We start from the raw sequence: 57,671 nt of genomic DNA on the forward strand, positions 1-57,671 counted from the left end.
GTACTGCAGGGGGGACCCTGTGGGAGAGTAGGACACCGCCGAACAATTTTTAGGGAAACCCCCGCATCGAAAGATGCGGGGGTTTTCTGCGTTCTGGATGCTTTTATCAGCGGCACACCTGTCCAGACCGTGTACCCGGCCCGGAAAGCAGCGGCACACGGTGGTTCAGAGCCGGCCCGCTGCTTTGAGGGACAGATACGCGTCCGCCAGTGCCGACGCCAGATTGTCCGGGGTCGCGTCCACCACCGTCACACCGTGACGACGAAGTCGTTCCGCCGTGCGCCGGCGTTCGCTCTGCGCCTGGGCCGCCGCCGCGGCCTCGTACACCGCCTCCACCGTGCCGCGCGCCTTCGCCATGCCTTCGATGTGCGGGTCCGCCACCGAGGCCACCAGGACGGTGTGGCGCTGTGTGAGCCGTGGCAGCACGGGCAGCAGACCCTCCTCCACCGGTGCCGCATCGAGCGTGGTGAGCAGCACGACGAGGGAGCGCCGGGAGGCGACCCGCAAGGCCGCGGCGGTGAGACCGCGGGCATCCGTCTCGACGAGCTCCGGTTCCAGCGTGGCCATCGCGCCGACCACGGAAGGGAGCACGTCGCCAGCCGAGCGGCCCTGGACCAGAGCCCGCACCCGGCGGTCGTAGGCGAGCAGGTCCACGCGGTCGCCGGCACGGGACGCGAGCGCCGCGAGGAGCAGGGCCGCGTCCATGGCGGCGTCCAGGCGTGGGGCGTCGCCCACGCGCCCGGCCGAGGTGCGGCCGGTGTCGAGGACCAGCAGGATGCGGCGGTCGCGCTCGGGACGCCAGGTGCGGACGGCGACCGCGGACTGGCGGGCGGTCGCCCGCCAGTCGATCGAGCGGGTGTCGTCGCCGGCCACGTACTCGCGCAGGCTGTCGAACTCGGTTCCCTCGCCGCGGGTGAGCACGCTGGTGCGGCCGTCGAGCTCCCGCAGCCGGGCGAGCTTCGACGGCAGATGCCTGCGGCTGGTGAACGGTGGCAGCACGCGCACCGTCCAGGGCACCCGGTGGGAGCCCTGGCGGGAGAAGAGGCCGAGGGGGCCGTACGAGCGGATCGTCACGCGGTCGGCCCGGCGGTCACCCCGCCGGGTGGGACGCAGCCGGGTCGTCACGCGCCGGCGTTCGCCCGGGGGGACGTTCAGGCGGTGACGGGAGGCCTCGACCTCCGTGCCCGACTCCCAGCTGCTGGGCGGCCAGGCGTCCCGCACCCGGGCCCGCAGGGGGCGGCGGGAGGGGTTGCCGACCGTGAGTGTGACGTCGGCGCTCCCGCCGAGACGGACGGAGGTGTCACCGGAGCGGGCCAGGACCAGCCGTCGGACGGGAGCGGCGAGCGCGTAGTCGCAGGCGCAGGCCAGGGCCAGTGGGCCGTTGACCGCGAGGATGCCCGTCCAGCCGGGTTCCAGGATGCCGACGGGGATCGAGCCGAGGGCCGCGAGGAGGGCGGCGCGTCCGGTGAGAGCCATCAGCGGGGGACCGGGACGTGGGCGAGGATGGAGTTGATGACGGCGTCGGCCGTCACGCCCTCCATCTCGGCCTCGGGGCGCAGCTGCACGCGATGGCGCAGAGTGGGCAGGGCGAGGGCCTTCACGTCGTCGGGGATGACGTAGTCGCGGCCCGTCAGCCAGGCCCAGGCACGGGACGTGGCCAGCAGGGCGGTGGCGCCGCGCGGCGAGACGCCCAGGGCGAGCGAGGGCGACTCGCGGGTTGCCCGGCAGACGTCCACGACGTAGGCGGTGATCTCGGCGGAGACCGTCGTCCTGGCTACCGCGGCACGGGCGGCCGCCAGTTCGGCGGGGCCGGCGACGGGGCGTACGCCGGCGGCGTGCAGATCGCGTGGGTCGAAGCCCGAGGCGTGCCGGGTGAGGACGTCGATCTCGTCCTGCCGCGAGGGCAGAGGCATCGTCAGTTTGAGCAGGAAGCGGTCCAGTTGGGCCTCGGGCAGGGGGTAGGTGCCCTCGTACTCGACGGGGTTCTGGGTCGCGGCGACCAGGAACGGCTCGGGCAGCGGACGCGGGGTGCCGTCGACCGTGACCTGACGTTCCTCCATGGCCTCCAGGAGGGACGACTGGGTCTTGGGCGGCGTGCGGTTGATCTCGTCCGCGAGCAGGAGGTTGGTGAAGACCGGGCCGGGCTGGAAGGAGAACTCGGCGGTGCGGGTGTCGTAGACGAGGGAGCCGGTGACGTCGCTGGGCATCAGGTCGGGGGTGAACTGGACGCGCTTGGTGTCGAGTTCGAGGGCGGAGGCGAGGGTCCGCACGAGCAGCGTCTTGGCGACGCCGGGTACCCCTTCGAGCAGGACGTGCCCGCGGCAGAGGAGGGCGACGACGAGGCCGGTCACGGCGGGGTCCTGGCCGACCACGGCTTTCGCGATCTCGGCGCGCAGGGCCTCGAGGGAGGCGCGGGCGGTGTCCGCCTCCCCGGTCTGCCCGGCGTTGTCAGTGGTCGGGTCCATCATGAACGGCGTACCTCTCTTTCGAGGGCGTCGAGTTGGTCGGTCAGTGCGATGAGGGCCTTGTCGTCGCCGGGTGGCGGCCCGAAGAGGAGAGCGTGCAGGGTCTGTCCCTCGCCGGCCAGGTGCGTGGACAGTGCGGGGAGCAGGGACTCGGGCGCGTGCGCCTGGGAGACGGGGACGCCGAGGAGGGGGGCGAGGCGGGTGCGGGTGGTGGAGCGAAGAGCGGCGGCCGCGCGGTCCCGGGCGTTGGCCTTGCGGTAGAGGCGGGCGCGGCCTTCGGCGGTCTCGGAGGCGCGGATCGCGACCGGGAGCCGTTCGGGCACGAGAGGGCCGAAGCGGCGCGCCCGCCAGAAGGCGGCGAGGACCGCCGCGAGGAACAGCTGCAGGGTGCCCCACAGCCATCCCGGCGGGAGCAGGTCGAGAAAGCTCTCGCGTTCGTCGTCGATGGCGGAGGAGTCGGCCAACGAGGGGAGGTACCAGACCAGATGGGGGCGGGAGCCGAGGAGCTGGAGGGCGAGCGAGGCGTCGCCCTGCTCGTCGAGACGGTCGTTGTAGAGGATGTCGGGCGCGCCGAGTACGACGGTGTCGCCGCCCCCGGTCGCGGCGGGGACGCGCAGCAGGGTGGCCAGGCGGTGGCTCGGGTAGCAGGAGTCGGCGTCGAGGCGGGTCGTGGTGTAGCGGATGCCGCCGGTGTCGGCGCTGCCCGCGCGCCGGGCCTCGGGCAGGGTGCAGTCGGGGGCGAGCGTGGTGCGGAGGCTGCTCGCGGGGTCCGCGGTGACACCGGGGGCGAGCCGCTCGACGGAGGAGCCGCCGGCCGCGACCAGGACGGTGCGGCCGCCGGACGCGGCGGTCGCCTCGCGCAGTCGGCTCTGCTGCCGGCCGGTCAGCAGATCGGGGACGGCGACCAGGACGGTGGTGTCGCGGCCGGCGGCGGCGCGTGCGGCGTCGAGCGTGGTGACCACGCGCGTGGACACGCCGCGGTCGGCGAGGAGCCGGACGACGGCGCGGCTGCCGTGCGGGTCGACGGAGCGCGGGTCGAGGGCGCCGTGCTGGGCCGTGGAGCGCACGGCGGCCATGACGACCGCCGCGGCCAGGACCAGCACGACGGCCAGGGCGAGGCCCCGGTTGCGGGTCCACACCTGGCGCGCGGTGGGCGTGGTGGAGGTGGTCGGCAGGGTGGCCTCGGTGGTCACTCGGCGTTCCTCCGGGTGCGGCTGCTACTGCTACTGCTGCTACTGCTGTGGCTGGTGCCGGCGGCGCTGTCGGCGAGGCTGGGCCGGGCGCGTTCCACGTCGCGGTCGAGTTCGGCGAGGCGCTGGTACGTCTGCTCATCCGCCCTGCGCCCGCCGTACGTGACGTCGTCGAACTCCCGGGCGGCGGCGCGCAGCCGGTCCGTGTGCGCGGGAAGGGCGCGGCCGGCCTCGGCCGCGGCTTCGTCGGCGGTGCGGCCGGCGCGCACGTCGAGCAGGGCCCGTTCCTCCAGCGAGCGGACGATGGCCCGCATGCGTTCCCGGACGGCCTGGTTCCAGTGGCCCTGCGCCGCGTGTGCCTCACCGGCCGCACGGTGTTCGGCGGCGCTGCGCGGGCGGTCGTCGAACAGAACGCCGGCGGAGACGGGTTGCCGGCGCGGGACGCCCAGGCGCCACCACAGGGCGGCCACCACGGCGACCACGCACAGGATCACCACGACCAGGCCCACCGCACCGCCGGGCGTCGCCGAGGCGGCCGTGCCGAAGAGTCTGCCGAGCCAGTCCCAGAAGGCGTTCAGAGCACGCTGGAGCAGGCCGGGGTCGTTCTCGTGGTACATCCGCTTGGACAGCTCGCGCCGGGCGGCCTCCCGCGCGGGATCACGCGGGACGGTCACCGGCGGCTCGTCGCCCGAGCCGCCGGCCGCCAGGGCGACCCGGTCCGCAGCCCGCAGCAGTCCGCGTACGACGCCGGTGCCGGTACCGGACACGGCCGCCGGCAGAACTCCCCCCGCCGGGCTCACCGCATCAGCTCCCCGGGACCGGGCCGGCGGCGCCCGTGCCGGAGGCCTGGACACCGGACGCGCGGGTCAGTTCGAGGTCGAGGGCCTCGCGGCGGATCCGCTGGTCGATGTAGAGGAGGACCGTGACACCCGCGCTGATCGGGAGGGTGATCGTGGTGCCGATCAGCGAGCCGATGCCGCGGACGATCAGGAACGTCCAGCTGAGGTGCCCGCTGCCGGCGCCGAACAGGTTGCTCATGTCGTCGCCGCTCGCGACGGCCCCGACGAGGGCGAACGGGATGGCGACGAGCGACGCGACGATGTTGGTGATCAGCCCGGTGAGCAGCGCGATGCCGAAGACGCGCCACCAGGAGCCGCGCACCAGCTTCGCGGAGCGGCTCATGGACTTCACGATGCCCTGCCGTTCGAGCATCAGGGCGGGCGTGGCCAGGTAGAAGCGGATCATCAGCCAGCCCGCGACGACGATGGCCGCGAGGACGCCGAGGACGAGCAGTGCCGCCGCCGCACCGTCGCTGCCGCCTCCGACGAGGACGAGGATGCCGGGGAGCGCCCCGGCGAGGACCGTGCCGAAGAAGATCAGGCCGAGCAGCAGGAGCAGGCCGAACAGCCGGGGGATCTGCGGACGGGCTTCGCGCCAGGCCTGACCGGCGTCGACCGGCCTGCCGAGGACGGCACGGCTGGTGATGGTCGTCAGCAGGGCGGTGGCGATGATCACGGCGACCGTGGAGATCACGGTGATGAGACCGGTGCCGATCAGGCTGTCCCGCAGGGCTCGCAGGATGTCGTCGGGGCTGGCGTTCGGGTCGTCCAGCGCCGTCTGACCGATGTCGTTCATGACGAGGCCCTGCACGAGGACCAGCGTCGTCTCGACGAGCAGTGCGACCGCCAGCGAGACGCCGAGCACCGTGCGCCAGTGGGTGCGCATGGTGGAGACGGCGCCGTCCAGGATCTCGCCGACGCCGAGCGGACGCAGGGGGATGACACCGGGCTTGGCCGCCGGCGGGGGGCCGCCCCAGCCGCCGCCCCAGGAGGGGTAAGGGCCGGGGGCGCCGTGACCGGGGGCGCCGTAGCCGCCGCCGGGGGGAGGGCCGCCGTAGCCGCCGGGGGCCGGGGCGCCCGGCGGGGGGCCGCCCCAGCCCGGGCCGGGTGGCGGGGGCGGGGGAGCCTGTTGCGGGGCGGGGGCGCCGGTCGGCGCGGACCACTGTCCGGCCGGCGGCTGCTCCTTGGACCACTTCACGCCCGGGGACTGCGGGTCGGTGCCCGGCTCCGGTGCCGGCTCGGCTGGGCCGGGGCGCTCGGCGGGCTCGGTGGTGCTCGTGCCGGGGCGGTCGGCGGGCTCGGTGCCGGGACGGCCGGCGGCGTCGGCGGGCTCTGCGGGACCGGACGCGCCGGGCTCCCGCCCCTCGGGCGGCGGGGCGGATCCGGGCGAGGCCCAGCCCGGAGTGTCTGTCATCGAAGCTCCTTCTCGATGCCCGTCCGCGGTCGCGGCGGCAGGTTGGCAGCCATCGTGCCATGGGGCGGTCGTCCGCGGATCGGCCGCGGTAGGGCCTGGACACCTTCAATTGTCCGCCTGTTCCGGGGCAGACTGACCGCATGGCTGATCAGCAGGCGCGAACCGGCGGGGACAAGCGTCCGAGCGAGATACCGGTGATCCGATGGGAGGAACCACCCGAAGGTCCCGTACTGGTCCTTCTCGATCAGACGAGGCTCCCGGCCGAGGAGGCCGAGCTGGTCTGCACCGACGCGGCGGCGCTGGTGGAGGCGATCCGCGCGCTCGCCGTACGCGGGGCGCCGCTGCTCGGGATCGCGGGGGCGTACGGCGTCGCGCTCGCCGCCGCGCGGGGCTTCGACGTGGCCGAGGCGGCGCGGGCGCTGGAGGAGGCCCGGCCCACCGCGGTGAACCTGTCCGTCGGCGTGCGCCGGGCCCAGGCCGCGCACCAGGCGGAGCTGGCCAGGACCGGCGACGCCACGGCGGCGGCGACCGCGGCGCTGGCCGCGGCGCGGGCGCTGCACCGGGAGGACGCCGAGGCCAGCACGCGGATGGCCGCGCACGGTCTGGCGCTGCTGGACGAACTGCTTCCCGGCGGAGGGCACCGCGTGCTCACCCACTGCAACAGCGGCTCGCTGGTGTCGGGCGGTGACGGCACCGCGTTCGCGGTGGCCCTCGCGGCACATCGGCGAGGGCGGCTGCGGCGGCTCTGGGTGGACGAGACGCGTCCGTTGCTGCAGGGCGCCCGGCTGACGGCGTACGAGGCGGCCCGCACCGGCATGGCGTACACCCTGCTCACCGACAACGCGGCGGGGTCGCTGTTCGCGGCGGGCGAGGTGGACGCGGTACTCGTCGGGGCGGACCGGATCGCGGCCGACGGCTCGGTGGCGAACAAGGTGGGGAGCTACCCGCTCGCCGTGCTCGCGCGCTACCACCACGTGCCGTTCATCGTGGTGGCGCCGCTGACGACGGTCGATCCGGACACTCCCGACGGGGCGTCCATCGAGGTCGAGCAGCGCCCCGGCTACGAGGTGACCGAGCTGGCGGCGCCCCAGGGGCCGGTGGCGGGCGCGGGCGGCGGCATCGTGGTGGCTCCCCTGGGGACGCAGGCGTACAACCCGGCGTTCGACGTGACGCCGCCCGAGCTGGTGACGGCCATCGTCACCGAGGAGGGAGCCGTCTCACCCGTGACGGCCGAGGCTCTCGCGGAGCTGGGCGCCAGGTCCCGCCGGGCGGTGATCGGCTGACGGGCCGGGGGTCGCGCACGCTCGCCGGACGGTGATCGGCTGACGGGTCGGGGGTCGCGCACGCTCGCCGGACGGTGATCGGCTGACGGCCCCGCGTCGTGGTCGGCGCGCCACGAGGCACCGCGGGCGCCCGCGGTGCCCCGTGCACCCGGCACGGATCCGCGCAAGCGTGCGCGGCGACGAGGGAAGGGGCCGTGGCGGCCGAGGCCGGTGGCCAGGGCGGACCTACCGGCGGGTTCGACGGCCCCCGGGATACCGCCCGGGGGCCGTCGGGGAGGCCCGGTGCCTCGGGCCCGTACCCTCGGGGCAGACAGTGACGGCTCCGTACGACTATCGTCACGGGCCAGTGAGGTGCCTCACCTGGGCCTCTGTCGTCGTTACGAGAATGGGATGATGTCGTTTATGAAGGGACGAGTCCTTGTCGTCGACGACGACACCGCACTGGCCGAGATGCTCGGCATCGTGCTGCGTGGTGAAGGTTTTGAGCCGTCTTTCGTAGCCGACGGCGACAAGGCGCTGGCCGCTTTCCGTGAGAGCAAGCCCGACCTGGTACTGCTCGACCTGATGCTGCCCGGCCGGGACGGCATCGAGGTGTGCAGGCTGATCCGGGCGGAGTCCGGTGTGCCGATCGTGATGCTCACGGCCAAGAGCGACACCGTCGACGTGGTTGTGGGCCTGGAGTCGGGTGCTGACGACTACATCGTCAAGCCGTTCAAGCCCAAGGAGCTGGTCGCGCGGATCCGCGCGCGGCTGCGGCGGTCCGAGGAGCCGGCGCCGGAGCAGCTGACCATCGGCGACCTGGTGATCGATGTGGCCGGGCACTCGGTGAAGCGGGACGGGCAGTCGATCGCGCTGACCCCGCTGGAGTTCGACCTGCTGGTGGCGCTCGCCCGCAAGCCGTGGCAGGTGTTCACCCGTGAGGTGCTGCTCGAGCAGGTGTGGGGCTATCGGCACGCGGCCGACACACGGCTCGTCAACGTGCATGTGCAGCGGCTGCGGTCCAAGGTCGAGAAGGACCCGGAGCGGCCGGAGATCGTGGTGACCGTCCGCGGTGTCGGTTACAAGGCCGGACCGAGCTGACATGTCCGGGGACAGTGCCGCTTCGGCTCCCGGCGGATCCGCTGCCGGTCCGGGACGGCCTGTCGGCCGGGCGGCGGCCGGTGCGCGTCTCAGGCGCCTCTTCGAGGGCGGGCTGCTGCGGGGCGGGGTCCAGGGCAGCCCCGTGGTGCGGTTGTTCCTGCGCTGGGTGCGCCGGCCGCTGCTGCCGATGATGCGGCTGTGGCGGCGCAACATCCAGCTCAGGGTCGTCGCCACGACCCTGCTGATGTCGCTGGGCGTCGTCCTGCTGCTCGGCTTCGTGGTGATCGGGCAGGTGCGCAACGGCCTGCTGGACGCCAAGGTGAAGGCCTCGCAGAGCCAGGCCACGGGCGGGTTCGCGGTGGCCAGGCAGAAGGCCGACGAGGCGGCCGGCGGGACCGGGACGGGTACGGGCGCCGGAACCGGCAGCGCCGACGGCACCACGACCGCTGACGGAAGGCAGTCGCAGAACGTCATCCAGTGGATGAGCGACCTCGTGGAGTCGCTGTCCAGCGGCGGCGCGGGCGCCTTCGACGTGGCCACGCTTCCCGTGGGCGACGACAGCGGCGGCGGCCGCAGCCCGCGCGGCTCCGGGAACGTCAACCCCACCTCCAGCGTCCCCGGTGACCTGCGCGAGCGGGTCAACAGCGGTACGACGGCCGCGCAGAGCTACACGCGGATCGTCTACTCCAACGACAAGGAATCGCAGCCGGCACTGGTCATCGGCAAGCAGGTCAACGACCCCAACGGGCGTCCCTACGAGCTGTACTACCTCTTCCCGCTCACGCAGGAGGAGAAGTCCCTGAGCCTGGTCAAGGGCACCCTGGCGACCGCCGGGCTGTTCGTCGTGGTCCTGCTCGGCGCCATCGCCTGGCTGGTGGTGCGCCAGGTCGTCACGCCGGTGCGGATGGCGGCCGGGATCGCGGAGCGGCTGTCCGCCGGACAGCTGCAGGAGCGGATGAAGGTCACCGGCGAGGACGACATCGCCCGCCTGGGCGAGGCCTTCAACAAGATGGCGCAGAACCTCCAGGTGAAGATCCAGCAGCTGGAGGACCTCTCGCGGATGCAGCGCCGGTTCGTCTCCGACGTCTCGCACGAGCTGCGCACCCCGCTGACGACCGTCCGGATGGCGGCCGACGTCATCCACGAGGCGCGCGAGGACTTCGACCCGATCACCGCGCGGTCGGCGGAACTCCTCGCCGACCAGCTGGACCGGTTCGAGTCGCTGCTCGCCGACCTGCTGGAGATCAGCCGCTTCGACGCGGGCGCGGCGGCCCTGGAGGCCGAGCCGATAGACCTCAGGGAGGTCGTCCGGCGCGTGGTCAGCGGCGCCGAGCCGCTCGCCGAACGCAAGGGCACGCACATACGCGTGCTCGGCGACCAGCAGCCCGTCGTCGCCGAGGCGGACGCGCGGCGCGTCGAGCGGGTGCTGCGCAACCTCGTCGTCAACGCCGTCGAGCACGGCGACGGCAAGGATGTCGTCGTCAGGCTCGCCGCCGCGGGCGGCGCGGTCGCCATCGCGGTGCGCGACTACGGCGTGGGACTCAAGCCGGGCGAGGCGACCCGGGTCTTCAGCCGCTTCTGGCGGGCGGACCCGGCACGTGCGCGTACCACCGGCGGCACGGGCCTCGGCCTGTCGATCGCCCTGGAGGACGCGCGGCTGCACGGCGGCTGGCTGCAGGCCTGGGGGGAGCCCGGCGGCGGCTCGCAGTTCCGGCTGACGCTGCCCAGGACCGCCGACGAGCCGCTGCGGGGCTCGCCGATACCGCTGGAGCCCAAGGACTCGCGCCGCAACCGCGGCCTCGACGACGCCGGACTGCCCCGCGGGGGCGAGGAGAAGCGGGCGACCGTGCCCGTGCAGCACGGCGGAGCCCAGTCGGCGGCGCTGCCGCCTCGCACCTCCGGCGCGCCCCGCCTGGCCGGCTCCGCCCCCGCCGCCGACCCGGCCGCCCTGCCCGGCAACGGCAACGGTGCCCGTGTGGTGCCCCGGCCCACCGGTGGTGCCCGGCGGCCGGACGACCGGTCCGCGCAGCGCCCGGCATCCGACACGGACGCGGCCGTACCGCACGACTCGACCGAGCCAGGGGAGGCATTTCGTGGGCGCTGACCGCAGGGGGAGCGGCCGGCGACGTCCGGGGCGCGCGGTGGCGTACACCGCCTTGGGGGTCGTTCTGCTGGCCGGGTGCGCCTCGATGCCCGACAGCGGCGACCTGCGGAACGTGGAGTCCACACCGCGGCAGGACACCGCGGTCCGGGTCTTCGCCGTGCCGCCCGCCGAGGGTGCCGGTCCCGGCGAGATCATGCAGGGCTTCCTGGAGGCACTGACCAGCGACGACCCGCAGTACGACACGGCCCGCAAGTACCTCACGTCCGACGCGGCCCGTGTCTGGCGGCCCGAGCGGTCGACCACGGTCCTCACGAACGGGCCGAGCATCGAGACCGACTGCCAGGCGGGCGGCCGGGAGGATGACGACGGCGTGACCTGCGTCCTGGCCGGCAGCCGGGTCGCGACGGTCGACGCGCAGCAGGCGTACCAGCCCGCCGACGGGTCGTACCGCAAGAAGCTGCACCTGGTGCGGAGTCCCAAGAGCGGGCAGTGGCGCATCGACGCGCTGCCCGACGGCGTCGTCATGGGCAAGTCGGACTTCCAGCGCAACTACACGTCCGTCGACAAGTACTACTTCGCCTCCAACACGGCGGTCGGGGCGAGTGCGCAGCCGGTGGCTGTCGCCGATCCGGTGTTCGTGCGCAGCAAGGTGGACCCGATGACCCAGATGGTCCGCTCGCTGCTGAACGGGCCCAGTACCTGGCTCGGCCTGGTGGTCCGCTCCAGCTTCCCCACCGGAACGGCCCTGCAGAAGGGCGCCTCGGGGCTGACGCCGGACGATCGGAACAGGCTGACGGTGCCACTGAACCTCAGGGCGTCCAGGGTCGCGGCGGGTAAGTGCGCCGAGATGGCGACCCAGGTGCTGTTCACCCTGCGGAACCTGACGCCGACGCTCGAGTCCGTCGAGTTGCGGGGGCTCGGTGGCGAGCGGCTGTGCGATCTGACCGAGGAGCGCGCCGAGTCCGCCGCCTGGCACGGCTCGGCCAAGCGCCCCGACTATCTGTACTTCCTCGACGGCAGGCACCGGGTGGTGCGGATGGCGACCGGAAGCACCGGTACGGGCGCCGGTGCGGCCCCGGTGCCCGGTCCGCTCGGCGACGGCGACAAGAAGCTGCAGTCGGTCGCGGTGTCGCGGGACGAGCACACCGCGGCCGGGGTCGGCGACGACGGCAGGTCCCTGTACGTGGCGTCGCTGGCGTCGGGCGGCTCGCTCGGGGAACCGGTGGCCACCAGCACCGGCGCGACCCCTGCCGACCGGCTGACGACACCGAGCTGGGACGCACGCGGCGATCTGTGGGTGGCCGACCGTGATCCGCACCGTCCGCGGCTGAAGGTCCTTGAGCAGGGCGTCGCGGAGCCGGAGGACGTCGCCGTCCCCGATCTGCCCGGACGCATCAAGGACGCGCGGGTGGCCGCGGACGGAGTGCGCATCGCCCTCGTGGTGGAGAAGGACGGCAAGCAGTCGCTGCTCATCGGCCGGATCCAGCGCGACGACGGGACCGGGCAGGGCATCTCGGTGGACGGACTGCGGCCCGCCGCACCCGGCTTGGAGCAGGTCAGCGCCATCTCCTGGGCCGGGGGCAGCAGGCTGCTCGTCGTCGGCCGGGAGCAGGGCGGCGTGCAGCAGATGCGGTACGTCGAGGTCGACGGCTCCACGCTGGACGGACCGGCTCCCGGGGCGCTGCCGGGGGCGAAGGCGATCGCCGCGTCCGAGGACGAGCGGGTTCCGCTGGTGGCGTACTCGGACGACGGGATCGTCCGGCTGCCGGCCGGGACGCAGTGGCAGAAGGTCGACAAGGACGGGACGGCACCGGTCTACCCCGGCTGAACGGACGGCACGGCACGGGTCTGCCCCGGCTGAACGGACGGCACGGCACGGGTCTGCCCGGGCTGAACGGACGGTACGGCACGGGTCTGCCCCGGCCCGAGGAACGGGTCGGCGACGGCCCCCCGGTCCGAACACCGCGAGGGCGTCGGTCTGCCCCGGCCGAACGGACGGCACCGGGAAGGTTCGCGCCGGACGTGTCCGTCCCCCGTGCGGGTGACGCGACGCGCGGTGCCGCGGGTTGTCCACAGGGCGTTTTCCACAGGGGTGGCCGGGCGTCGCCCGCGCGGGCACAGTGGTTGTCATGCGGGGGTGGTGGCAGGACCTCACCGACCTGGTGCTGCCGGCCCAGTGCGCGGGCTGCGAGGCACCTCGTACGCTGCTCTGCCCGCGGTGCCGGGCCGCGCTGCACGGCACCGCGCCGCGGCGGGTGCGGCCGGTGCCGGAGCCGGCCGGGCTGCCGGTGGTGCATGCGGCGGCTCCGTACGCGGACGAGGTGCGGACACTGCTCCTCGCCCACAAGGAGCGGGGCGCACTGGCGCTGGCCGGAGCACTGGGCACGGCTCTGGCGGGCGCGGTGCGGGCGGGGCTGCACCGGCGCGAGGGGGCGGCGGGAGCGCAGGTGCGGGGGCCCGTGCTGCTCGTGCCCGTGCCGTCAGCTCCGTGGGCCGTCAGGGCGCGAGGGCACGATCCGGTGCGGCGGACGGCGCTCGCGGCCGCCGGTGAGCTGCGGCGCACCGGGACACCGGCCCGGGTGGCGGCCGTGCTGCGGCAGCGGCGCGCCGTGGCGGACCAGGCGGGGCTCGACGCGCGGCGGCGCCTGGAGAACCTCGCGGGCGCGCTGGAGGTGACGCCGGGCGGTGGCCGGCTGCTCGGCGCGGGCCGGGTCGTGCTCGTCGACGATCTGATCACGACGGGCGCCAGTCTCGCGGAGGCGGCGCGCGCCGTGCGGGAGGGGTCCGGAGGGCTTGTCGAGCGGATGAACGAAGGGGGAACCGGGGTGAGCAAGGTCGTGTACGGGCCCGTATGTCGGGAAGGTAGGGAGGAACGAAGGAACGGAGCGCGGCACGAGAGGGGAAAGTGGGTGCATGGTGCATCGGATAAGACGGCGGAGAACTCCCCCGGGTCTGGCCTTCGGGCGGCCGTGATCGCCGCTCCTCGGGATTCTTTCGAAATAACCGGAACGTGACCTTGGACCTGCATCGATGCAGGTGGTGAGAGGGGAAATTCACCTGAACGGAGGTACGCCGCAGTAGAGGGTGACGACATCCGTCCGGGCGAGATATGTTCGGTTGTGAGGAAAGGCGCAGGCCACACCTCGCATATCCGAATGCCGTGTCGCGGGTTATCGCAATCACCCGCGCCGGTGGGTGGAGATCTCGCCCATGGGGAGGAGGTGGAAGTCACCGAGTCCGAGGTCCGGTGATCGCCGGGCCTGGTGCGAAAAGGGAGATGCTCCGCCGAGGCAGCGGAGCGATCCGGGAACGGAGTTCTGCGTGGACATCGTCGTCAAAGGCCGCAAGACCGAGGTGCCCGAGCGGTTCCGCAAGCACGTGGCCGAGAAGCTGAAGCTGGAGAAGATCCAGAAGCTCGATGGCAAGGTGATCAGCCTCGACGTCGAGGTGTCCAAGGAGCCCAACCCCCGACAGGCCGACCGCTGTGACCGAGTGGAGATCACACTCCGCTCCCGCGGTCCGGTGATCCGGGCGGAGGCAGCGGCCAGCGATCCGTACGTGGCGCTCGACCTCGCGGCGGAGAAGCTGGATGCCCGGCTGCGCAAGCAGCACGACAAGCGCTTCTCGCGTCGAGGAGCACGCCGGATCCCGGCGGCGGAGGTCGCCGACCACGTCCCGGACGCGGCGACACTGAACGGCAACGGCCTCCCCGTCCACGAGGAGGAGACGGACGGAGTGCCGACCAAGAAGATCGGCTCGCTGGAGGTCAAGGGCGAAGGCCCCCTCATCGTCCGCGAGAAGACCCACGTCGCCTCTCCGATGAGCCTCGACCAGGCCCTCTACGAGATGGAACTGGTCGGCCACGACTTCTACTTGTTCGTCGACTCCGAGACCAAGGAGCCGAGCGTCGTCTACCGGCGCCACGCCTACGACTACGGCGTGATCCACCTCAGTACGGACCCGATGGTCACCGAGGCACAGCCCCCCGCGGCGGGTGGCATGCTGGGCGGCTGACGCCCGGTCGAAGCTGAGCCGGTGCCCCTGGAGCGCGCGTGTGCGCCCCCAGGGGCACCGGTGTGCGACCACTTCGCGCCTCGCACGTCACCTCTGTGTCGTCCGGGCATGAAATCATGGCCGCACCGGCCCAACCGGTGGGCCGCTGCCTTGGGTTGGCGATGGCACGGGACCACAGGCCACAGCCTTCAGGGGGAGGAACGATGGCGGACACCTTCGGACCGATGCGGGACGGGGATGCCGGCGACGGTGTCACCGGCACGGGCCCGGATGCGGGCTCTGCACGCAAGGAGCCGATCAGGGTCCTGGTCGTGGACGACCATGCCCTCTTCCGGCGCGGCCTGGAGATCGTGCTCGCGGCCGAGGAGGACATCCAGGTCGTCGGCGAGGCCGGCGACGGCGCCGAGGCCGTCGACAAGGCAGCCGACCTGCTGCCCGACATTGTGCTGATGGACGTCCGCATGCCCAGGCGCGGTGGCATCGAGGCCTGCACCTCCATCAAGGAGGTCGCCCCCAGCGCGAAGATCATCATGCTGACCATCAGCGACGAGGAGGCCGACCTCTACGAGGCGATCAAGGCGGGTGCGACGGGATACCTCCTCAAGGAGATCTCCACGGACGAGGTGGCCACCGCCATTCGCGCGGTGGCCGACGGGCAGTCGCAGATCAGTCCCTCGATGGCGTCGAAACTCCTCACCGAGTTCAAGTCGATGATCCAGCGCACCGACGAGCGCCGGCTGGTGCCGGCGCCCCGGCTGACCGACCGGGAGCTGGAAGTCCTCAAGCTCGTCGCCACGGGGATGAACAACCGGGACATCGCCAAGCAGCTGTTCATCTCCGAGAACACCGTCAAGAACCACGTCCGCAACATCCTGGAGAAGCTGCAGCTGCACTCCCGGATGGAGGCCGTGGTCTACGCGATGCGGGAGAAGATCCTGGAGATCCGCTAGCGGATCCGGCGGCGCTAGCCGACGGCGCGGGCCAGCTCCCTCGCCAGGGGCTCGCGCAAGTGCGGTGCGTCCACGCGCTCCACGCGCACATCTGTGCAGCCGACCCAGGTCGCCGCCTCGATCAGGGCCTGCGCGACCGCCGGGACCGCCCTGGGCCCGTCCAGCGTGACCTGCTTGGCCACCAGGGTGCTCCCCTCGCGAGCCGGGTCGACCCGCCCGACCAGCCTGCCGCCGGCGAGCACCGGCATCGCGAAGTAGCCGTGGATCCGCTTCGGCTTGGGGACGTAGGCCTCCAGGCGGTGGGTGAAACCGAAGATCCGCTCCGTGCGCGCCCGTTCCCAGATCAGCGAGTCGAACGGCGACAGCAGCGTGGTGCGGTGGCGCCCGCGCGGCGGCGTCGCCAGGGCCTCCGGGGCCGCCCAGGCGGGCTTGCCCCAGCCCTCGACCTCGACCGGTACCAGACCCGAGTCGGCGATCACCGCGTCGACCTGCTCGCCCTTGAGGCGGTGGTAGTCGGCGATGTCCGCGCGCGTGCCGACGCCGAGGGACTCGCCGGCCAGCCGGACCAGACGGCGCAGGCACTCGGTGTCGTCCAGCTCGTCGTGCAGCAGCGCCTGCGGGACCGCGCGCTCGGCGAGGTCGTACAGCCGCTTCCAGCCGCGCCGCTCGACGCACACCACCTCGCCGTACATCAGCGCCCGCTCCACGGCGACCTTGGTGCCCGACCAGTCCCACCAGTCGCTCGTCCTCTTCGCGCCGCCCAGCTCCGTGGCGGTCAGCGGGCCCTCCGCGCGCAGCTGCTTGACGACCTGGTCGTAGGCGCCGGCGGGCAGTTCGTGGTTCCAGTGCGGCCGATTGCGGTAGGCGCGGCGGCGGAAGGCGAAGTGCGGCCACTCCTCGATGGGGAGGATGCAGGCGGCGTGCGACCAGTACTCGAAGGCGCGCGTTTCCGTCCAGTACGCCGACTCCACCGTCTTGCGCCCGACCGCGCCGAGGCGGGCGTACGGCACGAGCTCGTGGGACCGGGCGAGCACCGAGATCGTGTCGAGCTGGACCGCGCCGAGGTGGCGCAACACCCCCTGGACACCGGCCCGCCGGTCGGGGGCACCGAGGAATCCCTGGGCCCGCAGGGCGATCCGGCGGGCGTCGTCCGCGGTGAGAGTGGTGGCGGGGCGCGGAAGGGTCGTCATGCGTCGGACGATAGAGGGTGCCACTGACAGTGCCCGCTGGGCCGGGCTTTCGCCGTCCCCTCGCAGTCCCCGCCGGGCCGGGCTCTCGCCGCCCCTCGCAGTCCCCGCCGAGCCGGGCTTTCGCCGTCGCCCGGCACTCGGCGGTGGGCTAGGCCTTCGCCGTCTCCTGGCACTCCCCGCCGGGCTGGGCCTTCGCCGGTTCCCGGGAGCGTGCGGGCAGGTACGGGGCCGTGGACGGCAGGCCCAGGTCGGAGGGGAGCAGGGAGCCGACCCAGCAGTCGCGCCGCACCCCCTTGTTGTTGAGGCCGGAGCGCAGGGTGCCCTCGAGGGTGAAGCCCGCGCGTTCGGCCACCGCCCGGGAGGCGTGGTTGCCGACCTCGGCGCGCCATTCGATCCGGTCGACGCCGATCTCGGTGAAGATCCAGCGGCAGGCGGTGGTGGTGGCCTCGGTGACGTAGCCGTGCCCGCGATGCTCCTTCGCCGCCCAGAAACCGATCTCGGCCGTGCCCAGCGAGTGCATGGTGAGGCCGAGCATGCCGGCCAGCCCGCCGCCGTCCGGGAAGACGCCGGTCGGAAAGACGCCGAAGGTGAACATCGAGCCCTGCGACCAGCCGTCGGGCACCAGCTGTTCCGTGAAGCTCCGGGCGTGCTCCGGCAGATACGGCGAGGGGACCGTGGTCCACCGCTGGATGTCGGGGTCCTGGGCGGCCTCGTACACCGCGCCGGTGTCGGCCGGCCCGACGGTGCGCAGTTCCAGACGGCCGGTGGTCAGCGTGACGGGTTCCATCGGCCGATTCTGCTTGGATGCACCGGTGCGGACCACCGCTTTTCGCGATGAGTGATCACTTGATCACGTTCAGTGCAATTCCTCGGCCGATGCGGCACTATCCGCGTTCCCCGTCCGTTGTTCTGGTTGAAGCAGCCGTCGGGCCGCCAGGCCTCCCGACGCGGCCGGGTCCTCGCATACGATGGCGGTTGCTCAGTACGTCAGAAGGAAAACCGACCGTCCCAGGCCCGACCGGCAAGGAGACCAGCCCCCGTGTCCGTCCTCTCGAAGATCATGCGTGCAGGCGAAGGCAAGATCCTGCGCAAGCTGCACCGCATCGCGGACCAGGTCAACTCCATCGAAGAGGACTTCGTCGACCTCTCCGACGCCGAGCTGCGCGCCCTCACCGAGGAGTACAAGCAGCGGTACGCCGATGGCGAGACCCTGGACGACCTGCTCCCCGAGGCGTTCGCCACCGTGCGCGAGGCCGCCAAGCGCGTCCTCGGCCAGCGGCACTACGACGTGCAGATGATGGGCGGCGCCGCCCTCCACCTCGGATACGTGGCCGAGATGAAGACCGGTGAGGGCAAGACGCTCGTCGGCACGCTGCCCGCGTATCTGAACGCCCTGTCCGGAGACGGCGTCCACCTCATCACGGTCAACGACTACCTGGCCGAGCGCGACTCCGAGATGATGGGCCGCGTCCACAAGTTCCTGGGCCTGAGCGTCGGCTGCATCCTCGCCAACATGACCCCGGCGCAGCGCCGCGAGCAGTACCAGTGCGACATCACGTACGGCACGAACAACGAGTTCGGCTTCGACTACCTGCGCGACAACATGGCGTGGTCGCAGGACGAGCTGGTGCAGCGCGGCCACAACTTCGCCATCGTCGACGAGGTCGACTCCATCCTGGTCGACGAGGCCCGGACGCCGCTGATCATCTCCGGCCCGGCCGACCAGGCCACCAAGTGGTACGGCGACTTCGCCAAGCTGGTCGTCCGCCTGAAGCGCGGCGAGGCCGGCAACCCGCTGAAGGGCCTCGAGGAGACCGGCGACTACGACGTCGACGAGAAGAAGCGCACGGTCGCCATCCACGAGTCCGGCGTCAGCAAGGTCGAGGACTGGCTGGGCATCGACAACCTCTACGAGTCGGTGAACACCCCGCTCGTGGGTTACCTGAACAACGCCATCAAGGCCAAGGAACTGTTCAAGAAGGACAAGGACTACGTCGTCATCGACGGCGAGGTCATGATCGTCGACGAGCACACCGGCCGTATCCTCGCCGGCCGCCGCTACAACGAGGGCATGCACCAGGCGATCGAGGCGAAGGAAGGGGTGGACATCAAGGACGAGAACCAGACGCTCGCCACGATCACCCTGCAGAACTTCTTCCGCCTCTACGGCAAGCTCTCCGGCATGACCGGTACGGCGATGACCGAGGCCGCCGAGTTCCACCAGATCTACAAGCTCGGCGTCGTCCCGATCCCGACCAACAAGCCGATGGTGCGCAAGGACCAGTCGGACCTGATCTACCGCACCGAGGTCGCCAAGTTCGAGGCGGTCGTCGACGACATCGCGGAGAAGCACGAGCAGGGCCAGCCGATCCTCGTCGGCACGACCTCCGTCGAGAAGTCGGAGTACCTCTCCCAGCAGCTCAGCAAGCGCGGCATCCAGCACGAGGTGCTGAACGCCAAGCACCACGAGCGTGAGGCGTCGATCGTCGCGCAGGCCGGCCGCAAGGGCGCGGTGACCGTGGCCACCAACATGGCCGGCCGTGGTACGGACATCAAGCTCGGTGGCAACCCCGACGACCTCGCCGAGGCGGAGCTGCGGCAGAGGGGCCTCGACCCGGAGGAGCACATCGAGGAGTGGGCGCACGCCCTGCCCGCCGCCCTGGAGAAGGCCGAGCAGGCGGTCAAGGCCGAGTTCGAGGAGGTCAAGGAACTCGGCGGCCTCTACGTCCTCGGTACCGAGCGGCACGAGTCGCGCCGTATCGACAACCAGCTGCGCGGCCGTTCCGGCCGTCAGGGCGACCCGGGTGAGTCCCGCTTCTACCTGTCCCTCGGCGACGACCTGATGCGCCTGTTCAAGGCCCAGATGGTGGAGCGCGTGATGTCCATGGCGAACGTGCCGGACGACGTGCCGATCGAGAACAAGATGGTCACGCGTGCGATCGCGTCCGCGCAGTCGCAGGTCGAGCAGCAGAACTTCGAGACCCGTAAGAACGTTCTGAAGTACGACGAGGTGCTCAACCGGCAGCGCGAGGTCATCTACGGCGAGCGCCGGCGCGTCCTGGAGGGCGAGGACCTGCACGAGCAGATCCAGCACTTCATGGACGACACGATCGACGCGTACGTCGAGGCGGAGACCGCCGAGGGCTTCCCCGAGGACTGGGACCTGGACCGGCTGTGGGGCGCCTTCCGGCAGCTGTACCCGGTGAAGGTCGTCATCGAGGAGCTGGAGGAGGCCGCCGGCGACCGGGCCGGTCTGACCGCCGAGTTCATCTCCGAGTCCATCAAGGAAGACATCCACGAGCAGTACGCCGCCCGTGAGGCGCAGCTCGGCTCCGAGATCATGCGAGAGCTGGAGCGCCGGGTCGTGCTGTCGGTCCTCGACCGCAAGTGGCGCGAGCACCTCTACGAGATGGACTACCTCCAGGAGGGCATCGGCCTGCGCGCGATGGCGCAGAAGGACCCGCTGGTCGAGTACCAGCGCGAGGGCTTCGACATGTTCACCGCGATGATGGAGGGCATCAAGGAGGAGTCCGTCGGCTACCTGTTCAACCTGGAGGTCCAGGTCGAGCAGCAGGTCGAGGAGGTCCCGGTCGAGGACGCCCAGCCGGTCGGCGAGGGTGTCCAGGACACGGTGCCGGCACAGGCGGGCGCGCGACCCGAGATCCGCGCGAAGGGGCTGGACGTGCCGCAGCGGCGCGAGCTGCACTTCTCCGCGCCGACGGTGGACGGTGAGGGCGGCATCGTCGAGCGGGACCTGGAGGACGACGAGCCGGTGCGGTCGGAGTCGGACGGCCTGACGCGCGCGGAGCGTCGCCGGCAGGCCAAGGGCGGGCGGCGCCGCAAGAAGTAGACCGCGAAGCAGTCGGCGAGAAGGCCGGCCAGAAGGAGCGGTCGCCCGTGGCGCTGCGGCGCCAGGGCACGCGGAAGGGCCGGGCTCCTCGGGGAGCCCGGCCCTCCCGCGTCTCTCTGTGCCGTCACTTCGCGGCCGGGGCCTATGCCGGGCCCACGCGTCGCGCGGCGGGCTTTCGCGGACGGGGCCCTGTGCCGGGTCGGGCCCACGCATCGCGCGGCGGCCCTTCGTAGCCGGGGCCTATGCCGGGCCCACGCGTCGCGCGGCGGGCTTTCGCGGGCGGGGCCTATGCCGGGCCCGTCTCCACCGCCGTGCAGCGCCAGCGCAGGTCCTTGCCCAGTTCCAGGCGGAACGCCAGGGCCCTCAGGCGGTTGCCTGCGGCGATGCGGGCGAAGACCTCCAGGGCGCCGTCGCTGGGGACGTAGTACCCGATGTCGCGGACGACCGGCCGGGAACCGAGGCCGCGCAGGGGGCCGCGTTCGGCCAGGCGGATCAGATCGTCGTAGGCGGTGCCCGCCGTGTGCCGGAGCATCCAGTGGACGGGGCGATGACCGCTCAGGACGGCCACCAGGCGGTCCGCGAAGAGATCGGTGGGCCGTTGCCGCCGTACGACCGTTCCGGGGTCCGTGAGGGCCGTCCCCGTCGCAGGCGTGGCCGTCCGGGAGTCCGTGGGAGCCTTCGAGACCTGGAGAGCGGGGGTTGCGGACCTCTCGGGGGCCTGCGCGGCCGGGAGGACGGGCGTTCCGGACCTCGTAGGGGCCCTGTCGGACCGGGGAGCGGGTGCCGGGCGGCTCGGGTCGCGGGGCGCGGCCTGTTCCGGCGTGTGGCGGCCGGTGGCGGACCTCGCCGGCGTGCGCGGGGGGCCGCCGGCCGGGCGGCGGGTGTCGTGGCGGGTCGGCGGCCGGTGACGCGGCCGGGGCTGGACGGCGCGGCTCATGACCTTGTTCATGGGGATCCCCGTTCGGCGGGCCCGGGGGAGATACCGGGCGGTAACTCGCTGTCGGGGATCTTGTACGGGGCGGGCCGAGGCGGTGGCAAGGAAGGCGGGGAGCCCGCCCGGGGGCTGGAGAAGTTCACCTATCCGAGGGGTGGGCGGGGCGAGGATCCCGCGGTCAGGGGGGCGCACCGGGTGAGTTTCCGGCGCCGGGTGGACGCCCGCCGGGGTGCGGGTGGGGACCCGAAAGGGGACGGCGCACGTATCCTGAAGGCCCTACGGGACGCGCGCCAGCCGGGCTCCCCGGGGCTCAGCGAAGCCTTCGACCAGGAAAGAGCGGCCCGTCATGCGCGTCTACGTCCCCCTGACCCTCTCCGGTCTCGCCGAGGCGCACAGGACGGGTGAGCTGGGGACCGGCCCCTTCGCCGCGTACGCCGTCACACCCGCCCTGCGCGAGTGGTACGCCTCGGACGACGTCGAGGAGCTGGAGTACGCGGCGCTGAGCCGGGCCGCGCTGGCCTCGCTGCGGCTGCTCGCCGCCGATCCGGGTGCCGCACGGCGCCGGGTCGTGGTCGCCGTGGACGTGCCCGAGGGCGCCGCCGCCACCGCCCCGGGCCCCGAAGCCGACCCGGCCACGCTCGGCGAGGTGAGCGTGGCGGCGGCGGTGCCGCTCGCGAAGGCGGCCGCGGTGCATGTCGACGCCGACGACGCGCAGGCGGACGTCGCCGCGGCGGCGGACGCGCTGGAGGCGGCCGACGGCGGGGACGGCGGCGCGCAGTCCGCCGTCGACGCAACCGAGGACCACGAGCTGCTCTGGTTCGCCACGCAGGAGATCGCGAACCTGGTCGGACAGGGCTGACCTGGGCGGCCGCCCGGGCTGTCGGTGGGGGCGGGTACGGTCTTGGGCATGGGGATGCAGGCAAGCGCGCACATCGTCTGGGACTGGAACGGGACGCTGTTCCACGACAATGACGCGATCATCGGGGCGACGAACGCGGCCTTCGCCGAGCTGGGGCTGGCGCCGATCACACTGGAGCAGTACCGGTCGCTGTACTGCGTACCGGTGCCGAAGTTCTACGAGCGGCTGCTCGGCCGGCTGCCGACCGATGCCGAGTGGGAGCTGATGGACGGGGTCTTCCACCGGCACTACGCGGAGCGGCGGGCGCGGTGCGGGCTCACCGTGGGAGCGGCCGAGCTGCTGGCCGGCTGGCGGTCGGCGGGCCACAGCCAGTCGCTGCTGAGCATGTACGTGCACGACGAGCTGGTGCCCCTGGTGCGCGGTTTCGGCATCGAGGCGCACTTCATCCGGGTGGAGGGCCGCACCGGGCCGTCCGGTGGCAGCAAGGCCGAGCACATGGTGCGGCATCTTCGGGGGCTGACCGGGGTGGCGGAGCCCGCCCGCACGGTGGTGATCGGGGACGCGGCGGACGACGCGGTCGCCGCGGCACACGTGGGAGCGCGGGCGGTGCTGTACACCGGGGGGTCGCACAGCCGGGCCAGCCTGGAGAGGGCCGGGGTGCCGGTGGTGGACACGCTGGGGGAAGCCGTGGCGGAGGCGCAGCGGCTCGCGGCGTAGCGGCCCGGTCAGGTCGCCGGTGTCCTGGCGCGCAGCACCTTGAGGAACTCCCGCATCCAGGCCGGATGGTCCGGCCAGGCCCGGGAGGAGACCAGGGTGCCGTCGACGACCGCCTCGACGTCCTGGAAGCCCGCCCCGGCCGCCTGCATGTCGAGTTCCAGGGCGGGGTAGGCCGTGACCCTGCGACCGCGCAGACTGTCGATCGCGGCGGTGAGCAGGGGGCCGTGGCAGATCTGGGCGACCGGCTTGTCGGAGTCGAAGAACGCCTTGAGGATCTTGCGGAGTTCGAGGTCGTTGCGCAGATACTCCGGTGCCCGGCCGCCGGGGATGACGAGGGCCGCGTACTCACCGGGGTCGACCTCGGAGAAGGCGAGGTCGGCGGGCCAGGTGTAGCCGGGTTTCTCGGTGTAGGTGTCGTAGCCGGGTTCGAAGTCGTGCACGACGAAGCGGAGGGTCTTGCGGGCGGGGGCCGCGATGTGGACCTCGTAGCCCTCCTCGCGCAGGCGCTGGTAGGGGTAGAGGACTTCCAGGGACTCCGCTGCGTCTCCGGTGACGATGAGGATCTTCGCGGGCATGTCGGCTCCTCTGGGGCGGGCTCCGGGAAGGCGCGCCGTTCACGCCGTCCCGGGCAACGTGCCCCCGCCGGGCTGGTCTGCCAAGGGGGCCCGTCGCTTTCAGGGTGCGTCCGCGGACAGCGGAACGCGACCGGGTCGCCGGCCGGACGGCACGCGCGACACCCGCACGGCGAACCGGCTGACGCCCGGCCGGACGGCGCGCCCGTCGCCCGCACGACGAGACGGCTCGCCCGCGGGATACGTCAGCCGGGCGCGTCCCGGCGCTGTGCAGAACGTCAAAGTTACCCCCCTGCTTTTGTACACATACGGCTCATGACGGGTCCCGGGTCAGGAGCGATAGCCTGGTGGCGTGATCAGCGCGATATCTCGCGGGGGCGATGCTGCCCCCGCCCTGCGCCCGGGTTGCACGGAGCACCTCCGTGACCGGGCGGCGGTCGCTGGTCTTCGCGGGCGGGACGGGGGCGCCGACGCCTCCAGGACGCCGAGGACACCCCGGGACACGGCGCCGCCGAGAGCAGCGTCACACCCGTCGGACGTGTCGAGAATGGCCGAATTCCCCCCGCTCATCTCCCCTCGCGGCATAGCGTCTGAAGGGACCGGACACCCCGGGCCGTGGCGTCATGCCGGAGGGGGAGGGACCGTACTTCCTTCTACGTCACGCAACGGCGCGCGACAGGAGCCAGAGGACAATGCAGACCAAGCTGGACGAAGCAAAGGCCGAGCTGCTCGAACGGGCCGCCCGGGTAGCTGAGAACAGCCCGGTCGGGGGGCACCTACCGACCGGGACGACGAGCGAGGGCACTCCCGGCACCCCGGACAGCGAATCCGTGCTCACGTTCCTCCAGCGCTACTACCTGCACACCGCCCCGGAAGACCTTGCCGACCGCGACCCGGTCGACGTCTTCGGCGCCGCGGTCTCGCACTACCGTCTCGCCGAGAGCCGCCCGCAGGGCACCGCGAACGTCCGGGTGCACACCCCCACCGTGGAGGAGAACGGGTGGACCTGCAGCCACACCGTCGTGGAGGTCGTCACCGACGACATGCCCTTCCTCGTCGACTCGGTCACCAATGAGCTGACCCGGCAGGGGCGCGGCATCCACGTCGTCATCCACCCGCAGGTCGTGGTCCGGCGCGATGTCACCGGCAAGCTGCTCGAGATCCTGCGGACCGCACCGACCGGCGACCTGCCGCACGACGCGCACATCGAGTCCTGGATCCACGTCGAGATCGACCGTGAGACCGACCGCGCCGACCTGAAGCAGATCTCCCTCGATCTGCTGCGCGTCCTGTCCGACGTGCGTGAGGCCGTCGAGGACTGGGAGAAGATGCGGGAGGCGGCGACCCGGATCGCCGACGGCCTGGAGAGCGAGCCCGTCCCCGGCGACATGCCCGCGCCGGAGGTCGCGGAGGCCCGCGAGCTGCTGCGCTGGCTGTCCTCCGACCACTTCACCTTCCTCGGTTTCCGCGAGTACCAGCTGCGCGACGACGACACGCTCGCCGCCGTGCCCGGCACCGGTCTCGGCATACTGCGCTCGGACCCGCAGCACGCCGAGGACGACCAGCACCCGGTCAGCCCCTCCTTCGAGCGTCTCCCCGCCGACGCCCGCGCCAAGGCCCGCGAGCACAAGCTGCTCGTGCTGACCAAGGCCAACAGCCGGGCCACCGTGCACCGGCCGTCGTACCTGGACTACATCGGCGTCAAGAAGTTCGACGCGGACGGCAACGTCGTCGGCGAGCGCCGCTTCCTAGGCCTGTTCTCCTCGGCCGCCTACACCGAGTCGGTCCGCCGCGTCCCGGTGATCCGCCGCAAGGTCGACGAGGTCCTGCAGCGCGCCGGGTTCTCCCCCAACAGCCACGACGGCCGCGACCTGCTCCAGATCATGGAGACCTACCCGCGCGACGAGCTGTTCCAGACCCCGGCCGCCGAGCTGCAGTCCATCGTGACGAGCGTGCTCTACCTGCAGGAGCGCCGCCGGCTGCGGCTGTACCTGCGCCAGGACGAGTACGGCCGCTACTACTCGGCCCTCGTCTACCTCCCGCGCGACCGGTACACCACCGGTGTGCGGCTGCGGATCATCGACATCCTGAAGGAGGAACTCGGCGGCATCAGCGTCGACTTCACCGCCTGGAACACCGAGTCGATCCTGTCCCGGCTGCACTTCGTCGTCCGCGTCCCGGCGGGCACCGAGCTGCCCGAGCTGTCGGACGCCGACAAGGAGCGCATCGAGGTCCGCCTGGTGGAGGCGGCCCGCTCCTGGGCGGACGCGTTCGCGGAGGCGCTGACCGCCGAGTGCGGCGAGGAGTACGCGGCCGAGGTGCTGCGCCGCTACAACCACTCCTTCCCCGAGGGGTACAAGGCCGACCACTCCCCGCGCGCCGCGGTCGCCGACCTCGTCCACCTGGAGCAGCTCGGCGAGGAGAAGACCTTCTCGCTCAGCCTGTACGAGCCGGTGGGTGCCGCGCCCGAGGAGCGCCGCTTCAAGATCTACCAGAAGGGGGGCACCGTCTCCCTCTCCAAGGTGCTGCCGGTGCTCAGCCGTCTGGGCGTCGAGGTCACCGACGAGCGGCCGTACGAGCTGCGCTGCGCGGACCGCACCACGGCCTGGATCTACGACTTCGGTCTGCGCATGCCGAAGTCGCTGGGCGGCGGCAACGGCGACTACCTGGGCGAGGACGGCCGTGAGCGGTTCCAGGAGGCGTTCGCCGCGACCTGGACCGGCAAGGCGGAGAACGACGGCTTCAACGCCCTGGTGCTCAGCGCCGGGCTGTCCTGGCGGCAGGCGATGGTGCTGCGGGCCTACGCCAAGTACCTGCGGCAGGCCGGCTCGACCTTCTCGCAGGACTACATGGAGGACACCCTCCGCAACAACGTCCACACCACCCGGCTCCTCGTCTCCCTCTTCGAGGCGCGGATGTCCCCGGACCGGCAGAAGGCCGGGCTGGAGATCACCGACGCGCTGCTGGAGGAGCTGGACGCGGCCCTGGACCAGGTGGCGAGCCTGGACGAGGACCGGATCCTGCGGTCCTTCCTGACCGTCATCAAGGCGACGCTGCGGACGAACTTCTTCCAGGAGGCGCTCGGCGGCACGCCGCACGACTACGTCTCCATGAAGTTCGACCCGCAGGCCATCCCGGACCTGCCCGCGCCGCGCCCGGCGTACGAGATCTGGGTGTACTCGCCGCGGGTCGAGGGCGTGCACCTGCGCTTCGGCAAGGTCGCCCGAGGCGGCCTGCGCTGGTCCGACCGGCGTGAGGACTTCCGCACGGAGATCCTGGGCCTGGTCAAGGCGCAGATGGTGAAGAACACGGTCATCGTGCCGGTCGGCGCCAAGGGCGGCTTCGTCGCCAAGCAGCTGCCGGACCCGAGCGCGGACCGTGACGCCTGGCTGGCCGAGGGCATCGCCAGCTACAAGACCTTCATCTCGGCGCTGCTCGACATCACCGACAACATGGTGGCCGGTGAGGTCGTGCCGCCGCAGGACGTGGTCCGGCACGACGGTGACGACACCTATCTGGTGGTCGCGGCCGACAAGGGCACGGCGACGTTCTCGGACATCGCCAACGGGGTCGCCGAGCAGTACAACTTCTGGCTCGGCGACGCCTTCGCCTCCGGCGGCTCGGCCGGTTACGACCACAAGGGCATGGGCATCACCGCGCGCGGCGCCTGGGAGTCCGTGAAGCGGCACTTCCGCGAGCTGGGCGTGGACACGCAGAGCCAGGAGTTCACGGTCGTCGGCATCGGCGACATGTCCGGTGACGTGTTCGGCAACGGCATGCTGCTCTCCGAGCAGATCCGCCTGGTCGCCGCCTTCGACCACCGGCACATCTTCATCGACCCCACCCCGGACGCGGCCACCTCCTACGCCGAGCGCCGCCGCCTGTTCGAGCTGCCCCGCTCCAGCTGGGCCGACTACGACACCGAGCTGCTGTCGGCGGGCGGCGGGATCTTCCCGCGCAGCGCCAAGGCGATCACGCTCAACAGCCACATCCGGGAGGCCCTCGGCATCGAGGGCAAGGTCGCCAAGATGACCCCGGCCGACCTGATGAAGGCCATCCTCCAGGCGCCGGTGGACCTCCTGTGGAACGGCGGCATCGGCACGTACGTGAAGTCGTCGGCGGAGTCGAACGCGGACGTCGGCGACAAGGCCAACGACGCCATCCGGGTCGACGGCGCCGACCTGCGCGTCAAGGTCGTCGGCGAGGGCGGCAACCTGGGCCTGACCCAGCTCGGCCGCATCGAGTTCGCCTCACAGGGCGGGAAGATCAACACCGACGCGATCGACAACAGCGCCGGTGTGGACACCTCCGACCACGAGGTGAACATCAAGATCCTGCTGAACGGTCTGGTCACCGAGGGCGACATGACGGTCAAGCAGCGCAACAAGCTGCTCGCCGAGATGACCGACGAGGTCGGCGACCTGGTCCTGCGCAACAACTACGCGCAGAACACGGCGATCGCCAACGCGCTGCTGCAGGCCAACGACATGGTCCACGCCCAGCAGCGGTTCATCCGCCACCTGGTGCGCGAGGGCCACCTGGACCGGGCGCTGGAGTTCCTGCCGACCGACCGCCAGATTCGCGAGCGGCTCGCCCAGGGCCAGGGGCTGACGGGCCCGGAGACGGCCGTCGTCCTGGCGTACACGAAGATCACGGTGGCCGACGAGCTGCTGCACACCTCGCTGCCGGACGACCCGTACCTGCGCGGTCTGCTGTACGCCTACTTCCCGTCGGCGCTGCGCGAGCGGTTCGCCGAGGCCATCGACAGCCACCCGCTGCGCCGTGAGATCACCACGACCGTGCTGGTCAACGACACGGTCAACACGGGCGGTACGACGTATCTGCACCGGCTGCGCGAGGAGACCGGTGCCTCGCTGGAGGAGATCGTCCGCGCGCAGACCGCGGCCCGCGCGATCTTCCGCTCGGCGCCGGTGTGGGACGCGGTCGAGGACCTCGACAACAAGGTCGACGCCGATGTCCAGACCCGCATCCGGCTCCACTCGCGCCGGCTGATCGAGCGCGGCACCCGCTGGCTGCTCAACAACCGGCCGCAGCCGCTGCAGCTCGCCGAGACGGTCGATTTCTTCGCCGAGCGGGTCGAGCAGGTCTGGCAGCAGCTGCCGAAGCTGCTGAAGGGCGCGGACCTGGAGTGGTACCAGCACGTGTACGACGAGCTGGTCGCCGCCGGTGTCCCGGACGAGGTCGCCACCCGGGTGGCCGGCTTCTCCTCCGCCTTCCCGGCGCTGGACATCGTCTCGGTGGCCGACCGCATGGGCAGGGAGCCGCTGGACGTGGCCGAGATCTACTACGACCTCGCCGACCGGCTCGACATCACCCAGCTGATGGACCGCATCATCGAGCTGCCCCGGGCCGACCGCTGGCAGTCCATGGCGCGCGCCTCCATCCGTGAGGACCTGTACGCGGCGCACGCGGCGCTCACGGCGGACGTCTTCGCGGCCGGCAACGGCACCTCGACGCCCGAGCAGCGCTTCAAGGCGTGGGAGCAGAAGAACGCCGCGATCCTGGGCCGCGCGCGCAGCACGCTGGACGAGATCCGCGGTTCGGACTCCTTCGACCTCGCCAACCTGTCGGTGGCGATGCGCACGATGCGGACGCTGCTGCGCTCGCACTCGTAGCCGTACGGCACCGCAGGCGCCCCGGGTTCGCGAACAGCGGCCCGGGGCGCCTTCGTTCTTGCCGGATCTTGGTGAAAAACCTGCCGCAAAATTACTGTTTCCTGCTATTCGGGGCGATTCGGATAGGGTCTGCGGTGTGACAGTGATCAGCCACCCCGCGATGCCCCGGTCTGATGCACGCGCCGCCCTCTGATCTGGAGCCGGTGAGCCGCCCGGCACCCGCGCACGGTGGCGCGCGGGTCGGCCGGTCGCTGCCGCAGGTCGCCGCCGCGCTCGTCCTGGTGCTGCTGCTCCTGGTCGTCGTCCGGCTGCCGTGGGCGGGTGACCTCGGCATGCACGCGGCCACCGTGCAGCGGCTGCGGCACGATCTGGTGCATCCCGGCAATCCGCTGGTCGACGCCGACACACCGAGCCCGTACTACTCGCCGTGGATGCTGGTGCTCGGCTGTCTGGCCCGGCTGACCGGTCTGTCGGTGTTCGTGGTGCTGCGGATGGCCGCGCTCGTCGCACTCGGCCTCCTCACCACGGGAGTATGGCGCTACGTCCGCACACTGAGCCCCCACCGCGCGGCCCCCGCCCTGGCCCTCCTCGCCCTGGTCCTCCTCTGGGGCCCGCTGCTGTTCGACTGGAGCGGCTTCGTCTCCCTGAACTCCCTGGCGCTGACGGTGTCGTACCCGAGCGTGTTCGCGCTCGGGCTCGCCTTCCACTTCTGGGCGTGGCTGACGGGCACGGCGCGCGGGCCGGCCGGCTGGGGGGCGTGGCTCGGGCTCGGTGCGCTGTGGGCGCTGATCCTGCTGTGCCACCAGTTCACCGGGGTGGTGGCGACCCTGGGCGCGACGGCCATGGTGATCGCGGCGCGTCCGGGCCGGGCGGTGCTGCCGCGGCTCGGCGCCGGGTTCGCCCTGGGGCTGGTGGTGCTGTGGCTGTGGCCGTACTACGACTTCTTCGCGCTGTTCTCCGCCGGGTCCGGCCTGGAGGCCATCCACCGGTCGCTGTACGCACACCTGGCCGGGCGGTTCGGCCTGGTGCTGCTCGGTGTCGTGGCCCTGGTGCTGCGCGGGCGGCGGAACCACAGGGACCCCCTGGTGCTGTTCTTCGCGCTCGGTGTGCTGGTGTTCGCCGCGGGCGGGCTGACCGGCCATTACTCCTGGGGCCGGGCGCTGCCCGCCGCGCTGATCCCGGCCCAGCTGGCGGCCGCGCTCGAGACCGTGTCGGCCGGACGGCGGGCGGTGCGGGCGGGCTGGGCGTGTGTGCTGGGCGCCGCGCTGGCGGTGGGCGCGTGGACACAGGCGGGGACGCTCGGCTACGTGACCGGGCGGGATGCGCTGCCCGGGGTGGTCGCGGCGAAGTACCGGACGCCATGGGCGGGTTACCAGTGGATCATGAAGGCCGGGGTGCGGTACGGGGACGTGGTGATGGCACGCCGGATGCCGGCCCGGCAGATCCCGGCGTACGGGCCGTACACCGTGGCTCCGGGATACCCGGACGTGTTCCTGCGGGACGCCGCGCGGCGGGAGGCGGCGGTGACGCGGTTCTTCGACACGGGAACACCGCCGGCGCAACGCAGGGGGATCCTGCGGGAGTACGGGGTGCGGTGGGTCGTGGGACCGGGCGGTCTGGCCGGTCCCGGGGTGCGGAAGGTGACCTCCGGCCCCGGGGGGCAGTGGCTGTACCGCGTGGAGCCCTGAGACGCGGGCACGGGCCCTAGCGCAGCACGCTCGCCATCAGCTTCGCCGCCCTGCGGATCTTCGGCCGGGCCACCTTCCGGACGACGGGCCGGACCACCCGGGCCGTCACTCCCACCGGGCGCCAGCGGATCTGCAGGCGCCCGGGGTTGCGGCCCTCCGGTTCGACGGTGACCTCGTGCGGGGTGGTACCCGAGTGGTAGTCGACACGGGCCGTACGGGTCGGAAAGTCCAGCGGGGCCAGCAGCAGTCCCGAGTGCGACAGGCCCTGCTGCTGGAGGCGGACCATCGGGTGCCGTACGCCCTCGAAACCATGCAGGGGGAGCGGGGCGGCGGCGAGGTCCAGGCGGACGGTGCCTTCGAAGACGCCGGGGCGGACCGGGTCCAGCCGGAACGGAACCGTCATGCGGCGCCCGCCGGGGGCCAGCAGCAGACCGGCCCGCTGAGGGCCGACCGGCAGCCGGAGTCCGGGGTCGTAGGTGCGGACGGCGAGGGTGAGGCTGGCACCGGCGCCCGGCGTCAGCTCGGTGATCTCGTGGCGGAACTGGGCGCCGGGAAAGGGGCGCGTCTCCAACTCCAGGTCTGTCAGGTCCAGTTCGCGCCGGGCCTGCTCGGATGCGGGCACGCCCGCGCCCCAGTACGGGACGCCGGAGTCGTCGCTGGTGACCTGGCGCGGCGCCACCCCGTGTCCGAGGCCGCGGGCCGCCAGCCGGGCGTCGGCCGTGCGGCCGTCCCGCAGCAGCTGCAGCACCACCCGCTCGGGGCGGGGCAGCCGCGCGTACGCACCGGGCGCCAGGGTGTCCAGGTACGGGTTCACGACCTCGGCGAAGGAGCGCACCCACTCCTCGTCCCGGTGGGGCAGGTCGCCCGCGTACATCCGGAAGTCGTGCTTGAGGAACTTGTAGTCCTTGTCCTCCCGCAGCGCGGTGTGCCCGCTGGTGACGAGGAAGTCGTCGATCAGCCGCTGGACGTGGACACGGTCGCGGACGTTGGAGATCTTGTGCCGCTGGTTGGAGATGGAGGCGGAGTCCGCGGCCGCGTACGGCTCGATGTACCAGACGTACACCGGGTCCGGGATGATCGTGAACGCCCGCGCCAGGCAGTACGCCTGCGCCGAGAACAGCTGGTCCTCGTAGTGGATGCCCTCGGGGAAGCGGAGCCGGTGCCGGTCCAGGAAGGAGCGCGCGTACATCTTGCTCGTGGACAGGTGCTCGAACAGCAGCCGCGGGTCCGCCTCGATGCCCTGCAGTGTGCGGCGCTCGGTCACCAGGTGCGGCATCCAGGTGGAGCGGCGGCCGCTGTCCACCCGCACCCGCCGGACCGCGCCCATCGTGAAGTCCACCTCGCGCTCGCGGTGGGCGGCCAGCAGCGACTCCACGGCGCGGGGCGGGAGTTCGTCGTCGCTGTCGAGGAACATCAGGTAGGGCGCCCGGGCGATGTCGACGGCCCGGTTGCGCGGGGCGCTGCACCCGCCGCTGTTCTCCGGCAGGCGCAGGTACCGGATGCGGTGGTCCTGCGCCGCGAGCCGGCGGGCCACCGCTGGGGTGTCGTCCGTGGAGTGGTCGTCGCTGATGACGATCTCGATGGCGGCGTGGGTCTGCGCGCGCAGGGAGGCGACCGCGCGGGGGAGACGGGCGGCGTCGTTGTAGACGATGACCGTGACGGTGACGTCGGGCGTGCTCATGCCGTGGCCTCCTCGGGGGTCGGGGCGGGGGTGCGTTCCTCCGGCGGGAGCACCGGGGGCAGCGCCTCCTCGGGCTCGCCGAGGAAGACCCGCCGTACGACCCGCTCGGCGGCGCGGCCGTCGTCGTACTCGCAGAACCGGCGCCGGAACGCGGCCCGCGCCTTCGCCGCGCTCTCGTCGCGCCAGGCGCCGGTCAGGAAGATCTCCGTCAGTTCCTCCTGGCTGTGGGCGACCTTGCCGGGGTGTTCCGCCATCAGGTCGAAGTAGACGCCCCGGGTGGTGCGGTAGGTCTCCCAGTCGTCGGCGTACACGACGATCGGCCGGTCCAGGTTGGCGTAGTCGAACATGATCGACGAGTAGTCCGTGACCAGCGCGTCGGCGGCCAGGCACAGTTCCTCGACGGGGTCGTAGGAGGAGACGTCGATGATCCGGCCGGAGCGGCGCAGGCCGGTCAGCGGGGAGGCGGCGCCACCGTAGAAGTAGTGGGCGCGGACGAGGAGGACGGTGTTCTCGCCGAGGCGGTCGGCGAGGGCGGCGAGGTCGAGACGGGGGGTGAAGCCGGCCTCGTAGTCGCGGTGGGTGGGGGCGTAGAGGACGGCCGTGCGGCCCGGCGCGATGCCGAGGCGTGCGCGGGCGGCGCGGACGTCGGCGGCCGTGGCCGTGTAGAAGACGTCGTTGCGCGGATAGCCGTGGTCCAGGGAGGTGTAGCGGGCCGGGTAGGCCCGCTCCCACATGCGGGTGGAGTGGCTGTTGGCGCTGACGCTGTAGTCCCACCTGTCGATGCGGGCGAGCAGTGCGGCGAAGTCCAGCCCCTGGGCGGCGGCCGGGTGGTCCATCTGGTCCAGCCCCATGCGCTTGAGCGGGGTGCCGTGGTGGGTCTGGAGGTGGATCGTGTCGGGCCGTTTGACCACCGCGCCCGGGAAGTTGACGTTGTTCGTCAGGTACTTGGCGCCGGCCAGGGTCTCCCAGTAGCGGCGGGTGCCAGGGATCACGTGGTCCGTGCCGGGCGGCAGCAGGGCCGCGTTCTCCTTGCTCACCACCCACACCCGGCGGATGTGCGGGGCGAGTTCGGCGAGCTTGGCGGCGATCGCGGCCGGGTTGCAGGCGACGCCGCGGTCCCAGTAGGCGGTGAACACGGCCAGGTGGGGGTCCACAGGGCGGCTCAGGGCCCGGCGGTACTGGTGGTCGCGGACCTTCACGCTCACCTGGCGCTTGCGGGAGCGCAGGGCCTTGCGGGCGGCGCGGCGGGTGCGGTTGGCGGCCTGGAACGCGCGGTACCTGGTGTACGCGCCCTCCTCCAGCAGGGAGTGCCGGACGCCCTCGAGGCCCGCCGGGCGCTGGTGTCCCTCGGGGCGCCAGCGGACGGCCGCCAGGGAGGCGCGGTGGAAGAACTCGCGGGCGACCGGATCGGGCAGGTTCTCCCGGGCGAAGGTGCGCACCAGGTCACGCACCATCAGGTCGTAGAGCACCGTGCGGGCGGCGCGGCGGTCCTCGGTGAGCGCGAGCAGGGACTCGTAGCGGTCGATGAGTGCGAGCCGGTCCTCGGGGGCGAGCGGCGGCAGGCTCTCGGGGCGCAGCACGCGTTTCTCGTGGGCGACCTGGTTCAGGCAGGCGACGCGACCGGCGCGGAGCAGGGCCGCACAGGCGGCGTAGGGCTCGTCGTCGGTGGTGAACTCCTCCTCGTGCGCTCGCCAGAAAGCGGCGCGCAGGGCGCGGTTTCCGAGCAGTGGAGCGGTGCGCAACAGGCTCGCGGACCGGTCCAGGGGGAGGCCCGCACGGCCGACGGCGGCGAGCAGGCGGCCGTCGCCGGAGGGGGCGGCGGTGGTCTGCCAGGTGGTGCTGACGTGGTCGAAGAGGAGTACATCGACGGGAGCGCCCGGGGCGTCCGGGGCACCCGGGCCGGCCAGGGCACCCGGGGTGTCCATGGCGTCCAGTTCGGCGGTCCGCTCGACGATCAGGCGAGGTGCGCCGGCCGGCAGACCGTCCTTGGCGTGCACGAAGTGCAGCCAGCGGCCGGACGCGCGGGCGGCGCCCGCCGCCCGCGCCGCCGCGTCGCCGGTGCCGTCCGGCAGCGGCACCACGATCGTCTCCGGGGAGTGGCTCCCGGCCGTCTCCCGCGCCCAGTCGCCGACCGCGGCGACGATCACCTCGGCGTCGGCCAGCGGGTGGGCGTCCAGGGAGTCCAGCAGTTCGGTCAGATGCCCCTGTGTGTTCGGCCCGTAGACGATCACGCTGAGCTGAGGCATCGCGGGAAACTCCTTCGGCTCGTCGGCTCCGGGCTCCCTTCATAACATACCGTCATTAAACAGATAAAAGGGATAACCGCGCCCAGGTAAGAGCCGACTCAGGAGGGAAGAGGCATTTTCGGTGCGTCCGGTTGCGCCGTGTCCGCTTTCGCGGCATCCGTCTTCGCGGCGTCGCCCCCTTCAGCCTTCGGCGTGACGGGCTTCCCGGCGTCCCCGGCGCCCCCCGCCTCCGCCTTCGGCGCGGCGGGCTTCTTGGCGCCCGGCTTCCCGGGCGCCGGCTTCTTGTCGCCGGTGAAGGCCTCGTACTCCTTCATGACCTCCTCCGTCGGCCCGTCCATCCGCAGCTCGCCGCGCTCCAGCCACAGGACCCGCTCGCAGGTGTCGCGGATCGACTTGTTGTTGTGGCTGACCAGGAAGACCGTGCCCGCGTGCTGACGCAGCTCGCGGATCCTTTCCTCGGAGCGCTTCTGGAAGGAGCGGTCGCCGGTGGCCAGGGCCTCGTCGATCAGCAGGACGTCGTGGTCCTTGGCGGCGGCGATGGAGAAACGCAGCCGGGCGGCCATGCCGGAGGAGTACGTGCGCATCGGGAGCGTGATGAAGTCGCCCTTCTCGTTGATCCCGGAGAAGTCGACGATGTCCTGGTAGCGCTCCTTGACCTGCTCCCGGGACATGCCCATCGCCAGCCCGCCGAGGAAGACGTTGCGCTCGCCCGTCAGGTCGTTCATCAGCGCGGCGTTGACACCCAGCAGGGAGGGCTGGCCGTCGGTGTAGATGTGCCCGTTCTCCACGGGGAGCAGCCCCGCGATCGCCTTGAGCAGGGTCGACTTGCCGGAGCCGTTGGTGCCGATGAGTCCGATGGCCTCGCCCTTGTAGGCGGCGAACGACACCTTCTTCACCGCGTGCACCCGGCGCACGCCCGAGGTCTTCTCGGTCTGCTTGCGGCGCAGGATCCGGTTCAGCGCGGCGGTGGCCGAGCCGCGGCCCCCGCCGGTGCCGTTGACCCGGTAGACGATGTCGACGCCGTCGGCGACGACGGTGGGGATCTTCTCGGTGTGCTCAGCCACGGCCGTACCTCTCCTCAGCCTTCCAGAAGTAGACGAAGCCGCCGACGCCGGCGATCAGGGCCCAGCCGGTGGCCGCCGCCCACACGTGCGGGGGCAGGGACGCGGCGTGGAAGCTGTCGATCAGGGCGAAACGCATCAGGTCGATGTAGACGGCGGCCGGGTTGAGCTGGAGCAGGACGGTGACGATGTGCGGCAGGTCGTCCTTCTCGGTGATCTTGTCGATGCTCCACATCACGCCGGACACGTACATCCAGGTGCGCAGCACGAACGGCATCAGCTGGGCGATGTCGGGGGTCTTGGCGCCCAGTCGCGCCATGATCATCGAGATGCCGGCGTTGAACGTGAACTGGAGCACGAGCGCCGGGATCGCCAGCAGCCAGGAGGCGGCCACGGGCACGCCGAAGCAGAGCAGGATGACGACCAGCGCGCACATGGAGAACAGCAGCTGCTGCAGCTGCTGGAGCGCGAAGGAGATCGGCAGGGCGGCGCGCGGGAAGTGCAGCGCGCGGACCAGGCCGAGGTTGCCGGAGATCGCCCGGGTGCCGGCCATGATCGAGCTCTGCGTGAACGTCCAGATGAACACGCCCGTGACCAGGAAGGGCACGTAGTCCGGCACATTGTGCTTGGTGTTGAGCAGCACGCCGAAGATGAAGTAGTAGACCGCCGCGTTCAGCAGCGGGGTCATGACCTGCCAGACCTGGCCGAGCTTCGCCTGGCTGTACTGGGCGGTCAGCTTGGCGGTGGCGAAGGCGGTGATGAAGTGGCGCCGGTCCCACAGCCGGCGGACGTACTCCGGCAGGGTCGGGCGGGCGCCGCTGACCGTCAGGCCGTGCCGGGTCGCCAGTGCCGTGAGGTCGTCGTCGGCCGTGGCCCGGGTCTGGGGCGGTGTGTGGAGGACCTGGCTCACATCCGCTGCTTTCGCTCGGGGAGGGGGTACCGCGCCCGGCTCTCGCCGGGGTCGCCGCGTCCGCGTCCCGTCGTCCGGCGTTTCCTTACGCTTCTCTTCACGTTCTCTTACGTCGGGACGGGACCGTATCGTCGCAACGCGAGCGTAGGGCCCGGAACGTCGGAACGCAACCGTTCCGTCGTCACGCCCTATGCTGTCCGGCATGACGACGAACGCCGACGAGTCCGCCGACGAGCCGCCGACGCGTCGCCGCCGGGCTCCGGCCGGGGCCGCCGTCCTCCGTGAGGACGTGACGGAGGCCATCCGCGCGGCCGTCTTCGAGGAGCTGGCGGCCGTCGGCTACGCGCGCATGTCCATCGAGGGGATCGCCCGCCGGGCCGGCGTCGGGAAGACGGCGGTGTACCGGCGCTGGCGTTCGAAGCTGCACCTGGTCCTGGACGTCGTCTCGGCGATGGCGGTGCTGGGCTTCCCGGTCCCCGACACGGGCTCCCTGGAGGGCGACCTGCGCCTGCTGTACGAGGTCACGTCCCGGGCCCTGCGCCATCCGGTCGCCTCGCAGATCATTCCCGATCTGCAGGCCGAGGCGGCCCGCAATCCCGACATCGCCGAGGCCTTCCAGAAAGCTCTCAGGGACGGCCAGGAGGGCGTGGCCAGCAGGATCGTCGCGTCGGCGGAGGAGCGGGGGGAGGTCCGCGCCGGCCTCGACCCCGATCTGGCACTGGATCTGATCTCCGGCCCGCTGTACTGGCGCTCGGTGGTGATCCGCTCCCCGAAACTCCCGAAGGGCTACCTGGAGAAGCTGGCGCGGGCCACGGCGGGGGCGCTCAAGGCGCTGTGAAGCGCCGCGCAGGGACGAACCCCGGCGACCGCGCCGCCGCGGCGTGCCGCCACGACCGGGCCGCTGCCGGCGGGACGCCATGAGCGGTCGCCGCATCCGGGCCGCCGCGACCGGGCCGCCGCGACCGGGCCGCCGCGACCGGGCCGCCATGAGCAGGCCGCCATGAGCGGACCGCTACGAGCGGGCCGCCTGCGGGTGGAGCCGTACCCAGCCCTCCCAGGCCGACGTGATCATGTCCTGGACGTCGTACTCGGCCCGCCAGCCCAGCTCCGTGGCGATGCGGTCGGCGGAGGCGACGACGCGTGCCGGGTCGCCGGGGCGCCGCGGGGTCACGGTGGGCGGGCGGTCGTAGCCGGTGACCGCGTTGACCCGGTCGATCATCTCGCGCACGGAGACGCCTTCCCCGCGGCCGATGTTCAGGGTCAGGCCGGCGCCGGGGGCGGAGCCCAGCGCGCGGGCGACCGCCACATGGGCCGCGGCCAGGTCCACCACATGGATGTAGTCGCGGACGCAGGTGCCGTCCGGGGTCGGATGGTCGTCGCCGAAGATGCGCGGCGACGCGCCCTCCGTCAGCTTCTCGAAGACCATCGGGATCAGGTTGAACACGCCGGTGTCGGCGAGTTCGGGACTGGCCGCGCCGGCCACGTTGAAGTAGCGCAGGGACGCGGTGGCAAGCCCGGTCGCCCGGCCGGTGGCGCGGACCAGCCACTCACCGGCCAGCTTCGTCTCGCCGTAGGGGGACAGCGGCCGGCAGGCCGTCTCCTCCGTCACCAGATCCACGTCCGGCATGCCGTAGACGGCGGCCGAGGAGGAGAAGAGGAAGGACGGGACCTTCGCCGCCGTGACCGCCTCCAGCAGCACGCGCAGGCCTTCCACGTTCTCGCGGTAGTAGTGCAGCGGGCGGTCCACCGACTCGCCCACCTGCTTCTTCGCCGCCAGGTGGACCACCCCGGTGATCTCGTGACCGGCGAGCGTACGGGCCAGCAGGTCCGCGTCCAGGATGCTGCCCCGCACCAGCGGGACCCGGGGCGGTACCCGCTCGGCCAGGCCCGTGGACAGATCGTCGTAGACGATCGTGCGCTCGCCGGCCTCGGTCATCGCCCGTACGACATGTGCCCCGATGTATCCGGCCCCGCCGGTGATCAGCCAGGTCATGTGCGGCCGTCTCCTCGTCAGTCGTCCCTCGCGTCCCGGTCGAAAGCAGCCGGCGTCCCTCAGTGAAGCAGCCGGCGGAGCCGGCCGCGGGCCACGGCGAGGGCTCCACGTACGCCGGTCGCCACGCGCAGCGCCAGGGCGCCGGAGTGCGTCGCGTACGGCTGCACCAGGAGCACGCCGTACCGGGCGCTCGGGACGGCGTGCCGGCGCAGCCGGCCGGCGCCCGCCAGAGCGTGCGCCGTGAGGTCCCGGCACGTGCCGTCGGACCATCGCAGGGTCAGCCGCAGGTCCCAGGTGCCGGCGCCCAGCCCCGCCAGGCCGACGGGCACCTCCGCGGACCACCCGGCCGTGCCGGAGGGCGTGAGAGTGGTTGTCGTGCGGGCGGCCGTACGGTCGTCCTCCCGCGCCTGCCAGTACACGTCCAGCTCGGCCGGGCCCGCCGCGGCCACCCGCCCGTACAGCTCGTGCAGCCGCAGACGAAGCAGCGCCGCCCGTGCGCGTGGGCGCAGTTCCGCGTCCACCGCCAGCGGCAGCAGGCCGGCGGGGCAGGTCAGCAGCGGGGCCAGGGAGACCTCGGGGAGGTCGGCCGACCACACGGGTTCGCCGTCGTCGGCGCGGGCGTAGGGCGGGAGCAGGCGTGCCGGGCGGGCCGCGAGTTCCCGCAGCCGGGGCAGGTCGCGGGGCTCGGGCGAGGCCAGGACCACCCGCGCGAGCAGGCGGCCGGGTGCGCCGGGGGCCGGCGCCCAGTCGGCGGGGTCGTAGCGCGTGAGGTACTCGCGGGTGTGCGTCCACCACGCACGCTGGTAGTGCGCGTCGCGCAAGCCCAGTTCGCGCACGTACATGCGGACCTCGTGGTCGAGGAACTTGGCCCGCGCCGCCCGCGCCAGCTCCTGCTGCCCGGCGTCCAGCAGGATGTCGTGCGCCAGCGCGCACGCCCGTAGGCGGGCCTTCCAGTTGTCGATGCGCGCCCGGTCCAGGGAGAGCGACAGCCGCTCGGCCGACCGGCGCACGTGCCACACGTACACCGGGTCGGGTACCAGCGCGATGCGCGGGCCGGCGGCCAGGACACGCGCGGTGAAGACGAAGTCCTCGTAGAGGAAGCGGCCTTCGGGGAAACGGATCCGGTGCTCGCGCAGAAAGCCCGTGCGGTAGAGCTTGTTGACGCACAGCGTGTCGTCGACCAGGCGCGGGCGCTCGGAGGGGCGCGCGAGCACGGCGTGCGCCGTGTAGAGGGGTGCCTGCCAGGGGCGTTCGCTGCCCGACGGCAGCTCCCGGCGCACGCACAGTCCGCTCGCGACCTCGGCGTGCGCCCCGGTCGCCGCCGCCAGCAGCGTGTCCACCGCACCCGGCGGCAGGACGTCGTCGCTGTCCAGGAACATCACGTACGGTGCCGTCACCGCGTCGATCCCGGTGTTGCGCGGGCTGCCGCAGCCGCCGCTGTTCACCTCCCGGTGCACCACGCGCAGCCGGGGCTCGCCGGCGGCCAGCCGGTCGAGCAGCTCGCCGCTGCCGTCGGTGGAGCAGTCGTCCACGGCGATCACCTCGGCGACCGCGGTGCCCTGCGCCAGCGCCGAACGCACCGCGTCGCCCACCCGGGCCCGGTCGTTGTACCCGATGACGACGACGGCGACCCGTGCCGCGGGGCTCCGGGCCGCAGGGCCGGCCGGTGCGGACGGGACGGCCGGCGCCGACGGGACGGTCGGCGCAGGCGGGGCGGTCGGTTCAGGCGGGTCTGGGTGCATGAGGTCCACGGGCCGGCGGCGTAGAAATGGGAGGGAATCCTCCGTTAAGAGGTACTCAGTGCTCGGTCCGGAAGACGGTCGGAATCGGGCCGGGGTTGCCTCGGCGGCGCGTTCTCTCCGGCGGGTGGCCGCGCGGCGCGCCACAACCGGAGCAGGGACAGCACCGCGGCGGCGGTCAGCAGCGCGTTGCGGGCCAGCATCAGCAGGCAGCCGGTCCAGCTGCCGTCGATCACCTCGCGGTAGGACATCGGATACGCCACCGTGCTCAGCGCACACGCCGCCACGACGAGCGCCGCCACCGCCCGCTGGCTGGTGTATCGCGAGGTCAGACACACGGCGGCGAGTCCCAGCAGCCAGATCATGTACTGCGGGCTGATGACCCGGCTGGTGACCGTGAACAGCAGGACCGCGCTCAGCGCCGCGTCGTACGGCGTGGCCTCGCTCCAGTGCCGCGCCCGCACCCGCCACAGCACCAGCAGCCCGAAGGCGGCCACCGTCAGGGCGAGGGAAGCGCTCGCGACGGCGTGCACGTACGGGCCGACCAGCTCGATCGCGCCGTACTGGTAGCGGGGCCGGCCGGACCAGCCGGCGTGCCGCGCCAGGTTGAGCGCCGTGCCGCCGAGCGACTCGATCTGCACCCCGCGGCCGCCCTGTTCGCGCAGGAAGGACAGCGGGCCGGTGAAGAAGAGGGCGAACAACGCGAGCGAGGCGGTCCCGGCGGCCGCCGCCCATGCCCACGCCGTGCGGGTCGGCCGGCCCGGGGGCGTGCCCAGCAGCGCCAGCGCGGGCCAGACCTTCACCAGCGCGCCCAGTGCGCCGAACACCCCGCCGGTGCGCGGTGAGTGCGCCGTCGTCAGGAGGCAGAGGACGGCCAGCGCGGTCACCTCCACGTCGTACCGGGCGAGCGGGAGGTGCAACAGCAGCGGCAGGCCGCCCGTCCACAGGGCGGCGCCGAGCAGGCTCCGGCCCGGCCGGGTGCCCGTGCGGACCAGCGCCACCGCGATCAGCGCGTCCGCGGCCAGCGTCAGCGCGACGAACGCCTGGAAGTAGGTCGGTCCCGGGACCAGGCCCGGTGCCAGCAGCACCGCGCCCGCGCCCGGCGGGTACTGCCACAGCGCGTCGTGTACCGGAAACCCGCCGTGCGCGAGGACGCCGTACCAGTGGAAGTACAGCCGCGACACCTCGCGGCTCACCGAACCCCCGCCCAGCAGCGGGGTGTCGTCGTGCAGGAGGAGCCAGAGCATCACGGCGCGGGTGACGGGCCACAGGGCGGTGAGGGCGAGGACCGGGCCGGGGGTGACACGGAGACGGTTCATCACATGGGAGCCTAAGCCGTGCGGATGGTGTATCCATGCCGATACGCCGTCAAAGCGCGGCAAAGGTTGGCTAATCGCAAAAGATCGGGCCGTGGTGAACGTCGGGCTTCCTGTGAGAACGCAGTCGCGCCGGGCGGCTGGGGCGGCGGTCGCCGCTTCCACCGGTGCAACGACGCAGGCGCCGAATGGTGCGCTGAGCCGTAGGCCGGACCGCGCCTCGTGCCGCGCCCCGGGGAGCCTCCCGGGGCGGATCCGCCGCGCCGCCGCCGTGGGCGTACCGGCGCTCGCGATGCTCGGGATCGGGCTGTGGGGGCTCGACCGGGGCGGGATATGGCGCGACGAGGCCGTCACCTTCCAGGTCGGACGCCGCACGGTGCCCCAGATCTGGCGGCTGCTGCACGAGGTGGACGCGGTCCACGGCCTGTACTACCTGCTCATGCACGCCGTCCTCGCCGTGCACCCCGGCGAGGTCGCCCTGCGGCTGCCGTCCGTGTGCGCGGCGGCGGTGACCGCCGCACTGGTGGCCGCGCTGGGCGCCCGCCTGGTCCGGGCGCGTGCCGGTCTGTGGGCCGGGCTGCTGTACGCCGTCACGCCGATGGCCGGCCACTACGCCCAGGAAGGCCGCTCCTACGCGCTGGTCGCGGCGGGGGCCACGGCCGCGACGCTGCTGTTCGTACGGGCCGTGCAGGGGGGCTCCTGGTGGACCTATGGCGGCGTCCTCGGATTCACCTGCTGGCTGCACGAGTTCGCGGTCCTGCTGCTGCTCGCCCACGCGGTGACGCTGGCGCTCGCCCGGCCCGGGGCGCGGGTGTGGCGGGGCTGGGGGCGGGCGGCCGGCGTGGTCGTCCTCGCGCTGCTGCCGATGATCCTCGTCTCACGGGCGCAGTCGGCGCAGGTCGCGTGGCTGCGCAGGCCCACGGCGGACACCGCGGAGGCGGTGCTGCGGACGTTCCTGGGGCCGGTGGCGGGCGTGTACTGGGTGTGTCTCGGGCTCGCGGTGCTGGGCCTGGCGGGGCTGGTCGGGCGGCGGGGGCAGGTCACCTGTGCGGGGCTGGCCCTGCCCCTGATGGTGGTGCCGCCTGGGGCGCTGATGCTGGTGTCCCAGCTTTCGCCGCTGTACGTCGACCGGTATGTGCTGTACGCGCTGGGCGGGGCACCGCTGCTGGTCGCGGCCGGGGCGGAGCGGCTGACGGGTGTGGTGGGGCGCGCGTGGCAGGGTGTGGCGGTGCGCCTGCGCCCGGGTGTGGTGGGGCGCGCGTGGCCGGGCGTGGTGGGGCGCGGGTGGCCGGGTGGCCGCCGGGCATCCGCGCTCTCCCCGGCTCCCGGCTCCGCCCGCGCGGCGCGCTCCCGGGTGGTCGCCGCCCTGACCGGCGTGCTGGCCGTCGGCCTGGTCCTTCACCAGCAGCTGCCGCTGCTGCGCGCCGACCGCAGCCCCGACCGCCGGCCCGACGACCTCGCCGCCGTCTCCCGGCTCGCCGCGCGGAAGCTCGGTCCGGGAGATCCGGTCCTGTTCCTGCCCACGCAGACGCGGAACACGGCGATCACCTACCCGGGGGCGTTCCGGGGGGTGCGGGACGTGGCTCTGCTGGAAGGCGCCGCCGAGTCCGGGACGCTGTACGGGCGGGAGGCCGGCCCCCTCGAGCTGCGCCGCGGGCTGGCCCGGCTGGACCGGGTGTGGGTCGTCGCGGACCGGGCGATGCTCGACGGCCGCTGGGTGCCGGGCAACCCGGTCGAACGCGCCAAACTCGCCGTGCTGACACAGGAGTTCGACCAAGGCCCCCAGGCTGTACGGGACGGGATGGCCGTACGGCTCTACGTCCGCCGTACTAGCGGGCTTCGTCTGCTTGCGCCGATGCGGCCGCGTCCAGGGCGGCGGTGAGCCGGTCGAGCCGTTCCCGCAGGTCGCCGATCTCCACCGGGTCGAAGCCGGTCGCCGCCGCGATCCGCCGTGGCACCTCCTCGGCCCGCTCGCGCAGCCCCGCGCCCTCCTCGGTGAGCCGCACCCACACCGACCGCTCGTCCCGCGCGCTGCGCTCGCGCCGTACGAGACCGGCCGCCTCCAGCCGCTTCACCAGCGGGGACAGCGTGCCGGAGTCGAGCCGCAGGTGCTCACCGAGCTGCTTGACGGGCAGGTCGCCCTGCTCCCAGAGCACCAGCATCACCAGGTACTGCGGGTAGGTGAGCCCGAGGTCCTTGAGGATCACGCGATAGACGCCGTTGAAGGCGCGGGACGCCGCGTGCAGGGCGAAGCAGACCTGGCCGTCCAGGCGGAGCCAGTCCGCGGCGGCGGTCTTCGGGGTCGGCGAGGCGGTCATGGCTCCAGGGTAGCCCGGCGAGCCATTTGATTGTGCACAACTTAATTGTGTGCTCTACTTGTATCCGCGACGGGGCCCCGAACGGAAGGCCCCGCGACGCACTCCACATCGAGAGGGATGACTTCCATGGACGCGCTCTACACCGCTGTCGCCACCGCCACCCACGGCCGCGATGGACGTGCCGTCTCCTCCGACGGCAGGATCGACCTCGAGCTGGCCCCGCCCGTGGAGCTGGGCGGCAACGGCGAGGGCACCAACCCGGAGCAGCTCTTCGCCGCCGGCTACGCCGCGTGCTTCGGCAGCGCCCTCGGTCTCGTCGGCCGCCAGGCGAAGGTGGACGTCAGCGACGCGGCGGTCACCGCCGAGGTCGGCATAGGCAAGCAGGGCGAGGGCTTCGGGCTGAAGGTCACCCTGCGCATCGAGCTGCCCGACTCCGTGGACACCGCCACCGGCCGCAAGCTGGTCGAGACCGCCCACCAGGTCTGCCCGTACTCGAACGCCACCCGCGGCAACGTCGAGGTCGACCTCGTCGTCGAGTGACACCCGGGGGTCGGGGCGGCGGGACACCCCAACACCGCCGCCACGCCGGGGCGCCCGGCCCCATCGCCCCGGCGCCCGGACCGCCACGGCCGGCCGGCGTCACCGCGCCGGCCGGCCGTCTCTCACGCCGAGGTCAGCACGTCCTGGCCCGCCCCCTGCCCCGGCAGCCGGATCTCGGTGTCGGGCATGGCCTCTCCGAGCAGCAGGGTCCGTACGACCCGCTCGGCGGCCCGGCCGTCCTCGAACTCGCAGAACCGGGCCCGGAACTCCGCCCGCAGCCGCGCCGACTCCTCGTCCCGCCACGAGCCGGAGGTGAACAGCCACGCCAGCTCCCGATAGGAGCCGGCGACATGGCCCGGCGGCTCGGCGGTGATGTCGAAATAGGTGCCCCGGCTCGCGGTGAACGCCGGCTGGTCGTCGGCGTGCACCACGATCGGCCGGTCGAGGTTGGCGTAGTCGAACATCACGGCCGAGTAGTCGGTGACCAGTACGTCCGCCGCGAGCAGCACCTCCTCCAGGCGCGGTTCGTCGGTCGCGTCGACCACGACGCCGTGCCGCGCCAGTTCGGACAGGCCCATCCCCCGCGCGGGACCGCTCGCCAGCGAGGGGTGCAGCCGGACCACGAGGGTGTGCCCCGCGCCGAGATCGGCGGCGAACCGGGCCAGGTCGAACCGGTCGGCGTGGCCGCTGCGGCGGTAGTCCCGGCGGGTCGGCGCGTACAGGACCACCGTGTGGTCCCCGGGGATGCCGTGCCGCTGCCGGAAGTCGCCGGCGTACCCGTTCACCAGGGCGTCGTTGCGCGGGCTGCCGGTGCGCACCGAGGCGAAGTGGCACGGGTAGGCCCGCTCCCAGACCAGTTCCGAGTGGCGGTTGGCGACCAGGCTGTAGTCCCAGCGGTCGGCCCGGCGCAGCATCTGCGGCACGTCGAAGCCGAGCCGGGCGCCGGGCTTGTCCAGCAGGTCGGCGCCCAGGTACTTGAGCGGAGTGCCCTGATGGGTGTGGATGTGGACGCTGCCGGGCCGCTTGGCCAGGCTGCCGGGCCAGTTGACGTCGTTGACGAAGAACTTCGCCCGCGCGGTGACCTCCAGATAGCGCCGGGAGCCCACGATCACGTGCTCCACGCCGGGCGGCAGCCCATCGGCGGTCTCCGCGTCCCGCACCACCCACACCCCGCGCAGCTGCGGGGCGATCTCCCGCGCCTTGCGGTGGACGGCCGCCGGGTCGCCCAGCACACCCCGGTGCGAGGACGCCGAGTACACCACGAGGTTCTCGTCCAGCGGGCGGTGCGCGTGCAGCGACGCCCAGCCGGTGCGGGCCCGGGCGGCCGCCGCCCGGCCCGCCTGGTCCGCCCGCCGTGCCACCTCCCGCCCGGCCCGTGCCGCCTGCCGCTTGAGCCGGTAGCCCGCCCAGGAGCCCTCCAGCACGGCCACCTCGCCGTCCACCAGGGCGCCCGCGGGCCGGTGCTCACGGAACATCCGTGCCGTACGCCGGAAGAACTCCGCCTTGTCGGCGGCCGGCAGCCGGTCCGGCTTGGCCAGGATGTCCAGGCAGTGCTCGCCCATCTTGCGGTGCAGGTACGGCAGCCAGGCCGCCAGCTCGGGGCGCCGCTCCACGAAGGCGAAGACCCGCTCGTACTGGTCGTGGATGTCGAAGTGCTTGCGGCTGGTGGTGGACAGGATGTTGCCCTGCCGGCGCTGCCGGTAGTTCAGGCAGATCCGGTCCAGGGTGGCGATCCGCCCGGCACTGAGCATGACCGGGAAGGTCCAGGGGGTGTCCTCGTAGTAGCCGGGCGGGAACTCGAAGCCGTTCTCCGTGACGAATTCGCGCCGGTAGACCTTGTTCCACACCACCATCAGCAGGTCGAGGATCCGCGGGTACTCCGCGACGCCGAAGGTGTCCGGGCCGGCCTCGCCGAGCAGGTGCGCGAGCACGTTGCGGCGGGTGCCGCCCCACCAGTACGTGCGCGCGTAGTCGAACACCAGCACGTCCGGCTCCCGCACCTCCGCCAGCCGGTCGGCGACGGCCCGCAGCGCGCCGGGGGTGAGGGTGTCGTCGCTGTCCAGGAAGAACAGGTAGTCGCCGGTGGCCAGGGGCATGCCCGCGTTGCGGGCCCGGCCGAGGCCCACGTTCTCCGGCAGGTGCAGGACCCGTACGCGCGGATCCCGTGCGGCGTACTCGTCGAGGATGGCGCCGCAGCCGTCCGGGGAGCAGTCGTCCACGGCGATCAGCTCGAAGTCGTCGAAGGACTGCGTCAGCACCGAGTCGAGGCACTCGCGCAGGAAGCCCTGCACCTTGAAACAGGGCACGATCACACTGAAGCGGGGCACGGCGGGTCAGCTCCTCACGAGGGTCGCGGCGGCGGGGGCGGGGACGCGCTCCGCGAGTGGGATCACGGGCGGCAGCGCCTCCGGCGGCTCGCCGAGCAGCACCCGCCGTACGACGCGCTCGGCGGCCCGCCCGTCGTCGAACTCGCAGAACCGCTCGCGGAACGCGGCCCGCAGCGCCGTCGCCTCCGGTCCCGCGTACGAGCCGTCGCGGAAGACTGCGGCCAGTTCCCCGGGAGTGCGCACGACCGGGCCGGGCGGCTGGGCCGGCAGGTCGAAGTAGACGCCCCGGGTCTCCCGGTAGACGTCCCAGTCGTCCGCGTACACCACGATCGGCCGGTCCAGGTTGGCGTAGTCGAACATGATCGACGAGTAGTCCGTGACCAGCGCGTCGGCGGCCAGGCACACGTCCTCGGCGGAGCGGTGCGCGGTCACGTCGATGATCCGGCCGGAGCCCCGGGAGCGGCCCCGGTCGTAGAAGTAGTGGGCGCGCAGCAGCACGACGACGTCCTCCCCGGCCGCCTCGCAGAACGCCTCCAGGTCGAGGCCCGGCTCGAAGCCGGTGTGATGGTCGCGGTGGGTCGGCGCGTACAGCACGGCGGTCCGGCCCTGCGGCACCCCCAGCTCGCGCCGGACGCGGGCGACGTCCTCGGCGGTCGCCGTGCAGTAGACGTCGTTGCGCGGATAGCCGTACTCCAGATGCTCGTACGAGCCGGGGAAGGCGCGCTCCCACATCTGGGTGGAGTGGCGGTTGGACGACAGGTTGAAGTCCCAGCGGTCCACCCGGCCCAGCAGCCTGGTGAAGCTGCCGGACCGCGCGGCCACCACCGGGTACGTCGACTGGTCCACGCCCATCGTCTTCAGCGGGGTGCCGTGCTGGGTCTGCAGATGCACGCTGCCGGGCCGCTTGACCACACCCTCGGCGAAGTTGGCGTTGTTGACGAAGAAGGTGGCGCGGGCCAGCACCTCCCAGTAGCGGCGCGAGCCGATCACCGCGTACTCGACGTCCTTCGGCATCGCGTGGACCTGGTCGGCCTCGACGAGGAACACCGCGCGGACGTGCGGGGCGAGTTCGCGCGCCTTGGCGTGGATCGCGGCCGGGTTGCACGCGTAGCCGCGGCCCCAGTAGGCGCAGTACACCGCGAGGTGGGGGTCGAGCGGGCGGCGCAGGTCGCGGGCGTAGCGCAGCCGGGTGCGGAGCATGCGCGGGCGCGGCAGGCTCTCGGCCGAGCGCACCGCCAGCTGGTTGACGCCGCGCAGGGTTCGGAAGGCGGTGTACGCGCCCGTCGCCAGCAGCCGGTGCTGCACGCCCACGCTGCCGCCCGGCGCCCGGTAGCCGTCCGGCCGGTGCCGCCGGTAGAGCCGCCCGGCCCGGCGGAAGAACGCCCGGTGCCCGCGCAGCAGCCGGTCGGGCCGGGCCGCCGTCTTGAGCACCACGGCGAACAGCTGCTCGAACAGCGGTCCGGTCCGCTCGGCGGACAGCTCGCGCTCGGCCGCCCGGGTCAGCACGAGGTCCACCTGGTCGAGCAGCGCGTGCTGGTGCGGCCCCGGCAGGTTGAGCCGGCTGCCCTGCCGGCGCAGCCGGTGCCGTACGACGACCCGGCGCAGCACCGCGATCCGCTCGGCGCCCAGCGTGGTCAGCCCGCCCCAGCCCAGGTCGGTGAAGTGGCTCTCCGGAAAGGTCAGTTCGTGGTCGGTGAGGAACTCGCGGCGGTAGACGGCGCTCCACGCCGGCAGCTGCACGCCGGTCAGCGAGGGCAGGTCGGCGGGGGCGAACGGGCCCGCGGGCGCCTGGGCGAGCACCGGCGCGGCCGGGTTCGTCGGCTCGCCCTCCCACCAGGGGGCGCGCTCGTGCTCCGCGTAGAGCACGTCCACGTCGGCGGTCTCGGTCAGCCGGGCGTCCAGCGCCGCGAGCGCACCCGGGAGCAGCAGGTCGTCACCGTCCAGGAACAGCAGATGGGCGCCGGTCGCCGCCCGCATCCCGGCGTTGCGCGCCCCGCTCAGTCCGGCGGACGGCGGTGAGTGGACCGGGGTCACCCGGGAGTCCCGCTCCGCGTAGCCGGCGGCCACCTCGGCGGCCGGGGCGTCGGGGGCGTCGCAGACCGGGATCAGCTGCCAGTCGCCGAAGGACTGGTGGAGGACGGAGTCCAGCGCCTGGGACAGCCGGCCGGTGACCCCGTGGGACGGGACGATGATGCTGAAGCGGGGCATTCTGCTCTTTCTGTCGTCTTGCGGGCGCGGCCGGGCCGTCCCGCCGGACGCCAGGTGGACGGCCGGCTCGGGGTGGGCCGCGTCGAGCCGAGGGGCATGGGAACTCCCGGAAGGACCAACGGTGTTCAGTGGCTGTCGGTGACGGGGCGCGGGCCGGAAGGTTGCGGGACGGTGGCCTGCGGGGTACGCGGGAGCGCCGCCGACGCCGACGGCACCGGCCTGCGTTCGGCGAGCGGCACGAACCCCGGCAGCCCCTCCGTCTCGCCCAGCACCACACGCCGTACGACCCGCTCGGCGGCGCGTCCGTCGTCGTACGGGCAGAACCGCTCCCGGAACACCGCCCGCAGCTGCGCCGAGCGCGAGTCGCGCCAGCGACCGGTGACGAAGAGGTCGATCAGCTCCTCCTCGCCGCGCGCCACCGCGCCGGGCGGAAAGGCGCGCAGGTCGAAGTAGGTGCCACGGCAGGCCTCGTACGCCTCCAGGTCCTCGGCGTGCACGACGATCGGCCGGTCCAGGCCGGCGTAGTCGAACATGAGCGACGAATAGTCGGTGACCAGCGCGTCCGAGGCCAGGCACAGGGACTCCACGCTCGGGTGGTCACCGACGTCGATGATCCGGGGCCCGGTGCCGAGGGAGCCGCCGTACGCGGGATGGGGGCGCGCCAGGATCACGAACCGCGGGCCCAGCCGGCGCACGATCCGCTCCAGGTCCAGCAGGGGGCGCTGGGTGCGGACGTGGTCGCGGTACGTGGGCGCGTACAGGATCGCCACCGCACCCTCGGGGAGACCGAGCGACTCGCGCAGCCGGGCCACGTCCTCCGGTGCCGCCCGCTGGAAGACGTCGTTGCGCGGGCAGCCGTACTCCAGGGTGGTGTAGCGGCCCGGGAAGACCCGCTCCCAGGTGAGGGTGGTGTGCCGGTTGCCGGACAGGACGAAGTCCCACTGGTCGACGCCCCGCAGCAGCTCCCCGAAGTCGGTGTCCCGGGCGGCGGCCGGACGCTCCTGCAGGTCGAGGCCCATGTGCCCCAGCGGGGTGCCCCGCTGCGTCTGGACGAAGACCTGGCCGGGGCGCTTGTGCAGCCCGCGGTCGAGTCCGGCGTCGCTCACCAGGTACTTGGAGCGGGCCAGCGCGCTCCAGTAGGCCGCCGTGCCGGGGCGCAGCGGGCGCGGGCCCGGCGGGAGCGGGTGCCGCCACTCGGGGCGGGCGATCCACGCGGTGCGCACGTGCGGGGCGTGTGTGCGGAACGCCTCCTCCAGCGCCCCCGGATCGCGGCGCCCCCAGGCGGCGGCGAACACGGCCAGGTCACCGCGCAGCGGCAGCCGCAGCTGCACCCGGTAGTGCAGCCGCAGTGCGCCGGTGCGCAGGGCGCGGACCAGCTTCACGGCCGACTTCACCGCGCGCCGTCGGACGGCCGAGGCCAGCTGGAGCATCCGGAAGGTGCGGTGCAGGCCGTACCGGACCAGGGTGTGCCGCAGCCGGACCCGGGCCCCCGGCACCCGGTGGCGGCGGCAGTGGGCCCGGGCCCGGCGCAGGAAGTCGCCGTGGCTGCCGCGCGGCAGCCGGCCCCGCCGGGTGAACACCACGGCGTAGTGGTCGATCATGCGCCGGAACAACTCGGGCCGCCATCGCGCGAGTTCGGGCCGCTCCGCCACATAGGCGAACACCCGGTCGTACTGCTCGAAGAGGTCGAAGTGCCGGGCACTGGTGGTGCCGAGGATGCTGCCCTGCCGGCGCTGCCGGTAGTGCACGCACACCCGGTCCAGCGTCGCGATCGACTCCGCCGTCATCAGCACCGGGAAGGTCCAGGGAGTGTCCTCGTAGTAGCCCGGCGGGAACGTGAAGCCGTGCTCCTCGACGAACTCGCGCCGGTACGCCTTGTTCCACGCCACCATCAGCACCCTGAGCAGCCCCGGCCGGTCCGTCAGCCGGAACGGCGCCGGGCCCTGCTCGGTGAGCGGGCCGGTGAGCTGGTTGCGTACCGTCCGGCCGTCCCAGTAGGTGCGCGCGTAGTCGTAGACCAGGACGTCCGGCCCGCCGGTCTCCTCGATCCGCTCGGCGACGGCCCGCAGCGCGTCCGGGGTGAGGGTGTCGTCGCTGTCCAGGAACACCAGGTAGTCGCCGCTCGCCTCGGCCATGCCCGCGTTCCGGGCGTGGCCGAGCCCCTGGTTCTCGGCCAGGTGCACGGGCTTCACGCGCGCGTCCCGGGCCGCGAACTCGTCGATGATCGCGCCGCAGGCGTCGGGTGAGCAGTCGTCCACGGCGATCAGTTCGAGATCGCCGTAGGACTGCGAGAGCACCGAGTCCAGGCACGGGGCCAGGTACGCCTGAACCTTGTACGCGGGGACGATGACACTGAACCTGGGCAAGGGACATCCATGGGTCGCTCGACACGGGCTTCTGCCCGGGAACGGCCGATGGAGTGACTTGGTTACGGGCCCGTACGGCATGTGGGGGACACCCGGTGAACGCGACGGGGCGGGCCGGTGACGGCCCGCCCCGCAGAAGTCGTCCCCTCCGCGGTCACTTCACCGCGCCGGCCATCACCCCCGACACGAACTGCCGCTGGAACGCGAAGAACACCAGCAGCGGGATCACCATCGAGATGAACGCGCCCGGCGCCAGCACGTCGATGTTGTTGCCGAACTGCCGTACCTGCGTCTGCAGGGCGACCGTGATCGGCTGCGAGCCGGACTTGGTGAACACCAGCGCCACGAGCATGTCGTTCCACACCCACAGGAACTGGAAGATGCCGAGGCTCGCGATCGCGGGCCCGCCGAGGGGCATCACCACCCGGGCGAACAGGCGCAGTTCACCGGCGCCGTCCAGGCGGGCCGCCTCCAGCAGCTCGCGGGGGATCTCCGCGAAGAAGTTCCGCAGCAGGAACACCGCGAACGGCAGGCCGAAGCCCACGTGGAACAGCACCACGCCGAGGATCGTCCCGAACAGGCCTATGTCACCGAAGAGTTCGGCGATCGGGATCAGCGCCACCTGCACCGGCACCACCAGCAGGCTGACCACGCCCAGGAACCACCAGTCCCGGCCCGGGAACTCCATCCACGCGAACGCGTAACCGGCCAGCGAGCCGATGACCACGACCAGGATCGTGGCCGGCACGGTGATCAGCACGGTGTTCACCAGGGAGTCCGTGATGTCGCCGTTCTCCAGCAGCTTCTGGTAGCTGTCGAAGGTCAGCTGGGAGGGCTGGGAGAACACCTTCCACCAGCCGCTCGCGCTCATGGCCTCCGGCGCGCGCAGGGAGGAGATGAGCAGGCCGATGGTCGGCACCAGCCAGAACAGGCCCACGAGGACGAGGAAGACCCGGACCAGTCCGCCGCTCAGCCGCCCGGCGATCCTCGAGCCGAGCGACCGTGGGGCCCTCACCGCCGTGCCCACGGGTGCCGTCTTTCCGACGCTCTCGGCGGCGGTCGTCATCGTCGCACCTCCCGCCTCAGCCTGCGGATGTTGAACAGCATCACCGGGATCACCAGCAGCAGCAGGAACACCGCGATCGCGCTCGCGACACCCGGCCGGCCCTCCGCGAAGCCCTTGCGGTACAGCTCCAGGGCCAGCACGTTCGCGTCGTCCTGGGAGGAGCCCGGCGCGATGATGTAGACGAGGTCGAACACCTTGAGCACGTTGATCATCAAGGTGACGGCGACGACCGCGAGGACCGGCGCGAGCAGCGGCACGGTGATCCGGCGGAACACCTGCCACTCGCCGGCGCCGTCCACCCGCGCGGCCTCCAGCAGCTCCCGGGGCACGCCGGCGAGGCCGGCCGCGATCAGCACCATCGCGAAGCCCGCCCACATCCACACGTACGACCCGATGACGGCCGGGGTCACCAGCGCCGGCCCGAGCCAGTCGACGCCGTTGTACGGCTCCTTGAAGTTGCCGGCCGGAAGCCTGAGGCGAGCCCCGTCGGCCTTCGCCGGCAGCGTGAAGGTGCCGTCGCCGGCCGCCTCGGCGGTGGCCACGACCTTGCCGTCCTTCACCGCCTCGATCCGCATCCCGGCATAGCCCGGCTCGGAGGGGTCCGGCGCGCCCAGCCGCCCGACGCCCTTGCCGCGCGTGAAGTCCTGCCAGGTGGTCCCGGTGATCTTCCCCGGCTCCGCCTCGGCCATCACGGCCCTCTTCGCGCCGTCGGGCAGCCGGTCGGGGGCGACGCCGACCAGCGGGAGCGTGACCGCCTGACCGGTGTGCACCGTGGCCCTGGTGAGGAAGCCTCCTCCCGCCGCTTCCAGCGGCGAGTCGCGTCCCGGATGCGCCTTCGGGAACGCCGACGACGGGGCGAAGGTGTCGTGCACCCCCACCCACACGGCGTTGGCGACTCCCTTGTCGGGGTCCTGGTCGTACACCAGCCGGAAGATGATCCCGGCCGCCAGCATCGAGATCGCCATCGGCATGAAGACGACCAGCTTGAACGCCGTTCCCCAGCGCACCCGTTCGGTCAGCACCGCGAAGACCAGTCCGAGCGCGGTGGAGACCGCCGGCGCGAACACCACCCAGATGATGTTGTTCTTCAGCGCGGTGCGGATGCCGTCGTCGGTGAACAGGGCCTTGTAGTTGTCGAATCCGGCGAAGCCGTCGCCCTGGGTGTCGTAGAAGCTGCGGACGAGCGAGTACCCGATCGGGTAGACCACGAGCGCGCCGAGCAGCACCAGGGCGGGCAGCAGGAAGAGGGCTGCCACCGTCCGGCGCGTACCGGTCACGCTCTTGCGGTTCTTCGGTGCGGCGGGGCCCGGAGGGGCCCCGGCCGCCGCTGCCGACGTCATCGCCGGATCAGCTTCCGTTCCCGTAGGCCGCCGCCGCGTCCTTCTCCAGCTTCGCCTGGGCGCCCGCCACGTCCTTGGGGTTCTTCAGGAAGTCCTGCAGGTCCTTCCACTCGCCCTTGCCCGGGGTGCCGCCGAAGGCCTGCGGAGCCTGGTCGGACATGTCGAAGCGGAAGTCGTCCCCGGACGCGACCAGCGCCTTGGCGATCGTCCGCTGCACCTCGTTCGGGTAGGCCGACGCCGGCACGTTCTTGTTCGGCGAGAGATAGCCGCCCAGCTCCGCCTGGATGGTCGCCGCGTCCGGGGAGGCCAGGAAGGTGGCCAGTGCCTGCGCCGCCTTGGAGTCCTTCAGGATCACGGCCGCGTCACCACCGGAGACCACCGGCGCGGACGAGCCCACCGCCGGGAAGGGGAACACCTTCGCGTCGGTGCCCACCTTCGCCTTGGTGTCGCCGATGTTGACCTGCGCGAAGTCACCCTCGTAGACCATCGCCGCCTTCGGCTGGTCGCCGCCGGTGAAGGTCTGCGTGACGGAGGCCGGGAACTCGGTCTGCAGCGCGCCGTCCGCGCCGCCCGCCACGAAGTCCTTCCTGCCCCAGATCTGGGCGAGCGTGGTCAGGGCCTGCTTCACCGAGGGATCGGTCCACTTGATCTTGTGCTGGGCGAGCTGGTCGTACTTCTCCGGACCGGCCTGGGACAGATAGACGTTCTCGAACCAGTCCGTCAGCGTCCAGCCGTCGGCGCCGCCGACCGAGAACGGCGTGACACCGGAGTCGTACACCGCCTGCGCGGACGTCAGCAGCTCCGGCCAGGTCTTCGGCTCCTTGGCGCCCGCGTTCTCGAAAGCCTGCGCGTTGTACCAGATCAGAGACTTGTTGGCCGCCTTGTAGTAGACGCCGTACTGCTTGCCGCCGACCTGGCCGATCTCCTGCCAGCCCTGCGAGTAGTTCTTCCGCAGCTCGTCGAGCGCCGCCGCGCCGAGGGGCTTGGCCCACTTCTTGTCCACGGCCTGCTTGATGGCGCCCGGCTGCGGGAGCAGCGCCACGTCCGGCGGCTGGCCGCCCGCGATCTTCGAGCCGAGGAAGTTGATGATCGGGTCCTGGGCGGGCACGAAGGTCACCTTCGCGCCGGTGCGCTTCTCGAACTCGGCCAGCACCTTCTTGAAGTTCGCCTGTTCGGTGCCGGTCCAGACGGCGGCGACCTCCAGGTGCGCGCCGTTCAGTTTCGGCAGGGTGAGGGTGGAGCCGGAGGCGGTGCCGCCGCTCTCCGCGCCGTTGTCCTTCTTGTCGTCGCCGCCGGAGCACGCGGTGAGCGCGAGGGCTCCCGCGAGCAGCGCGGCGAGCGCGGTGACGGCCCGTTGGGTGCGGATGGTGCTGCTTTCGCTGTGCATCACTTCCCCGTTCGTCGTTCTCCGTTGAACGTCGTTGAACGTCAGAACTCTGTCCCGTGCGGTCCGGTGTACGCCGGGCCGCACGAGCGCGGCAAGAGCGCCTGCGCCGTCGGACGGTTGATCGTGACCGGCTCGTGATCGGGGACGTATGCGTGCACGGCGTCGCGGGGCGGACGGGAATCGCCGGACGGGCCCTAGAGCAGCGACGGTACCTCCGCCGCCGAGACCTCCCGGGCCGCGCGCTCCACCGCGCTCGCCAGCAGGGCCAGGTCGGTGGGGCCGTTGCCCAGCTCGCGCACCGGACGGCGGGCCGGCGGGTCGCCCATGCGCTGCCACTCCAGCGGGACGACCGTGGGCCGCTGGGTCGCGGTACGCGGGATGCGGCCCGTGACCCGGCCGCCCTGGAAGTCGGTGACCCTGCCGTCCGCGCAGGCCAACCGGCCCCGTCCGGGCGCCGGTTCCTCCGGACCCGGCTCGGGGGCGGCCAGCGTGATCCGCAGGGCGGCCCGGCGCGCCGGTTCCGTCTCCGCCGTACGTCCGCCCGCGCCGGCCGCCGCCACCAGATGCACCCCGAGCCGCTCGCCCTCCCGGGCCACCGCCTCCAGCGCCCGCAGCACCGACCCGGCGGCGGGCCGGCCCGGCGATCCGAGTGGCGGGGAGACCAGTGCGTCCAGGTCGTCCACGACGACCACGAGCCGGGGCAGCGGCGGGGCGGCCTCGGCGCGCCGGCGCGCCGCCGCGCCCGGCCGCAGCCGCAGGGTGGAGCTGGGCGGCACCTCTATGTCGCCGGTGGCTGCCGTGCGCTGCGCGACGATCCGCCCCGACACCTCGTGCGCCGCGTGCCAGGCGGCGAAGTCCGTACGGCCGAGCAGCTCGCCCCGCCGCTTCAGCTCGGCACTCAGCGACTGGGCGAACTCCCGCATCCGCACCGGGTCGTTGGCGGCGAGGTGAGTGGTGACGTGCGGTATGTCGGTACAGACCCGCAGGCCCTCGTCGCCCGCGGTGGCCGTGCCGACCCCGTCGCGGCCGTCGATCAGTACCACGCCCAGCCGGTCCGGCCGTTCCGCCGCGGCCAGCGAGGCGACCACGGCCCGCAGCAGCTCGGTACGACCGCTGCCGGCCGGGCCCTCGATCAGCAGATGCGGACCGTCGGCCACCAGGTCGGCGGTCAGCGGGCCGTGCGGGCCGGCACCGAGCACCGCCCGGGCCCGGCCGCCCAGCGCCTCGGTGTCGTCCGCCGCGTCAGCCCAGCGCGCCATCAGCGAGGCCGGGGTGGCCCGGGCCAGCCCCAACTCGTCCAGCAGCCGCGCGGATCGCGGCAACGGCGTGGCCACGCGCGCGTGCCGCTCGCCGGCGGGGCCGTCCGGGCGCAGGGGCGCCATCGCCCGCGCGAACCGCTCCGCCCAGGCGGCGGAGACGGCGTCGACGGCGGCGACCGTGCCGGGACCGACGGGACCGCTCGGCACCACGCGCAGCAGATGCACGGCGGCGGCGACGTCCCCGCTGAGCAGGGCCACGGCACCGCAGTGCCGGAACGTCGGCGTCGCCTCGCACGCGGCCTCGTACGTCCGCGTCACGGGGGAGGCGGGCGAGGCCGGCTCCGTCTCGGCGAGACACACCACATGGATCCCGGCCCGCGGACCGGCCAGGGCCAGCCGTGCCACGGCGTCCCGCAGGGCGGCTCCGCCGGGGTCTCCGTCCACGACGACGACGGTGAACGGCCCCGAGAACCCACCTCCGGCGGCCCCGGCCCCGGCATCGTCCCTGGCCCAGGAGGGCCGACGGCCCGGCGCGGCACCGGCGTCACCGCGGTCGACGGCCCCACGCCCGTCCGACCGGCCGGGGATGGGGGCGGAAGTGGAGGCGGAGGCGGTGCCGCCGGCGGAAGCGAGCGGCGTACCGGGCGAGGCGGCGCGGCCGGGGGTGCCGGGTGCGGCCGAGGGGGCGGTGTCGTGGGCGCCGGGGGCGCCCGGACGGCCGGTGTGGCCGGGGGTGCCGGGGTGTCCCGTGTGGCCGGTGTGGCCGGGGGTGCCGGGGTGGCCGGTGTGGTCGAGGGTGCTGGTGTGGCCGGTGTGGTCGGGGGTGCTGGTGTTGCCGGGGTGTCCGGGGTGTCCGGGGTGTCCGGGGTGGCCGGTGTGGCCGGTGTAGCCGGGGGTGCCGGGGTGCCCGGTGTGGCTGGGGTCGGCGGTGTGGTCGGGGGTCCTGAGGGCGGCGGTTCCGCCGGGGGCTGCGGTGTGGCCCGGAGTGCCGGGGTGCCCGGTGCGGCCGGGGGCGCCCGGGGACGGGGCGGGGTCGCCCGTGGCGTCGGGGGCCGCCGACGGGGTGGGGATGCGGGCCGGGGCGGGACGGGCCGCGCTTCTGTCCGTCGTCGCGGGGTCGTCGATCCGG

39 protein-coding genes (1 of these 39 running past the window's edge) are annotated in these 57,671 nt (G+C 72.8%); 15 read left to right on the forward strand and 24 right to left on the reverse strand.

The genetic code is table 11. From position 1 onward, the window contains the following. Window positions 1-165: 165 nt before the first annotated feature. Genes ACGFT2_RS11780 through ACGFT2_RS11800 form a run of 5 tightly spaced genes read right to left on the reverse strand, consistent with a single transcriptional unit; the run spans window position 166 to window position 5,908 of the window. Window positions 166-1,476 carry a DUF58 domain-containing protein gene (locus ACGFT2_RS11780; RefSeq protein WP_393276355.1) on the reverse strand — a complete coding sequence of 437 codons (1,311 nt, stop codon included), beginning with the start codon at window positions 1,474-1,476 and terminating at the stop codon, window positions 166-168. Next, window positions 1,476-2,465 carry an AAA family ATPase gene (locus ACGFT2_RS11785; protein ID WP_393277660.1) on the reverse strand — a complete coding sequence of 330 codons (990 nt, stop codon included), beginning with the start codon at window positions 2,463-2,465 and terminating at the stop codon, window positions 1,476-1,478. Before ACGFT2_RS11785 ends, ACGFT2_RS11780 begins: the two co-directional genes overlap by 1 nt. Continuing rightward, on the reverse strand, window positions 2,465-3,658 hold the full coding sequence (locus tag ACGFT2_RS11790) for a DUF4350 domain-containing protein (protein ID WP_393276358.1): 1,194 nt from the start codon (window positions 3,656-3,658) through the stop codon (window positions 2,465-2,467). The genes ACGFT2_RS11785 and ACGFT2_RS11790 overlap by 1 nt, the downstream gene beginning before the upstream one ends. Next, a complete protein-coding gene (locus ACGFT2_RS11795; RefSeq protein ID WP_393276361.1) occupies window positions 3,655-4,422 on the reverse strand; it encodes a DUF4129 domain-containing protein in 768 nt (255 codons plus the stop codon). Before ACGFT2_RS11795 ends, ACGFT2_RS11790 begins: the two co-directional genes overlap by 4 nt. Window positions 4,423-4,459: 37 nt before the next feature. Then, window positions 4,460-5,908 carry a hypothetical protein gene (locus tag ACGFT2_RS11800; RefSeq protein ID WP_393276364.1) on the reverse strand — a complete coding sequence of 483 codons (1,449 nt, stop codon included), beginning with the start codon at window positions 5,906-5,908 and terminating at the stop codon, window positions 4,460-4,462. A 140-nt stretch (window positions 5,909-6,048) separates the two neighbouring features. On the opposite strand from ACGFT2_RS11800, the gene mtnA reads away from it, so the two are divergent. The 7 genes from mtnA (at window position 6,049) to ACGFT2_RS11835 (ending at window position 15,339) form a co-directional block, all read left to right on the forward strand. Beyond that, window positions 6,049-7,191 (forward strand): S-methyl-5-thioribose-1-phosphate isomerase, encoded by a 1,143-nt coding sequence (mtnA, locus tag ACGFT2_RS11805; RefSeq protein ID WP_393276367.1) that lies wholly within the window; start codon window positions 6,049-6,051, stop codon window positions 7,189-7,191. Window positions 7,192-7,581: 390 nt separating this feature from the next. Then, the gene (mtrA, locus tag ACGFT2_RS11810; RefSeq protein ID WP_187279108.1) at window positions 7,582-8,271 is read left to right on the forward strand and encodes a two-component system response regulator MtrA; all 690 of its coding nucleotides are present in this window, start codon (window positions 7,582-7,584) and stop codon (window positions 8,269-8,271) included. Between the two features lies 1 nt (window position 8,272). After that, window positions 8,273-10,375, forward strand: a complete 2,103-nt coding sequence (gene mtrB, locus ACGFT2_RS11815; RefSeq protein WP_393276371.1) for an MtrAB system histidine kinase MtrB — start codon at window positions 8,273-8,275, stop codon at window positions 10,373-10,375. Beyond that, entirely contained in the window at window positions 10,365-12,203 is a 1,839-nt protein-coding gene (locus ACGFT2_RS11820) for an LpqB family beta-propeller domain-containing protein (protein WP_393276374.1), read from the forward strand. The genes mtrB and ACGFT2_RS11820 overlap by 11 nt, the downstream gene beginning before the upstream one ends. A gap of 301 nt (window positions 12,204-12,504) precedes the next feature. After that, on the forward strand, window positions 12,505-13,389 hold the full coding sequence (locus ACGFT2_RS11825) for a ComF family protein (RefSeq protein WP_393276377.1): 885 nt from the start codon (window positions 12,505-12,507) through the stop codon (window positions 13,387-13,389). Window positions 13,390-13,696: 307 nt separating this feature from the next. Continuing rightward, window positions 13,697-14,389 carry a ribosome hibernation-promoting factor, HPF/YfiA family gene (gene hpf, locus ACGFT2_RS11830; protein WP_393276380.1) on the forward strand — a complete coding sequence of 231 codons (693 nt, stop codon included), beginning with the start codon at window positions 13,697-13,699 and terminating at the stop codon, window positions 14,387-14,389. Window positions 14,390-14,592: 203 nt separating this feature from the next. Beyond that, the gene (locus ACGFT2_RS11835; RefSeq protein ID WP_393276383.1) at window positions 14,593-15,339 is read left to right on the forward strand and encodes a response regulator; all 747 of its coding nucleotides are present in this window, start codon (window positions 14,593-14,595) and stop codon (window positions 15,337-15,339) included. Between the two features lie 14 nt (window positions 15,340-15,353). On the opposite strand, the gene ACGFT2_RS11840 is transcribed toward ACGFT2_RS11835, so the two are convergent. Further along, window positions 15,354-16,529: a winged helix-turn-helix domain-containing protein gene (locus ACGFT2_RS11840; RefSeq protein ID WP_393276386.1), complete on the reverse strand. Its 1,176-nt coding sequence runs from the start codon at window positions 16,527-16,529 to the stop codon at window positions 15,354-15,356. Window positions 16,530-16,677: 148 nt separating this feature from the next. Further along, window positions 16,678-17,316, reverse strand: coding sequence for a GNAT family N-acetyltransferase (locus tag ACGFT2_RS11845; protein WP_393276388.1), 639 nt, complete (start codon window positions 17,314-17,316; stop codon window positions 16,678-16,680). A 252-nt stretch (window positions 17,317-17,568) separates the two neighbouring features. On the opposite strand from ACGFT2_RS11845, the gene secA reads away from it, so the two are divergent. Then, entirely contained in the window at window positions 17,569-20,379 is a 2,811-nt protein-coding gene (gene secA / locus ACGFT2_RS11850) for a preprotein translocase subunit SecA (RefSeq protein ID WP_393276391.1), read from the forward strand. 286 nt (window positions 20,380-20,665) lie between these two features. Here secA and ACGFT2_RS11855 read toward each other — a convergent pair whose 3' ends face one another. After that, window positions 20,666-20,947, reverse strand: coding sequence for an Rv3235 family protein (locus tag ACGFT2_RS11855; RefSeq protein ID WP_393276394.1), 282 nt, complete (start codon window positions 20,945-20,947; stop codon window positions 20,666-20,668). A 712-nt stretch (window positions 20,948-21,659) separates the two neighbouring features. Here ACGFT2_RS11855 and ACGFT2_RS11860 point away from each other — a divergent pair. After that, window positions 21,660-22,172, forward strand: a complete 513-nt coding sequence (locus tag ACGFT2_RS11860; protein WP_393276397.1) for a DUF6912 family protein — start codon at window positions 21,660-21,662, stop codon at window positions 22,170-22,172. 48 nt (window positions 22,173-22,220) lie between these two features. Continuing rightward, a complete protein-coding gene (locus tag ACGFT2_RS11865) occupies window positions 22,221-22,889 on the forward strand; it encodes an HAD family hydrolase (RefSeq protein WP_393276400.1) in 669 nt (222 codons plus the stop codon). 8 nt (window positions 22,890-22,897) lie between these two features. Here the strand turns inward: ACGFT2_RS11865 and ACGFT2_RS11870 are convergent, their stop codons facing one another. Continuing rightward, window positions 22,898-23,464 (reverse strand): DJ-1/PfpI family protein, encoded by a 567-nt coding sequence (locus ACGFT2_RS11870; RefSeq protein WP_393276403.1) that lies wholly within the window; start codon window positions 23,462-23,464, stop codon window positions 22,898-22,900. 689 nt (window positions 23,465-24,153) lie between these two features. Between ACGFT2_RS11870 and ACGFT2_RS11875 the strand changes: the two genes are divergently transcribed. Together ACGFT2_RS11875 and ACGFT2_RS11880 are read left to right on the forward strand one after the other, a co-directional pair. Further along, complete coding sequence (locus ACGFT2_RS11875; protein WP_393276406.1) at window positions 24,154-29,097, forward strand: NAD-glutamate dehydrogenase; 4,944 nt, start codon at window positions 24,154-24,156, stop codon at window positions 29,095-29,097. Window positions 29,098-29,270: 173 nt separating this feature from the next. Further along, window positions 29,271-30,785, forward strand: coding sequence for a hypothetical protein (locus ACGFT2_RS11880; RefSeq protein ID WP_393276409.1), 1,515 nt, complete (start codon window positions 29,271-29,273; stop codon window positions 30,783-30,785). A 16-nt stretch (window positions 30,786-30,801) separates the two neighbouring features. On the opposite strand, the gene ACGFT2_RS11885 is transcribed toward ACGFT2_RS11880, so the two are convergent. The 4 genes from ACGFT2_RS11885 to ACGFT2_RS11900 form a co-directional block, all read right to left on the reverse strand. After that, the gene (locus ACGFT2_RS11885) at window positions 30,802-32,466 is read right to left on the reverse strand and encodes a glycosyltransferase family 2 protein (protein ID WP_393276412.1); all 1,665 of its coding nucleotides are present in this window, start codon (window positions 32,464-32,466) and stop codon (window positions 30,802-30,804) included. Further along, window positions 32,463-34,712, reverse strand: coding sequence for a CDP-glycerol glycerophosphotransferase family protein (locus tag ACGFT2_RS11890; RefSeq protein WP_393276415.1), 2,250 nt, complete (start codon window positions 34,710-34,712; stop codon window positions 32,463-32,465). The genes ACGFT2_RS11885 and ACGFT2_RS11890 overlap by 4 nt, the downstream gene beginning before the upstream one ends. 98 nt (window positions 34,713-34,810) lie before the next feature. Then, window positions 34,811-35,776 (reverse strand): ABC transporter ATP-binding protein, encoded by a 966-nt coding sequence (locus ACGFT2_RS11895; protein ID WP_393276418.1) that lies wholly within the window; start codon window positions 35,774-35,776, stop codon window positions 34,811-34,813. Beyond that, on the reverse strand, window positions 35,769-36,683 hold the full coding sequence (locus ACGFT2_RS11900; protein WP_393276421.1) for an ABC transporter permease: 915 nt from the start codon (window positions 36,681-36,683) through the stop codon (window positions 35,769-35,771). The genes ACGFT2_RS11895 and ACGFT2_RS11900 overlap by 8 nt, the downstream gene beginning before the upstream one ends. A gap of 202 nt (window positions 36,684-36,885) precedes the next feature. On the opposite strand from ACGFT2_RS11900, the gene ACGFT2_RS11905 reads away from it, so the two are divergent. Next, window positions 36,886-37,521, forward strand: a complete 636-nt coding sequence (locus ACGFT2_RS11905) for a TetR/AcrR family transcriptional regulator (RefSeq protein WP_393276424.1) — start codon at window positions 36,886-36,888, stop codon at window positions 37,519-37,521. A 174-nt stretch (window positions 37,522-37,695) separates the two neighbouring features. On the opposite strand, the gene galE is transcribed toward ACGFT2_RS11905, so the two are convergent. From galE to ACGFT2_RS11920, 3 genes are read right to left on the reverse strand one after another with little or no spacing between them, the layout of a single operon-like run. Next, entirely contained in the window at window positions 37,696-38,676 is a 981-nt protein-coding gene (gene galE / locus ACGFT2_RS11910) for a UDP-glucose 4-epimerase GalE (protein ID WP_393276427.1), read from the reverse strand. A 59-nt stretch (window positions 38,677-38,735) separates the two neighbouring features. Beyond that, window positions 38,736-40,418, reverse strand: coding sequence for a glycosyltransferase family 2 protein (locus ACGFT2_RS11915; RefSeq protein ID WP_393276430.1), 1,683 nt, complete (start codon window positions 40,416-40,418; stop codon window positions 38,736-38,738). A 44-nt stretch (window positions 40,419-40,462) separates the two neighbouring features. After that, the gene (locus tag ACGFT2_RS11920; protein WP_393276433.1) at window positions 40,463-41,734 is read right to left on the reverse strand and encodes a glycosyltransferase 87 family protein; all 1,272 of its coding nucleotides are present in this window, start codon (window positions 41,732-41,734) and stop codon (window positions 40,463-40,465) included. Between the two features lie 268 nt (window positions 41,735-42,002). On the opposite strand from ACGFT2_RS11920, the gene ACGFT2_RS11925 reads away from it, so the two are divergent. Beyond that, complete coding sequence (locus ACGFT2_RS11925; protein ID WP_393276436.1) at window positions 42,003-43,613, forward strand: glycosyltransferase family 39 protein; 1,611 nt, start codon at window positions 42,003-42,005, stop codon at window positions 43,611-43,613. Here the strand turns inward: ACGFT2_RS11925 and ACGFT2_RS11930 are convergent. Then, window positions 43,561-44,049, reverse strand: a complete 489-nt coding sequence (locus ACGFT2_RS11930; RefSeq protein ID WP_393276439.1) for a MarR family winged helix-turn-helix transcriptional regulator — start codon at window positions 44,047-44,049, stop codon at window positions 43,561-43,563. The two genes, ACGFT2_RS11925 and ACGFT2_RS11930, sit on opposite strands and share 53 nt — an antisense overlap. 126 nt (window positions 44,050-44,175) lie before the next feature. Here ACGFT2_RS11930 and ACGFT2_RS11935 point away from each other — a divergent pair, with 126 nt between their 5' ends. Then, on the forward strand, window positions 44,176-44,589 hold the full coding sequence (locus ACGFT2_RS11935; RefSeq protein WP_393277662.1) for an organic hydroperoxide resistance protein: 414 nt from the start codon (window positions 44,176-44,178) through the stop codon (window positions 44,587-44,589). 122 nt (window positions 44,590-44,711) lie between these two features. Here the strand turns inward: ACGFT2_RS11935 and ACGFT2_RS11940 are convergent, their stop codons facing one another. From ACGFT2_RS11940 to ACGFT2_RS11970, 7 genes are all read right to left on the reverse strand, one after another. Next, window positions 44,712-46,916: a CDP-glycerol glycerophosphotransferase family protein gene (locus ACGFT2_RS11940; protein ID WP_393276442.1), complete on the reverse strand. Its 2,205-nt coding sequence runs from the start codon at window positions 46,914-46,916 to the stop codon at window positions 44,712-44,714. A gap of 6 nt (window positions 46,917-46,922) precedes the next feature. Then, window positions 46,923-49,124: a CDP-glycerol glycerophosphotransferase family protein gene (locus tag ACGFT2_RS11945; RefSeq protein ID WP_393276445.1), complete on the reverse strand. Its 2,202-nt coding sequence runs from the start codon at window positions 49,122-49,124 to the stop codon at window positions 46,923-46,925. Between the two features lie 125 nt (window positions 49,125-49,249). Further along, a complete protein-coding gene (locus tag ACGFT2_RS11950; RefSeq protein ID WP_393276448.1) occupies window positions 49,250-51,490 on the reverse strand; it encodes a CDP-glycerol glycerophosphotransferase family protein in 2,241 nt (746 codons plus the stop codon). A 154-nt stretch (window positions 51,491-51,644) separates the two neighbouring features. Beyond that, window positions 51,645-52,556 (reverse strand): carbohydrate ABC transporter permease, encoded by a 912-nt coding sequence (locus ACGFT2_RS11955; RefSeq protein WP_393276451.1) that lies wholly within the window; start codon window positions 52,554-52,556, stop codon window positions 51,645-51,647. After that, window positions 52,553-53,896 (reverse strand): carbohydrate ABC transporter permease, encoded by a 1,344-nt coding sequence (locus tag ACGFT2_RS11960; protein WP_393276454.1) that lies wholly within the window; start codon window positions 53,894-53,896, stop codon window positions 52,553-52,555. The genes ACGFT2_RS11955 and ACGFT2_RS11960 overlap by 4 nt, the downstream gene beginning before the upstream one ends. 7 nt (window positions 53,897-53,903) lie before the next feature. Next, the gene (locus ACGFT2_RS11965; protein ID WP_393276457.1) at window positions 53,904-55,283 is read right to left on the reverse strand and encodes an ABC transporter substrate-binding protein; all 1,380 of its coding nucleotides are present in this window, start codon (window positions 55,281-55,283) and stop codon (window positions 53,904-53,906) included. Window positions 55,284-55,477: 194 nt separating this feature from the next. After that, window positions 55,478-57,671: the 3' portion of an FHA domain-containing protein gene (locus tag ACGFT2_RS11970; protein ID WP_393276460.1), read on the reverse strand. 2,057 nt of this gene lie beyond the right edge of the window; only the last 2,194 of its 4,251 coding nucleotides appear in the window; the start codon falls outside the window, past its right edge; its stop codon occupies window positions 55,478-55,480.

This window comes from Streptomyces sp. NPDC048514, assembly GCF_043199955.1.
Taxonomy (GTDB): Bacteria; Actinomycetota; Actinomycetes; order Streptomycetales; family Streptomycetaceae; genus Streptomyces.

Bases quoted from the DNA above. Each gene is read 5' to 3' on its own strand.
- ACGFT2_RS11780 (WP_393276355.1), bottom strand. From the start codon at position 1,476: ATGGCTCTCACCGGACGCGCCGCCCTCCTCGCGGCCCTCGGCTCGATC.
- ACGFT2_RS11785 (WP_393277660.1), bottom strand. From the start codon at position 2,465: ATGGACCCGACCACTGACAACGCCGGGCAGACCGGGGAGGCGGACACC.
- ACGFT2_RS11800 (WP_393276364.1), bottom strand. From the start codon at position 5,908: ATGACAGACACTCCGGGCTGGGCCTCGCCCGGATCCGCCCCGCCGCCC.
- mtnA (WP_393276367.1), top strand. From the start codon at position 6,049: ATGGCTGATCAGCAGGCGCGAACCGGCGGGGACAAGCGTCCGAGCGAG.
- mtrA (WP_187279108.1), top strand. From the start codon at position 7,582: ATGATGTCGTTTATGAAGGGACGAGTCCTTGTCGTCGACGACGACACC.
- mtrB (WP_393276371.1), top strand. From the start codon at position 8,273: ATGTCCGGGGACAGTGCCGCTTCGGCTCCCGGCGGATCCGCTGCCGGT.
- ACGFT2_RS11825 (WP_393276377.1), top strand. From the start codon at position 12,505: ATGCGGGGGTGGTGGCAGGACCTCACCGACCTGGTGCTGCCGGCCCAG.
- ACGFT2_RS11835 (WP_393276383.1), top strand. From the start codon at position 14,593: ATGGCGGACACCTTCGGACCGATGCGGGACGGGGATGCCGGCGACGGT.
- ACGFT2_RS11840 (WP_393276386.1), bottom strand. From the start codon at position 16,529: ATGACGACCCTTCCGCGCCCCGCCACCACTCTCACCGCGGACGACGCC.
- ACGFT2_RS11845 (WP_393276388.1), bottom strand. From the start codon at position 17,316: ATGGAACCCGTCACGCTGACCACCGGCCGTCTGGAACTGCGCACCGTC.
- ACGFT2_RS11860 (WP_393276397.1), top strand. From the start codon at position 21,660: ATGCGCGTCTACGTCCCCCTGACCCTCTCCGGTCTCGCCGAGGCGCAC.
- ACGFT2_RS11865 (WP_393276400.1), top strand. From the start codon at position 22,221: ATGGGGATGCAGGCAAGCGCGCACATCGTCTGGGACTGGAACGGGACG.
- ACGFT2_RS11870 (WP_393276403.1), bottom strand. From the start codon at position 23,464: ATGCCCGCGAAGATCCTCATCGTCACCGGAGACGCAGCGGAGTCCCTG.
- ACGFT2_RS11875 (WP_393276406.1), top strand. From the start codon at position 24,154: ATGCAGACCAAGCTGGACGAAGCAAAGGCCGAGCTGCTCGAACGGGCC.
- ACGFT2_RS11880 (WP_393276409.1), top strand. From the start codon at position 29,271: ATGCACGCGCCGCCCTCTGATCTGGAGCCGGTGAGCCGCCCGGCACCC.
- ACGFT2_RS11885 (WP_393276412.1), bottom strand. From the start codon at position 32,466: ATGAGCACGCCCGACGTCACCGTCACGGTCATCGTCTACAACGACGCC.
- ACGFT2_RS11890 (WP_393276415.1), bottom strand. From the start codon at position 34,712: ATGCCTCAGCTCAGCGTGATCGTCTACGGGCCGAACACACAGGGGCAT.
- ACGFT2_RS11905 (WP_393276424.1), top strand. From the start codon at position 36,886: ATGACGACGAACGCCGACGAGTCCGCCGACGAGCCGCCGACGCGTCGC.
- galE (WP_393276427.1), bottom strand. From the start codon at position 38,676: ATGACCTGGCTGATCACCGGCGGGGCCGGATACATCGGGGCACATGTC.
- ACGFT2_RS11915 (WP_393276430.1), bottom strand. From the start codon at position 40,418: ATGCACCCAGACCCGCCTGAACCGACCGCCCCGCCTGCGCCGACCGTC.
- ACGFT2_RS11920 (WP_393276433.1), bottom strand. From the start codon at position 41,734: ATGAACCGTCTCCGTGTCACCCCCGGCCCGGTCCTCGCCCTCACCGCC.
- ACGFT2_RS11930 (WP_393276439.1), bottom strand. From the start codon at position 44,049: ATGACCGCCTCGCCGACCCCGAAGACCGCCGCCGCGGACTGGCTCCGC.
- ACGFT2_RS11935 (WP_393277662.1), top strand. From the start codon at position 44,176: ATGGACGCGCTCTACACCGCTGTCGCCACCGCCACCCACGGCCGCGAT.
- ACGFT2_RS11945 (WP_393276445.1), bottom strand. From the start codon at position 49,124: ATGCCCCGCTTCAGCATCATCGTCCCGTCCCACGGGGTCACCGGCCGG.
- ACGFT2_RS11955 (WP_393276451.1), bottom strand. From the start codon at position 52,556: ATGACGACCGCCGCCGAGAGCGTCGGAAAGACGGCACCCGTGGGCACG.
- ACGFT2_RS11960 (WP_393276454.1), bottom strand. From the start codon at position 53,896: ATGACGTCGGCAGCGGCGGCCGGGGCCCCTCCGGGCCCCGCCGCACCG.
- ACGFT2_RS11965 (WP_393276457.1), bottom strand. From the start codon at position 55,283: ATGCACAGCGAAAGCAGCACCATCCGCACCCAACGGGCCGTCACCGCG.